This window comes from Variovorax sp. 10N432, from assembly GCF_056394465.1.
In genome coordinates this window covers 1-54990 of sequence record NZ_JBFTHX010000019.1, presented here as the reverse complement: position 1 = coordinate 54990, position 54990 = coordinate 1, and the positions used below count along the sequence as shown (strand labels likewise).

The 54990-nt window shown below is 69.1% G+C and carries 56 protein-coding genes and 1 tRNA gene (1 of these 57 only partly in view); 34 read left to right on the top strand and 23 right to left on the bottom strand.

From position 1 onward, the window contains the following. Together AC1DF3_RS21665 and AC1DF3_RS21660 are read right to left on the bottom strand one after the other, a co-directional pair. Positions 1–2150: the 5' portion of an efflux RND transporter permease subunit gene (locus AC1DF3_RS21665; RefSeq protein WP_286534943.1), read on the bottom strand. 1012 nt of this gene lie to the left of the window's left edge; only the first 2150 of its 3162 coding nucleotides appear in the window; its start codon is at positions 2148–2150; its stop codon lies beyond the left edge, outside the window. A gap of 13 nt (positions 2151–2163) precedes the next feature. After that, a complete protein-coding gene (locus AC1DF3_RS21660; protein WP_286534942.1) occupies positions 2164–3417 on the bottom strand; it encodes an efflux RND transporter periplasmic adaptor subunit in 1254 nt (417 codons plus the stop codon). Between the two features lie 165 nt (positions 3418–3582). On the opposite strand from AC1DF3_RS21660, the gene AC1DF3_RS21655 reads away from it, so the two are divergent. The 14 genes from AC1DF3_RS21655 to AC1DF3_RS21590 all read left to right on the top strand — a co-directional run bounded on the left by AC1DF3_RS21655 (position 3583) and on the right by AC1DF3_RS21590 (position 15434). Continuing rightward, a complete protein-coding gene (locus AC1DF3_RS21655) occupies positions 3583–4224 on the top strand; it encodes a TetR family transcriptional regulator (protein WP_286534941.1) in 642 nt (213 codons plus the stop codon). 37 nt (positions 4225–4261) lie between these two features. Continuing rightward, positions 4262–4336 (top strand) — tRNA-Arg (locus AC1DF3_RS21650). A gap of 107 nt (positions 4337–4443) precedes the next feature. Then, positions 4444–5034 carry a DUF3305 domain-containing protein gene (locus AC1DF3_RS21645; protein WP_286534940.1) on the top strand — a complete coding sequence of 197 codons (591 nt, stop codon included), beginning with the start codon at positions 4444–4446 and terminating at the stop codon, positions 5032–5034. Beyond that, positions 5027–5623: a DUF3306 domain-containing protein gene (locus AC1DF3_RS21640; RefSeq protein WP_478140815.1), complete on the top strand. Its 597-nt coding sequence runs from the start codon at positions 5027–5029 to the stop codon at positions 5621–5623. Before AC1DF3_RS21645 ends, AC1DF3_RS21640 begins: the two co-directional genes overlap by 8 nt. Further along, positions 5547–7661, top strand: a complete 2115-nt coding sequence (locus tag AC1DF3_RS21635) for a 4Fe-4S dicluster domain-containing protein (protein WP_478140814.1) — start codon at positions 5547–5549, stop codon at positions 7659–7661. The genes AC1DF3_RS21640 and AC1DF3_RS21635 overlap by 77 nt, the downstream gene beginning before the upstream one ends. After that, entirely contained in the window at positions 7658–8275 is a 618-nt protein-coding gene (locus tag AC1DF3_RS21630; RefSeq protein ID WP_478140813.1) for a TorD/DmsD family molecular chaperone, read from the top strand. Before AC1DF3_RS21635 ends, AC1DF3_RS21630 begins: the two co-directional genes overlap by 4 nt. A 102-nt stretch (positions 8276–8377) precedes the next feature. Then, a complete protein-coding gene (locus tag AC1DF3_RS21625; RefSeq protein ID WP_286534936.1) occupies positions 8378–8602 on the top strand; it encodes a formate dehydrogenase in 225 nt (74 codons plus the stop codon). Positions 8603–8619: 17 nt separating this feature from the next. Beyond that, a complete protein-coding gene (locus AC1DF3_RS21620) occupies positions 8620–11598 on the top strand; it encodes a formate dehydrogenase subunit alpha (RefSeq protein WP_286534935.1) in 2979 nt (992 codons plus the stop codon). 10 nt (positions 11599–11608) lie between these two features. After that, positions 11609–12229, top strand: coding sequence for a formate dehydrogenase FDH3 subunit beta (fdh3B, locus tag AC1DF3_RS21615; protein WP_286534934.1), 621 nt, complete (start codon positions 11609–11611; stop codon positions 12227–12229). After that, complete coding sequence (locus AC1DF3_RS21610; RefSeq protein WP_286534933.1) at positions 12226–12474, top strand: hypothetical protein; 249 nt, start codon at positions 12226–12228, stop codon at positions 12472–12474. Before fdh3B ends, AC1DF3_RS21610 begins: the two co-directional genes overlap by 4 nt. Positions 12475–12486: 12 nt before the next feature. Then, entirely contained in the window at positions 12487–13710 is a 1224-nt protein-coding gene (locus AC1DF3_RS21605; protein WP_478140812.1) for a formate dehydrogenase subunit gamma, read from the top strand. Continuing rightward, positions 13707–14114 (top strand): hypothetical protein, encoded by a 408-nt coding sequence (locus AC1DF3_RS21600; protein WP_286534930.1) that lies wholly within the window; start codon positions 13707–13709, stop codon positions 14112–14114. The genes AC1DF3_RS21605 and AC1DF3_RS21600 overlap by 4 nt, the downstream gene beginning before the upstream one ends. Before the next feature lie 96 nt (positions 14115–14210). After that, positions 14211–14813 carry a hypothetical protein gene (locus tag AC1DF3_RS21595; protein ID WP_478140811.1) on the top strand — a complete coding sequence of 201 codons (603 nt, stop codon included), beginning with the start codon at positions 14211–14213 and terminating at the stop codon, positions 14811–14813. 54 nt (positions 14814–14867) lie between these two features. Then, entirely contained in the window at positions 14868–15434 is a 567-nt protein-coding gene (locus AC1DF3_RS21590; RefSeq protein ID WP_478140810.1) for a cysteine dioxygenase family protein, read from the top strand. A 19-nt stretch (positions 15435–15453) separates the two neighbouring features. Here the strand turns inward: AC1DF3_RS21590 and AC1DF3_RS21585 are convergent, their stop codons facing one another. Together AC1DF3_RS21585 and AC1DF3_RS21580 are read right to left on the bottom strand one after the other, a co-directional pair. Further along, positions 15454–16326 carry a lipase family protein gene (locus tag AC1DF3_RS21585; protein WP_286534927.1) on the bottom strand — a complete coding sequence of 291 codons (873 nt, stop codon included), beginning with the start codon at positions 16324–16326 and terminating at the stop codon, positions 15454–15456. A gap of 123 nt (positions 16327–16449) precedes the next feature. Beyond that, positions 16450–16785 (bottom strand): c-type cytochrome, encoded by a 336-nt coding sequence (locus AC1DF3_RS21580; RefSeq protein WP_478140809.1) that lies wholly within the window; start codon positions 16783–16785, stop codon positions 16450–16452. A 102-nt stretch (positions 16786–16887) separates the two neighbouring features. Between AC1DF3_RS21580 and AC1DF3_RS21575 the strand changes: the two genes are divergently transcribed. From AC1DF3_RS21575 to AC1DF3_RS21565, 3 genes are read left to right on the top strand one after another with little or no spacing between them, the layout of a single operon-like run. Further along, on the top strand, positions 16888–17256 hold the full coding sequence (locus tag AC1DF3_RS21575) for a hypothetical protein (protein ID WP_286538639.1): 369 nt from the start codon (positions 16888–16890) through the stop codon (positions 17254–17256). After that, positions 17253–17633 (top strand): hypothetical protein, encoded by a 381-nt coding sequence (locus AC1DF3_RS21570; protein ID WP_286538640.1) that lies wholly within the window; start codon positions 17253–17255, stop codon positions 17631–17633. Before AC1DF3_RS21575 ends, AC1DF3_RS21570 begins: the two co-directional genes overlap by 4 nt. 51 nt (positions 17634–17684) lie before the next feature. Further along, positions 17685–18413, top strand: a complete 729-nt coding sequence (locus AC1DF3_RS21565; protein ID WP_478140808.1) for a glutathione S-transferase — start codon at positions 17685–17687, stop codon at positions 18411–18413. 22 nt (positions 18414–18435) lie between these two features. Here AC1DF3_RS21565 and rsmI read toward each other — a convergent pair whose 3' ends face one another. Continuing rightward, complete coding sequence (rsmI, locus tag AC1DF3_RS21560; RefSeq protein WP_286538642.1) at positions 18436–19383, bottom strand: 16S rRNA (cytidine(1402)-2'-O)-methyltransferase; 948 nt, start codon at positions 19381–19383, stop codon at positions 18436–18438. On the opposite strand from rsmI, the gene AC1DF3_RS21555 reads away from it, so the two are divergent. Together AC1DF3_RS21555 and AC1DF3_RS21550 are read left to right on the top strand one after the other, a co-directional pair. After that, a complete protein-coding gene (locus tag AC1DF3_RS21555; protein ID WP_286521941.1) occupies positions 19383–19781 on the top strand; it encodes a YraN family protein in 399 nt (132 codons plus the stop codon). The genes rsmI and AC1DF3_RS21555 overlap by 1 nt on opposite strands. 66 nt (positions 19782–19847) lie before the next feature. Further along, the gene (locus AC1DF3_RS21550; RefSeq protein WP_286521942.1) at positions 19848–20477 is read left to right on the top strand and encodes an SIS domain-containing protein; all 630 of its coding nucleotides are present in this window, start codon (positions 19848–19850) and stop codon (positions 20475–20477) included. An 18-nt stretch (positions 20478–20495) separates the two neighbouring features. On the opposite strand, the gene AC1DF3_RS21545 is transcribed toward AC1DF3_RS21550, so the two are convergent. Further along, on the bottom strand, positions 20496–21974 hold the full coding sequence (locus tag AC1DF3_RS21545) for a patatin-like phospholipase family protein (RefSeq protein ID WP_478140807.1): 1479 nt from the start codon (positions 21972–21974) through the stop codon (positions 20496–20498). Positions 21975–22172: 198 nt separating this feature from the next. Here AC1DF3_RS21545 and AC1DF3_RS21540 point away from each other — a divergent pair, with 198 nt between their 5' ends. After that, positions 22173–22961, top strand: a complete 789-nt coding sequence (locus AC1DF3_RS21540) for a BON domain-containing protein (protein ID WP_478140806.1) — start codon at positions 22173–22175, stop codon at positions 22959–22961. A gap of 9 nt (positions 22962–22970) precedes the next feature. Here AC1DF3_RS21540 and AC1DF3_RS21535 read toward each other — a convergent pair whose 3' ends face one another. The 3 genes from AC1DF3_RS21535 to AC1DF3_RS21525 all read right to left on the bottom strand — a co-directional run bounded on the left by AC1DF3_RS21535 (position 22971) and on the right by AC1DF3_RS21525 (position 26394). Continuing rightward, positions 22971–23891 carry an NAD(P)-dependent oxidoreductase gene (locus AC1DF3_RS21535; RefSeq protein WP_286538644.1) on the bottom strand — a complete coding sequence of 307 codons (921 nt, stop codon included), beginning with the start codon at positions 23889–23891 and terminating at the stop codon, positions 22971–22973. 288 nt (positions 23892–24179) lie between these two features. Further along, positions 24180–25316, bottom strand: a complete 1137-nt coding sequence (locus AC1DF3_RS21530) for a PilT/PilU family type 4a pilus ATPase (protein WP_286538645.1) — start codon at positions 25314–25316, stop codon at positions 24180–24182. 34 nt (positions 25317–25350) lie between these two features. After that, positions 25351–26394 (bottom strand): type IV pilus twitching motility protein PilT, encoded by a 1044-nt coding sequence (locus AC1DF3_RS21525; protein WP_286371030.1) that lies wholly within the window; start codon positions 26392–26394, stop codon positions 25351–25353. A gap of 39 nt (positions 26395–26433) precedes the next feature. Here AC1DF3_RS21525 and AC1DF3_RS21520 point away from each other — a divergent pair, with 39 nt between their 5' ends. Further along, positions 26434–27120, top strand: coding sequence for a YggS family pyridoxal phosphate-dependent enzyme (locus tag AC1DF3_RS21520; protein WP_478140805.1), 687 nt, complete (start codon positions 26434–26436; stop codon positions 27118–27120). Here the strand turns inward: AC1DF3_RS21520 and AC1DF3_RS21515 are convergent. Beyond that, positions 27117–28037, bottom strand: a complete 921-nt coding sequence (locus AC1DF3_RS21515) for a LysR family transcriptional regulator (protein ID WP_286538647.1) — start codon at positions 28035–28037, stop codon at positions 27117–27119. The two genes, AC1DF3_RS21520 and AC1DF3_RS21515, sit on opposite strands and share 4 nt — an antisense overlap. 129 nt (positions 28038–28166) lie before the next feature. Between AC1DF3_RS21515 and AC1DF3_RS21510 the strand changes: the two genes are divergently transcribed. From AC1DF3_RS21510 to AC1DF3_RS21500, 3 genes are read left to right on the top strand one after another with little or no spacing between them, the layout of a single operon-like run. Next, the gene (locus AC1DF3_RS21510) at positions 28167–29534 is read left to right on the top strand and encodes an MFS transporter (protein ID WP_286538648.1); all 1368 of its coding nucleotides are present in this window, start codon (positions 28167–28169) and stop codon (positions 29532–29534) included. Positions 29535–29548: 14 nt separating this feature from the next. After that, positions 29549–30061 (top strand): GAF domain-containing protein, encoded by a 513-nt coding sequence (locus AC1DF3_RS21505; RefSeq protein ID WP_286538649.1) that lies wholly within the window; start codon positions 29549–29551, stop codon positions 30059–30061. A 7-nt stretch (positions 30062–30068) separates the two neighbouring features. After that, on the top strand, positions 30069–31313 hold the full coding sequence (locus tag AC1DF3_RS21500) for a metal-dependent hydrolase family protein (protein WP_286538650.1): 1245 nt from the start codon (positions 30069–30071) through the stop codon (positions 31311–31313). Here the strand turns inward: AC1DF3_RS21500 and AC1DF3_RS21495 are convergent, their stop codons facing one another. Both AC1DF3_RS21495 and AC1DF3_RS21490 read right to left on the bottom strand, forming a co-directional pair. Beyond that, positions 31314–31532 (bottom strand): tautomerase family protein, encoded by a 219-nt coding sequence (locus AC1DF3_RS21495; RefSeq protein ID WP_286538651.1) that lies wholly within the window; start codon positions 31530–31532, stop codon positions 31314–31316. 6 nt (positions 31533–31538) lie between these two features. Further along, entirely contained in the window at positions 31539–32255 is a 717-nt protein-coding gene (locus tag AC1DF3_RS21490; RefSeq protein WP_478140804.1) for an SDR family NAD(P)-dependent oxidoreductase, read from the bottom strand. Positions 32256–32382: 127 nt separating this feature from the next. Between AC1DF3_RS21490 and AC1DF3_RS21485 the strand changes: the two genes are divergently transcribed. Further along, a complete protein-coding gene (locus AC1DF3_RS21485) occupies positions 32383–33306 on the top strand; it encodes a LysR family transcriptional regulator (protein ID WP_478140803.1) in 924 nt (307 codons plus the stop codon). Here the strand turns inward: AC1DF3_RS21485 and AC1DF3_RS21480 are convergent. Then, positions 33303–33785, bottom strand: coding sequence for an Lrp/AsnC ligand binding domain-containing protein (locus AC1DF3_RS21480; RefSeq protein ID WP_478140802.1), 483 nt, complete (start codon positions 33783–33785; stop codon positions 33303–33305). The two genes, AC1DF3_RS21485 and AC1DF3_RS21480, sit on opposite strands and share 4 nt — an antisense overlap. 91 nt (positions 33786–33876) lie before the next feature. On the opposite strand from AC1DF3_RS21480, the gene AC1DF3_RS21475 reads away from it, so the two are divergent. From AC1DF3_RS21475 to AC1DF3_RS21460, 4 genes are all read left to right on the top strand, one after another. Beyond that, entirely contained in the window at positions 33877–36831 is a 2955-nt protein-coding gene (locus AC1DF3_RS21475) for an L-glutamate gamma-semialdehyde dehydrogenase (RefSeq protein ID WP_478140801.1), read from the top strand. Positions 36832–36920: 89 nt separating this feature from the next. Next, positions 36921–38195, top strand: coding sequence for a Glu/Leu/Phe/Val family dehydrogenase (locus AC1DF3_RS21470; protein WP_301806334.1), 1275 nt, complete (start codon positions 36921–36923; stop codon positions 38193–38195). Beyond that, positions 38192–38818, top strand: a complete 627-nt coding sequence (locus tag AC1DF3_RS21465) for a nucleoside/nucleotide kinase family protein (protein ID WP_478140800.1) — start codon at positions 38192–38194, stop codon at positions 38816–38818. The genes AC1DF3_RS21470 and AC1DF3_RS21465 overlap by 4 nt, the downstream gene beginning before the upstream one ends. 261 nt (positions 38819–39079) lie before the next feature. Continuing rightward, entirely contained in the window at positions 39080–39715 is a 636-nt protein-coding gene (locus AC1DF3_RS21460) for a DUF2242 domain-containing protein (protein ID WP_478140799.1), read from the top strand. A 12-nt stretch (positions 39716–39727) separates the two neighbouring features. Here AC1DF3_RS21460 and AC1DF3_RS21455 read toward each other — a convergent pair whose 3' ends face one another. From AC1DF3_RS21455 to AC1DF3_RS21440, 4 genes are all read right to left on the bottom strand, one after another. Continuing rightward, positions 39728–40117, bottom strand: a complete 390-nt coding sequence (locus AC1DF3_RS21455) for a response regulator (protein ID WP_478140798.1) — start codon at positions 40115–40117, stop codon at positions 39728–39730. A gap of 137 nt (positions 40118–40254) precedes the next feature. Continuing rightward, positions 40255–41166: an arginase gene (gene rocF / locus AC1DF3_RS21450; RefSeq protein ID WP_478140797.1), complete on the bottom strand. Its 912-nt coding sequence runs from the start codon at positions 41164–41166 to the stop codon at positions 40255–40257. A 70-nt stretch (positions 41167–41236) separates the two neighbouring features. Continuing rightward, positions 41237–42490 carry a branched-chain amino acid ABC transporter substrate-binding protein gene (locus tag AC1DF3_RS21445; RefSeq protein WP_478140796.1) on the bottom strand — a complete coding sequence of 418 codons (1254 nt, stop codon included), beginning with the start codon at positions 42488–42490 and terminating at the stop codon, positions 41237–41239. Positions 42491–42530: 40 nt separating this feature from the next. Then, a complete protein-coding gene (locus AC1DF3_RS21440; protein WP_478140795.1) occupies positions 42531–43223 on the bottom strand; it encodes a TetR/AcrR family transcriptional regulator in 693 nt (230 codons plus the stop codon). Between the two features lie 74 nt (positions 43224–43297). On the opposite strand from AC1DF3_RS21440, the gene AC1DF3_RS21435 reads away from it, so the two are divergent. The 4 genes from AC1DF3_RS21435 (at position 43298) to AC1DF3_RS21420 (ending at position 49490) form a co-directional block, all read left to right on the top strand. Beyond that, positions 43298–44920, top strand: a complete 1623-nt coding sequence (locus tag AC1DF3_RS21435) for an AMP-binding protein (RefSeq protein ID WP_286534385.1) — start codon at positions 43298–43300, stop codon at positions 44918–44920. 5 nt (positions 44921–44925) lie between these two features. After that, a complete protein-coding gene (locus AC1DF3_RS21430) occupies positions 44926–48225 on the top strand; it encodes a carboxyl transferase domain-containing protein (RefSeq protein WP_478140794.1) in 3300 nt (1099 codons plus the stop codon). Positions 48226–48269: 44 nt separating this feature from the next. Continuing rightward, the gene (locus AC1DF3_RS21425; protein WP_286534381.1) at positions 48270–49001 is read left to right on the top strand and encodes an SGNH/GDSL hydrolase family protein; all 732 of its coding nucleotides are present in this window, start codon (positions 48270–48272) and stop codon (positions 48999–49001) included. 114 nt (positions 49002–49115) lie between these two features. Beyond that, positions 49116–49490 carry a hypothetical protein gene (locus AC1DF3_RS21420; protein ID WP_286534379.1) on the top strand — a complete coding sequence of 125 codons (375 nt, stop codon included), beginning with the start codon at positions 49116–49118 and terminating at the stop codon, positions 49488–49490. Here AC1DF3_RS21420 and AC1DF3_RS21415 read toward each other — a convergent pair. The 3 genes from AC1DF3_RS21415 to purU are packed head-to-tail and all read right to left on the bottom strand — an operon-like array spanning position 49487 to position 51422. After that, on the bottom strand, positions 49487–50212 hold the full coding sequence (locus AC1DF3_RS21415) for an LrgB family protein (RefSeq protein WP_286534377.1): 726 nt from the start codon (positions 50210–50212) through the stop codon (positions 49487–49489). The two genes, AC1DF3_RS21420 and AC1DF3_RS21415, sit on opposite strands and share 4 nt — an antisense overlap. Before the next feature lie 3 nt (positions 50213–50215). Continuing rightward, complete coding sequence (locus AC1DF3_RS21410; RefSeq protein WP_286534376.1) at positions 50216–50560, bottom strand: CidA/LrgA family protein; 345 nt, start codon at positions 50558–50560, stop codon at positions 50216–50218. A 16-nt stretch (positions 50561–50576) separates the two neighbouring features. Further along, positions 50577–51422, bottom strand: a complete 846-nt coding sequence (gene purU, locus AC1DF3_RS21405) for a formyltetrahydrofolate deformylase (protein ID WP_286534374.1) — start codon at positions 51420–51422, stop codon at positions 50577–50579. 93 nt (positions 51423–51515) lie between these two features. Between purU and aptA the strand changes: the two genes are divergently transcribed. Continuing rightward, positions 51516–52850 carry an omega-aminotransferase AptA gene (gene aptA / locus AC1DF3_RS21400; protein ID WP_301806301.1) on the top strand — a complete coding sequence of 445 codons (1335 nt, stop codon included), beginning with the start codon at positions 51516–51518 and terminating at the stop codon, positions 52848–52850. A gap of 9 nt (positions 52851–52859) precedes the next feature. Here the strand turns inward: aptA and AC1DF3_RS21395 are convergent, their stop codons facing one another. From AC1DF3_RS21395 to AC1DF3_RS21385, 3 genes are all read right to left on the bottom strand, one after another. Beyond that, positions 52860–53666, bottom strand: a complete 807-nt coding sequence (locus AC1DF3_RS21395) for a ChaN family lipoprotein (RefSeq protein WP_286534370.1) — start codon at positions 53664–53666, stop codon at positions 52860–52862. A gap of 26 nt (positions 53667–53692) precedes the next feature. Continuing rightward, positions 53693–53971, bottom strand: coding sequence for a BTH_I0359 family protein (locus tag AC1DF3_RS21390; RefSeq protein ID WP_286371057.1), 279 nt, complete (start codon positions 53969–53971; stop codon positions 53693–53695). 115 nt (positions 53972–54086) lie between these two features. Continuing rightward, the coding region (locus AC1DF3_RS21385) for a DUF3108 domain-containing protein (RefSeq protein WP_478140793.1) at positions 54087–54990 on the bottom strand (904 nt) is incomplete at its 5' end.

Here is a 54990-nt window from a genome sequence, read left to right as displayed (position 1 = left end):
AGGCCGTCGGGCCGGGTCTGCGTCAGGATCTTGCTCTGCGACGCCATGCCCAGCAGCTGGTTGCGGGCGTTGACCAGCGCCTCGTGCCCCGCGCCGGAGCGGTCCTGCAGGCGGAAGGTCACGCCGCTGGCATTGCCCAGTTCGGGAATCGGCGGCGGGCTCAGCGGGTAGATGAAGGCATCGCGGACGCCCGACAGCGCACCGAAGGCACGGCCTGCCAGGGCCGAAGCGGATTCGCCCTCGCCCTTGCGTTCCTTCCAGTCCTTGAGCGTCACGAAGGCGAGGCCGGCGTTCTGGCCCTGGCCCGAGAAGCTGAAGCCCATCACGCCCACCATGCTCTGCACTTCGGGCTGCTTGAGGATGAAGCCCTCGACCTGCTTCATGACGTCGAGCGTGCGCTCCTGGGTCGCGCCCGGCGGCAGCTGCACGTTGACGATGATGTTGCCCTGGTCTTCCTGCGGCAGGAAGGAGGTCGGCACCCGCAGGTAGGCGATCACCACGACGCCGATGATGGCCGCGTAGATCACCAGGTAGCGCAAGGCGCGGCGCAGGATGCGCGCCACCAGGCCTTCGTAGCCCTTGGCGGTGCGCGAGAAGCCGCGGTTGAACCAGCCGAAGAAGCCGGTCTTCTCGTGGTGGTGGCCGGCTTCGACCGGCTTCAGCAAGGTCGCGCAGAGCGCCGGCGTGAGCGACAGCGCCATGAAGGCCGAGAAGCCGATCGACGCCACCATCACGGCCGAGAACTGGCGGTAGATGTTGCCGGTCGAGCCGGCGAAGAAGGCCAGCGGCACGAACACCGAGATCAGCACCACGGTGACGCCGATGATGGCGCCCGAGATCTGCTTCATCGCCTTGCGCGTGGCCTCCAGTGGCGGCAGCCCTTCCTCGCTCATGATGCGCTCGACGTTCTCGACCACCACGATGGCGTCGTCCACCACGATGCCGATCACCAGCACCATGCCGAACATCGTCAGCACGTTGATCGAGAAGCCCAGCGCCAGCAGCACGCCGAAGGTGCCCAGCAGCGCGATCGGCACCACGATGGTCGGGATGATGGTGTAGCGCCAGTTCTGCAGGAACAGGAACATCACCAGGAACACCAGCACCACGGCCTCGACCAGCGTCTCGGCCACCTGCGAGATCGAGATCTTGACGAAGCGCGAGCTGTCGTACGGAATCTCCCACTTCACGCCCTGCGGGAAGAAGCGCGACAGCTCCTCCATCTTGGCGCGCACCAGCTTGGCCGATTCGAGCGCGTTGCCGCTGGGCGCCAGCTGGACGCCGATACCGACCGCCGGTTCGCCGTTCAGGCGCGCCGAGGTCGAGTAGGCCTGGCCGCCGAGCTCGATGCGGGCGACGTCGCGCAGCCGCACGGCCGAGCCGTCGGTGTTGGCGCGCAGCACGATGTTGCGGAACTGCTCGACATTGGTGAGCTGGCCGTTGACCACCACCGTGGCCGCGATCGCCTGGCCGGCCACGTTCGGCAGGTCACCGATGGTGCCCGAGGCCACTTGCGCGTTCTGCCCCTTGATGGCGTTGGTGACGTCGCTCGACGACAGGTTGAAGCCCTGCAGCTTCGCCGGGTCGATCCAGACCCGCATGGCCCGCTCGGTGCCGAACAGCTGCGCCTGGCCGATGCCCTTGACGCGCTGCAGTTCGGGCACGACATTGCGCGAGGCGTAGTCGCCCAGCGCGATCGGGTCGAAGGCCGGGTTGTCGGATGAAAGAATCGTGAACAGCAGGAAGTTGGAGCGCGACTTGTCGACCCGCACCCCCTGCTGCGTCACCGCCGCGGGCAGCCGCGGGGTGGCGCGCGAGAGCCGGTTCTGCACGTCCACCTGCGCCAGGTCGGCGTCGGTGCCGGGCGCGAAGCTGATCGTGATGGCGCCGGTGCCGTCGGCCTGCGCCACCGATTCCATGTAGATCATGCCGGGCGAGCCGTTCATCTCGCGCTCGATGACCGACAGCACGCTGTCCTCGAGCGTCTGGGCGGAAGCACCGGGGTAGGCGGCGTTGATGACGATGGCCGGCGGGGCCACCGGCGGGTACTGGGCGATCGGCAATTGCGTGATCGCCACACCGCCCACCACGAGGATGAACAGTGCGATCACCCACGCGAAGATCGGACGGTCGATGAAGAACTTGGCCATGCGGGCGGGCTCCTTACTTCGCGGCCGCAGCCGGGGCGGCCGCAGCGGAAGCAGCCGGCGCCGGGGCGGTGGCGCCCTGCGGCCCGGTCCACGGCACCGCCTTCACGGGCGTGCCGGGCGGCATCATCTGCAGCTTCTGGAAGCCGTCGACCATCACCTGCTCGCCGGCCTTCAGGCCATCGAGCACCACCCACTGGTTGTTCTGGGCGGCGCTGATCTTCACCGTGCGCTTGCTCAGCTTGCCGTCGGCGCCCACCACCGTGAGGGTGTCGCCCTGCTGGGTGCGCGTGACCGCCTGTTGCGGCACCGTGATCGCGTTGGTGGCCTGGGCCTGCTCGATGCGCACGCGCACGTACAGGCCTGGCAGCAGGTCGCCCTTCGGGTTCGGCACTTCGGCGCGCAGCGTGACCTGGCCGGTGGTCTGGTCGACCGTCAGGTCGGAGAACAGCAGCCGGCCCGGGTGCGCGTATTCGGTGCCGTCCTCGAGCGCGATGCGCACGCTGGCGGCCTCGCCGCCGGCGCGCTTGAACTGGCCGTCCTGCAGCGCGCGGCGCAGCCGCAGCACCTCGGTGGCCGACTGCGTGAAGTTCACATACAGCGGGTCGATCTGCTGGATCACTGCCAGCGCCGTGGCGTCGCCCTGGCCCACCAGTGCGCCTTCGGTCACGAGCGAGCGGCCGATGCGGCCCGAGATCGGGGCCGTCACGGTCGCGTAGCCGAGGTTGATCTTGGCGGTCTGCAGCGCGGCGCGGCCGACCGCGATGTCGGCTTCGGCGGTCTTGGCCGCGGCGACCGCGTTCTGGTATTCCTGCTTGCTGACCGCGTTGGCCGCGACCAGCGGCTTGTAGCGCTCGGCCAGGGCCCGGGCCTGCACCGCATTGGCTTCGGCGCGCGCCAGGCTGGCCTCGGCGCTCGCCGCCGCGGCGGCGTAGGGGGCGGGGTCGATGCGGTAGAGCACCTGGCCGGCCTTCACGTCGCTGCCTTCCTGGAACACACGCTGCATCAGGATGCCGGCGGCGCGGGCGCGCACCTCGGCCACCCGGGTGGACTCGAGCCGGCCCGGCAGTTCGGTCACCAGCCCGACGTTGGTCGGGGTCGCGACCACCACGCCCACCTCGGGTGCCGGATGGCCGCCGCCACCCGCGGCCTTCGGGGCTTCTCCCTTGCCGCAGGCGGTCAGCGCGAGCAGCATGACGGCGGCGGCGGCAATGGTGGCAGGGCGGCGCGGCGAGAACAACGAATGGCGCGAGACATGCAAGTCGGGCATGTGATTCCTTTGAAGGAGGGACGGGAGATTGGCGCGACCGCGCGGGTGCCTAGAGCAACGGGGCGATCTTGACTATCGGGGAAAGGGCTCTATCTTACATACATTCATGAATGTATAGTGTCACCTTTCCCAGCCGGTGGATTTTAAGAAGGGAGTCTCTGAAAAATGGTCAGACGAACCAAGGAAGAGGCCCAGGAGACGCGCAACCGCCTGCTCGACGCGGCGGAGGTCCTGTTCCAGGCCCAGGGCGTGTCGCAGACTTCGTTGCAGCAAATTGCGCACCAGGCCGGCGCGACCCGAGGCGCGATCTATTGGCACTTCAAGGACAAGGCGGCGCTTTTCAACGCCATGATGGACCGCGTCACGCTGCCGCTCGAGGCCGAGGTGGCCCGGGCCTCCGCCGGCAGCGGCGCCGAGCCCATGGGCGAGGTCGAGCACCAGATGGTCGAGGCGCTGAAGCTCATGACCAGCGACATGCAGGTGCGCCGGGTGTTCGACATCGCCACCCACAAGGTCGAGTACACCCACGACATGGAGTCGGTGCAGCAGCGCCACCTGTCGGCGCGCAACGGCTGCGTGACCGAGTTCGAGAAGGCCATGGTGGCCGACGCCCGCCGCACCCGCAGGCGGCTGCCGATCCCGGCGCCGGCGGCGGCCCAGGGCCTGCATGCGCTGATCAGCGGGCTGATCCAGAACTGGCTGCTGGACCCGTCCGCTTTCGACCTCGTGGAAACGGGGCGCCAAGCCTTCCGGGTTTACCTCACGGGCCTCGGATTTCCCCCCAATGTGCCGGGCGCCGTCCGATAGGCGATAATAGAGAGCTTCCGATGTTTCGGAAGCCCCTCTCGCTGTATTTCAACGGATAGAATTCGGCCCTCCGAAGGCTGAGATCCAGGTTCGATTCCTGGCGGCGGGACCAAATTTGAGGCCGGAAGCATCCCAGTTGCTTCCGGCCTTTTCACATCTGCGGCCCTGATCGATGCGGTGCTTCTCCAAGGTGCAGGGCGATCCGCTATCGTGCGGTACATGTCTTCCTCCGAGTTCCCTGCGCCTGGCACCGTCGGCCGCCCGACGCTCGACGTCGCGGTCGTGATGCGCCGCGAGCGCCTGCACGGCCCGTCGAGCCACTGGCAGCCCTGGCGCTGGACGCTCGACAGCGTGATCCCCGACGCGCCAGGCTTCGGCGCCGGGCCCCGGCTGCTGCACGACGACGACGGCGCGCAGCGATGGCTCCATCCCGGCTACAAGGTCGAGCTGTTCCGCGACGAAGCCGAGGGCTACCACCTGAACGCGACCACCCCGGCGCCCTGCTGGTTCGTGCTCTGGCGCATGGACGAGGAGGCGACGCTCGGCCCCGAGCCGATCCCGCGCCCGGTCGTCGTGACGCTCAGCTACTACGAGGCCGGCCGCTGGCTGGATGCGCAGGAGACCGTCGAACAGGTGCCGGCCCCGCCCGAGGTGATCGACTGGGTGCGCGACTTCGTGGATGCGCACTACGTGATCGAGCCCAAGCGCCGCCGGCGGCCCGAGAGCTTCCGGCCGCTGGTCGATCGCTTCGGCAACGCGGCCAGCGTGACGACCGAAAAAAAGCGCGGACCGGGAGCCGGCGATGTCTGAGGGATTCCTGGGTCGGTGGTCGCGCCGCAAGCAGGCCGAGCGCGCCGGCCAGGTGCCGGAAGAGCAGCCGCCGACAGCGCCGGCGCCACCGCAGGACGCCCCGCCTGCGACGCTCGAAGCGAGCACGATGCCTGCCGATCCCGCGCCCGAACCGCCGCCGCTCACGCTGGCGGACGCGCAGGCGCTCACCATCGAGTCCGACTTCAGGCCGTTCGTCGCCCGGGAGGTGGCGCCCGAAGTCAAGAACGCTGCCTTCAAGAAGCTGTTCGCCGACCCCCACTTCAACGTGATGGACGGCCTGGACACCTACGTCGACGACTATTCCAAGCCGACTCCCCTGCCCGACAGCGTGCTGCGCCAGATGGCAAGTGCGAAATTTCTGAACCTCTTCGACGAAGAGCCCGAGCAGACATCCCGCGACGATGGATCGCCAGACGTGGCACAGTCGAGCGATCCAGGGGACCTTTCCAGCCAGCCGGTTGCCGATGCGCAACCCGCCAGCCAAGATGCCGATGACCACCACGCTGATCTGCGACTGCAACAAGACGATGCCGCTCGAGCCGAAGACGCTCGGGACGGCCCTGGCTGAGTCACTCCCCCTTCATTCCTCGCTCTGCCGCCGCGAGGCGGCATCGTTCCAGCGAGCCGTCCAATCCGGCGACGACGTGGTGGTCGCCTGCACCCAGGAGAAGCGGCTTTTCGCGGAGCTGGCGGCGCAGGTGCCGGCGGCCACGTCGCCGATCCGCTTCGTCAACATCCGCGAAACCGGCGGCTGGAGCCGCGACGCCAGGAGCGCGATGCCGAAAATCGCTGCCCTCCTCGCCGCCGCCCGGCTGCCCGAGCCCGATCCGGTCTCGACCGTGCGCTATGTCAGCCAGGGCCGCCTGCTGATCGTCGGTCCGCTGGACGAGGCCGAGAAGGCGGCGGCGCTGGTCGCCGATTCCCTCGACGTGACGATCTTCTCGCAAGGCGCGGGCGCGGCCGGCGGTGCGCAGGAGCGGCGCTGGCCCGTGCTCGCCGGGCGCATCGATTCGCTGGCGGGCTGGCTCGGCGCGTTCCGGCTGCAGTGGACTCGCGACAACCCGATCGACCTCGACCTCTGCACCCGCTGCAACGCCTGCGTGGCCGCGTGTCCCGAACAGGCCATCGGCCTGGACTACCAGATCGACATGGCCAAGTGCAGCGCGCACCGTGATTGCGAGCGCGCCTGCACCGCGGCCGGTGCGATCCGCTTCGACCGGCCGCCGGAGGCGTTCGACGGCGACTTCGACCTCGTGCTCGATCTCGGCGCTGCGCCCCAGATCGATTGGCATGCGCCGCCGCAGGGCTATTTCCACCTGCCGGGCGGCGTGGCGCATCCCCAGGGCCCGCAGACCCTGCTGCGGCTGCGCGACATGGACGGCGAATTCGAGAAGCCGAAGTTCTTCGACTACAACCAGAAGCTCTGCGCCCACAGCCGCAACGAGGTGGTCGGCTGCAGCGCCTGCATCGACGTCTGCTCGGCCCACGCCGTGAGCAGCGCCAAGGAACGCCAGCGCATCGTCGTCAATCCCCATCTCTGCGTCGGCTGCGGCGCCTGCACGACCGTGTGCCCGACGGGCGCGCTGGGCTATGCCTATCCGCGCGCCCCCGACCAGGGGCTCAAGCTGCGGACGCTGCTGTCCACCTATGCGGGTGCGGGTGGACGCGACGCGGTGCTCCTGCTGCACAGCGAGGAGGGCGGCCAGGCGCTGGTGGCGCAGCTGGGGCGGCAGGCGCAGCTCGGCAAGGCGCAGGGCGTGCCGGCGAACGTGATCCCGGTCGGGCTCTTCCACGCGGCAAGCACCGGCATCGACCTGTGGCTGAGCGCCGTGGCGTTCGGCGCGTCGCAGGTGTGCGTGCTCGTCACCGGCGAGGAAGCGCCGCAGTACCGCGCCGCACTCCAGACACAGGCGGCGCTTGCCCAGTCGCTGCTGCACGGGCTGGGCTACACGGGCACTCACTTCCGCATCGTCGAAGCGGCGTCGGTCGCCGCGCTCGACGGCGCGCTCGGCGCACTGCGCGACACCCGGCCGCAGGTGCCCGACAAGGTCGCCCGGTTCGCGGTCGGCGGCGACAAGCGCAGCACGCTCGAACTCGCGCTCGATCACCTGACGGAGGCCGCGCCGGCGCTGAAGGCGCAGCCCGACACGCCGATCGCCATCCCGTTGCCGCCAGGCGCGCCCTTCGGCACCGTCGCAGTCGACAAGGACAAGTGCACCTTGTGCCTGGCCTGCGTCGGCGCCTGCCCGGCGGGCGCACTCCAGGATAACCAGAACGCGCCGCAGCTTCGCTTCATCGAGAAGAACTGCGTCCAGTGCGGGCTGTGCGAAACGACCTGTCCCGAGCGCGCGATCTCGCTGGTGCCGCGGTTCCTGGTGGCGCCCGAGCGCAAGCAGCCGGTGGTGCTCAACGAGGCCAGGCCCTGGTCGTGCATCCGCTGCGCGAAGCCCTTCGGCACCCAGAAGGCCATCGAAGCGATGCTCGGCAAGCTGGCCGGCCATGCCATGTTCCAGGGCGAGGCCCTGGAACGGCTCAAGATGTGCAGCGACTGCCGGGTGATCGATCTGTACAGCGCGCAGGGCGAAATGAAGATCACAGACCTATGAGCCAAAGCTTCCCCGCCTCCTCGGCACTCGACGAAGAGATCGCCCGCGCGGAACTCTACGGACTGCTGGCGCGCCTCTGGTACGCCGCACCCGATGCCGAACTGCTCGAGGCCGTCCAGGTCGCACCGACCGAAGCGCCGGCCGCGGGCGCGTTCCTGGAGGAGCCGTGGCGCACCCTGGTGGGCGCGTCACGCGACACCGACGCGGGGGCGCTTCGCAACGAATACGACGCGCTCTTCGGCGGGATCGGCAAGCCGGAGGTCTATCTGTTCGGCTCGCACTACCTGAGCGGATTCCTCAACGACAAGCCGCTGGTGCACCTGCGCCGCGATCTCGAGCGGATCGGCCTCGCGCGCGACGAATCGATGCCCGAGACCGAGGACCACATTGCCTGTCTCTTCGAGGTCATGCGCTACCTGATCGCCGGAGAAGACATCGAGGTCTCGAACCTCCCGGCCCAGCAGGCCTTCTTTTCGACCCATGTGCAGCCATGGCTGCCGGCCATGTGCGACGCCGTGGCGCAGCACCCCAAGGCGCGCTTCTACGCCGCCCTGGCCGGCCTGACCTCGGCCTTCGCGGAGGTCGAACGCCAGGGCTTCGACATGCTGGACTGAGATCGAAGGACATTGACGACGACCTATTAGGGTCAGGACTAGTATCCAAACGTACGCAACTGGTTTTATATGTGGGTTCGCCCAGCCACTCCTGGAGTTGACATGCAGGACAGCCAAAACGCCGCCCCTCAGCGGGCGTCGCGAAGGGGATTCTTTTTCGGCGCCGCCACGGTCGGCGCCGCCGCCGCGGCGGTCGCCGTGCTGCCCGGGGTCGCCCCGGCGCCCGACGCCACGGCGGCGCCCGAGCTCCCGCCACCGCCCGCGAAGGGCGGCGGCTACTCGCTGAGCGAACACGTCAAGCGCTACTACAAGACCACGTCCGCCTGAGCACGAAGGCACCTGCGATGCTACTGACCAAAAAATCGACCGGCGCCCCGCATGGCGGCGCCGCTTCTTCCTCGTCGTCCCTTGTCCACAGCTTGCGGCGCGGCCTCTCGAGCGCGCTGCCGACCATGGACCGGCGCGCCTTCCTGCGCCGATCGGGCCTGGGCGTCGGCGCCGGCCTGGCGGCCGGCCAGCTCACGTTGCTGCGCAAGGCCAATGCCGCCGAAGGCCGTCCGACCGCGGTGGGTGCGGGCAAGGTCGAGGTCCGGCGCACCATCTGCTCGCACTGCTCGGTCGGCTGCGCCTCCGACGCCGTGGTCGAGAACGGCGTCTGGGTCCGCCAGGAACCGGTGTTCGACTCGCCGATCAACCTGGGCGCGCACTGCGCCAAGGGCGCCGCCCTGCGCGAGCACGGCCACGGCGAATACCGCCTGCGCTATCCGATGAAGCTGGTGAACGGCAAGTACGAGCGCATCAGCTGGGACACGGCGCTCGACGAGATCACCGCCAAGCTCAAGGATCTCTCGAAGGCCAGCGGCCCCGATTCGGTCTACTGGATCGGCTCCAGCAAGCACAGCAACGAGCAGGCCTACCTGCTGCGCAAGTTCGTGAGCTTCTTCGGCAGCAACAACTGCGACCACCAGGCGCGCATCTGCCACTCGACCACGGTCGCGGGCGTGGCGAACACATGGGGCTACGGCGCCATGACCAATTCGTACAACGACATGCGCAATGCCAAGGTGGCGCTGTACATCGGTTCGAATGCGGCCGAGGCCCATCCGGTGAGCATGCTGCACATGCTGCATGCCAAGGAAAACGGCTGCAAGATGATCGTGGTCGATCCGCGCTTCACGCGCACCGCGGCCAAGGCCGACGAGTACGTGCGGATCCGCTCGGGCTCCGACATTCCCTTCCTCTTCGGTGTGCTGCACCACATCTTCAAGAACGGCTGGGAAGACAAGAAGTACATCAACGACCGCGTCTTCGGCATGGACGAGGTGCGCGCGGAGGTCATGGCCAAGTGGACGCCCGACAAGGTCGAGGAGGCCTGCGGCGTCAACGAGGCGCAGGTGCTCAAGGTCGCGACCTGGCTCAACGAGAACCGTCCGGGCACCATCGTCTGGTGCATGGGCCAGACGCAGCACACGATCGGCAACGCGATCGTGCGTGCCTCCTGCATCCTGCAGCTGGCGCTGGGCAATGTCGGCACGGCGGGCGGCGGCACCAACATCTTCCGCGGCCACGACAACGTGCAGGGCGCCACCGACGTCGGCCCGAACCCCGATTCGCTGCCCGGCTACTACGGCCTGGTCGAAGGATCATGGAAGCACTTCGCCGCCACCTGGGGCGTGGATTTCGACTGGATCAAGAGCCGCTTCGCCTCGCCCGCGATGATGAGCAAGCCCGGCATCACCGTGTCGCGCTGGATCGACGGCGTGCTCGAGAAGAACGAGCTGATCGACCAGGACTCGAACCTGCGCGGCGTCGTCTATTGGGGCCACGCGCCCAACTCGCAGACCCGCGGCCTCGAGATGAAGCGGGCGATGGACAAGCTCGACCTGCTGGTGGTGGTCGATCCGTATCCGTCGGCCACCGCGGCCATGGCCGCCATGCCCGGCCGGGCCGAAGACCTCAATCCCAACCGCGCGGTCTACCTGCTGCCGGCCTGCACCCAGTTCGAGACCAGCGGCTCGGTGACGGCCTCCAACCGCTCGCTCCAGTGGCGCGAGAAGGTGATCGAGCCGCTGTGGGAAAGCCGCAGCGACCACATGATCATGCAGCAGTTCGCCGACCGGCTCGGCTTCGGCAAGGAGCTCAGCAAGAACTACAAGATGCAGCAGGTCAAGGGCATGGACGAGCCCGTGCCCGACGACATCCTGCGCGAGATCAACAAGTGCTGCTGGGCGGTCGGCTACACCGGCCAGAGCCCCGAACGGCTGCAGGCCCACATGCGCAACATGGCCGCCTTCGACGTCCGAACGCTCAAGGCGAAGGGCTCGGTCAAGGACAAGGTCAACGGCTACGACATCGCGGGCGACTACTACGGCCTGCCCTGGCCCTGCTACGGCACGCCCGCGTTGAAGCACCCCGGCTCGCCGAACCTGTACGACACCTCCAAGCACGTCATGGACGGCGGCGGCAACTTCCGCGCCAACTTCGGCGTCGAGCGCAACGGCAAGAACCTGCTGGCCGAAGACGGCTCCCATTCGCTCGGCGCTGCCATCACGACCGGCTACCCCGAACTCGACCACCTGCTGCTCAAGAAGCTCGGCTGGTGGGACGAGCTCACCGAGGCCGAAAAGGCCAAGGCCGACGGCAAGAACTGGAAGACCGACAGTTCGGGCGGCATGATCCGCGTGTTCATGCAGAACCACGGCTGCCATCCCTTCGGCAACGCGAAGGCGCGCGCCGTGGTGTGGAACTTCCCCGATGCGATCCCGCAGCACCGCGAGCCGCTCTACGGGACCCGGCCGGACCTGGCGGTAAAGTACCCCACGCACGACGACAAGATGGCCTTCTGGCGTCTGCCCACGCTCTACAAGAGTATTCAGCAGCGCAACATCGCCGACAAGATCGCGGAGAAGTTCCCGTTCATCATGACCTCCGGCCGCCTGGTCGAATACGAGGGCGGCGGCGAGGAGACGCGTTCCAATCCCTGGCTGGCCGAGCTGCAGCAGCAGATGTTCATCGAGATCCATCCGCGGGTGGCGGCCGAGAAGGGCATCCGCAACGGCGAGCGCGCCTGGGTCCACACGCCCACCGGGGCGCGGCTCAACGTGCAGGCCCTGGTGACCGAGCGCGTCGGGCCTGACACGGTCTTCATGCCTTTCCACTTCTCCGGCCACTGGCAGGGGGCCGACATGCTGGCCTACTACCCGGCGGGCGCGCATCCGATCGTGCGCGGCGAAGCGATCAACACCAGCACCACCTACGGGTACGACAGCGTCACGATGATGCAAGAAACCAAGACGACGGTCTGCAACGTCGAGAAGGCATAGAGGACTCAGTATGGCAAGAATGAAGTTCGTCTGCGATTCCGAACGCTGCATCGAATGCAACGGCTGCGTCACGGCCTGCAAGAACGAGAACGAGGTGCCGTGGGGCGTGAACCGCCGCCGCGTCGTGACGCTCAACGACGGCGTGCCCGGCGAGCGCTCGATCTCGGTGGCCTGCATGCATTGCTCCGACGCACCCTGCATGGCGGTCTGCCCGGTCCAGTGCTTCTACCGCACTGAAGAAGGCGTGGTGCTGCACGACAAGGATGTCTGCATCGGCTGCGGCTATTGCTCGTACGCCTGCCCGTTCGGCGCGCCGCAGTTTCCGTCGCAGGGCACCTTCGGCGCCCGCGGCAAGATGGACAAGTGCACCTTCTGCGCCGGCGGCCCGGAAGAAAACGGCTCGCAGGCCGAGTTCGAGAAGTACGGCCGCAACCGCCTGGCCGAAGGCAAGCTGCCGGCCTGCGCCGAGATGTGCTCGACCAAGGCCCTGCTGGCGGGCGACGGCGACGTGGTCGCCGACATCTTCCGCACCCGCGTGGTCCATCGCGGCAAGGGTGCCGAAGTGTGGGGCTGGGGCACCGCCTACGGCTCGCAGACAGCCGGCACGCCGACCAACGGGGTCGCGAAATGAGGCGCCTTTCCGCAACGGTGGCGCTGGTCTCGGCGCTGGTGCTGCTGGCGGCCTGCACCGAGAAGCCGCAGACCAACGCCCATGGCGTGCGGCTGGATGCCGCCCCATGGACCGGCACCGGCACCAAGCCCGACACCGGCACGGCGTTCACCGCCAGCGGCTGGCAGATCGGCGACCGGTCGTCCTGGGAGCAGCACCTCAAGACGCGCGCCCAGAACCAGAACGAATACAACCGGATCAACTGAGCCGGAGGTTGCATGAGACAAGCGCTTAACGCCCTGGCGATGGCCGCCGTGCTGGGTTGCAGCATCGCCGCCCATGCCCAGACGCCGGAACCGCCGGCCGCAGCCACCGCGCCGGCAGTCGCCACACCGGCGCCGGTCGCGCCTGCCGCGCCGGTCGCGGGCGGCATCCGCAGCCAGAACATCTTCGACGTCAAGCCGGAAGCCAGCGCCGACCCGAACTACCTCAACCAGACCAATGGCGAACGCCAGCGGGTCCAGCCGGGCAACAACGCGCCGATGTGGCGCCAGGTGAGCGGCGGCGTGACCGGCTTCAGCAGCCTGCCGGCCAGCGAAGCGCCGGAGGCCGGCAACCTGATCCAGGGCTTCGTGAAGTACCCGGGCTCGCTGTACACCAACGCCGGCGAAGCCTGGCGCCAGGTGCGCAACAACTGGATCATTCCCTACGGCGCCGCGCTGCTCTTCGTGACCTTGCTGGCGCTGGCGATCTTCTATTTCACCCGCGGGCCGATAGGGCTGCACGGCCGCGAGACCGGCCGCAAGATCGAGCGCTTCACCCCGTTCGAGCGGGCCACGCACTGGTCGAACGCGGGTGCCTTCGTGGTGCTGGCCATCTCGGGCATCGTGATGGCCTTCGGCAAGTTCTTCCTGCTGCCGGTGCTGGGCGGGGCCTTGTTCGGCTGGCTGGCCTACGTCCTCAAGACCGTGCACAACTTCGTGGGTCCGCTGTTCGTGGTGACGACGATCTTCATGATCTTCACCTTCATTCGCAGCAACTGGCCCAGCAAGGACGACTTGACGTGGCTCAAGCGAGGGGGCGGCCTGTTCGGGGGCAAGGAGCCGCCTTCGCATCGATTCAACGCGGGCGAGAAACTGGTGTTCTGGGGTGGCGTGATGCTGCTTGGCAGCCTGGTCATCGGATCGGGGCTGTTCCTCGACAAGCTGCTGCCGGGCTTCGTCTACACGCGCGGCGAGATGCAGGTCGCGCACATGATCCACGCCGTCGCGACGCTGTGCATGATGGCGCTGATCATGGGCCACATCTACATCGGCACGCTGGGCATGAAGGGCGCCTACTCCGCCATGCGCGAGGGCTCGGTCGACGAGACCTGGGCCAAGGAACATCACCCGCTCTGGTATGCCGACATCGCGGCCGGCAAGATCCCGGCGCAGCGCAGCGTGCAGGCACGCGAGCATGCGCCAGTCGCCAACGTCCGGGTCGAAGGAAGTCCCTCATGAAGAACGCGCTGAAACTTTGCGGCCTGTCGTTGGCCTTGGCTTTTGCATCCTCTGCGCTGGCCAGGTTGCCCGCACCGCCTGCCACGCCCGAAGCCAAGGCCAAGGCGGCCGAGGCGGCGGCCAGGACCGCCTGGAGCGCCAAGGTCGACAGCTACCAGCTCTGCCAGGCGCAGACGCGGGTCGCGGACCATGTCCGCGAAGGACTGGTCGCCGCGGGCAAGCCGGTGCCGGTCGCCACGCCGACGCCGCCATGCACCGACCCGGGCCCCTTCGCCTTTGCGCCGCCGACCGAGGAAGCGAAGCCGATCGAAGCCTCGGGCGCCCATTCGCCCGCAACCACCGCCGCTTCGCCGCCGAGCTCCAACCAGACCTCGGCCGAGACCAATCCCGCCCCCAAGAAATGAGGCACGCCACGACCGCCACTGCACCTAAGTGCAAGTGACAGCCCGCCTCGGCCCGCGTATGGTCGCTTCGGCTTCCTTCCACAACGCAGGTCCAACATGAAAAACCTCCAAAGACAGGCATTGCTCGCGGCGTGCGCCGCGTTGACTCTTTGCGCCGGCACCGCCAGCGCACAGACCGAGGCTCCGCGACGGAGCATCGAGGTCGAGGACGCCAGGGGCGGCTCGGCGGTGCTGTCCGTCACCGGCGAGATCACCGCCGTGGATGTCGCGAACCGGATCGTCTCGATCAAGGGCCCGAGGGGCAACATCAACGACCTGCGGGTCGACCCGGCGGTGCGCAATCTCGAGCAGGTCAAGGTCGGCGACCGGGTTCGCCTGAGCTACCGCATCGGCGTCGCCGTGGCGCTGGTGAAGGGCGGCGACGGCATTCGCGAGCGGGTCGAGACCGATGCGGCCGCGGTGGCCCAGAAGGGCGCGCGGCCGGGCGGCGTCGCCGTCAACCGCACCACCATCGTCGCCAACGTCTTCTCGCTCAATCGCAAGAAGAACATCGTCACGCTGCGGGGCACCAGCGGCCAGCTGGTCGACGTCCACGTGCGCGATCCGAAGGCCCTGAAGGACGTGAACGTCGGCGACCAGGTGGTGGCCAACATCACGGAATCCGTGGCGCTGCGGGTGACGCCGGCACCGGCGAAGTGAGCCGGCGGGGCGGAGCTTGTCGGGCTGCGCTCGCGCCCGCCCGATAATCCGCCCATGACCTCGCCCGCCCTGGACCGCTTCATCGCCGAAGCCGCGGCACGCAGCCGCGTGCATACGCTCGCCGCCGACCGCGTGCTCGCGCTGGCACCGCTGATGCTGGACCTCATCGAGGACGCCGAGAGCTTCCTGGAGCCGCAGCACTACCGCAGCGACCCGGACGGCTACACGCGCAACCTGATCCGCGACGACCCCGACCACGGGCTGTCTCTCTACGCGCTGGTCTGGCGCCCCGGCCAGTGGACACCGGTGCACGACCACGGCAGCTGGGGCGTGGTCGGCATCGTCGAAGGCGTGCTCGAGGAGCGCAGCTACCTGCGGGTCTCGCCCGAGGGCGGCGATCAGGACATCGACCTGGTGCGCGGCGGCCTCCAACTGCTCACGCGCGGCGCGGTGACGAGTTTCGTGCCGAACCCCGACCACATCCATGTCACGGGCGTTCCCGTCGAGCGCGCCCAGGCCGTCAGCCTGCACCTGTATGGGCGCACGATGAAGGACTTCAACATCTACGACGTCGCGGCACGCACGCGCCGCCGCGTGCAGGTCGCGCACAACGAGAGCTGAGGCCGGCGAGCGTGGCGAATCAGAAGAACGCGCGCAGATAGTTGACCGGCGAGTGGTCGGTCAGGGCCCGGGCGGGAAGGGCATCCGGGCGTGGCTGCGCGAGCACGCGCGCGGCGTGCGCGGCCTGTCCCGTGAGCCGGTCCTTGAGCACGAACGGGGTTTCCGGGTTGTCGTGCAGCACGCCGTCCTTGTCGATGTAGAGCAGCCTGCCGACATGGTGGTAGGAGGTGATGCCGGGCGGCAAGGTCGGCACGACGTCGGCGCAGTTGACGATGCGCGTCATGGCGCGCGCCGGCAGCGAATCGATGAAGTCGATGTCGCCGACGCGCGGAGAGCCGATCGTGATGACGTCGGTCGGTTCGATCAGGCCGGCGAATATCGTCGCCACGGCCGCCCCGAGGCTGTGGCCGCAAAGCAGCAGCCGCCTGCGATGCGGGGCGCCGTTCGAAAGCCATTGCAGCACCTGCGTCTCCAGCGATTCGGCCGCCCGGCCGAATCCCGAATGCACGTGGCCGCCGGCCCAGGGCGTCGGCAGCAGGGCCAGGTCGGCCAGCAGGTCCTTCGGATCGTCGGGCTGGGTGCCGCGGAAGGCGATCATCGCCAGCCCGTCTGCGGCCCGCAGCGACGCGTAGCCGTAGGCCCCGGTGGACCGGTCGGCGAAGTGGGCAGGTTCCGCGAAACCCGCCAGGCGCAGCGCGTCCGCCAGCCTGCGCGATTCGGCCGGATCCGACTCGGCATGCAGGTAGGCCAGGCGCGCTGCTTCGACCGCCAGTCCGGGCAATGTGACATCCGGGCGCCCGACGAACATCGTGGGCCGCTTCTCTGGATGGAACAGTGCATCGGGGGATGCGTCGTATTCGATGGATACCTTCGCATCGGCCCCGCTACTCATCGCTTCGCCTCCATGGTGTGGCTGGCATTGTGTGATGGACCGATTGCGGCCGGCAAGCGCGCAGGGTCCCGGGGCTTCGGTTCCTCCCCAATATGTGGGAGGCGCGGGCGCGTCGCCTTTTTGTCAGGGCGTCGGCTGAGACAGCACCCAGTCTGCGAGCAGCCTGGCCTGCGCCTCGTCGACCTGGGACTGGCGCGGCATGATGACGCGGCCCCAGTTGCCGACGCTGCCGTTGCGGATCCTGCCGGCCAGCCGCGCCGGTGCGGCCGGGTCGTCGCGCCAGCGCGCCGCCACCTGGGCGAAGCCGGGGCCGACCTGCTTGTGGACCATGCCATGGCAGGCCATGCAGCCGTTGGCCCGGGCCAGCGCCAGGGCCTGTTCGGCCGGCGCTGCGGCCGCGGCGCCGGCGAGCTGCACCAGCCCGCCGATCGACAGCACCAGGGTTCGAATGTTCGTCAAGCGCATCGGTTCGGATTCTCGGCCAACTCGAAGTGGTGGACGCGCATGGCCGAACTTTCTAGGATGTTCGCGAAGGCGGCAGCCGCCCAAGGAGAAGCAGACATGCATCGACTCAAGGCTTTGGCAGCGATCGGGTTCTTCGTCGCGGGGCAGGCCGCGCTGGCGCAGGCGCCGCGGGAGGCGGACGATGCGTCCGTCCTGTCGTGCGCCGATTTCAATGCCGCGGCGTCGCAGGTGCTGCCCGGCCAGAACGCCAGCGAAGCCCAGCGGCGCCGTGCCATCGAGGCGCAGGACTACCTCGGCAACGGCATGGTCTGGCTGCACGGCTATCTCACCGGGCGCAACGGCCCGGCGGTCGGCAAGCTGACCCGCGACTGGATCAGCACCCAGGTCACCCGGCTCGGCAAGGCATGCGCGGCCGCCGCCGACCCGGCCAAGACCCGCATCGTCGACCTGGTGCAGAAGCCATGAGGACGCTGCATGCGCTGGTCGCCGTCGCGCTGCTGGTGGCGGCAGGCGCGGCCGATGCACAGCGCCACCATTCGCGCCATCGGCCGCCGCCGCACCACTGGAACAGCGGCTGGAACAACAACCACTGGAACAACGACTGGCACAACCGCCGCGACGCCCAGCGTGCCGGCGTCGTGACCGGCGTGCTGGCCGGCGGGGTCGCGGGTTCGGCGGAGCGCCAGCGCGCCGACCAGCGCCACGCCGACTGCCTCTGGATCACCGGCAACACCTGGGAGTGCGACCGCCGCCGCTGGGACGACGAGATGCGCGCACGCGACCGGGCGCGCCGCACCGGCGTGGTCGCGGGCGTGGCGGCCTACGCGATCGTTCGCAATTGAGGGTCGCCAGGCTCGTATCCTTCGGGTTCCACCCCTTCGTGCGGAGGATGCTTGACCTACCAGCTTCACTACTGGCCCACGATCCAGGGCCGCGGCGAATTCGTCCGCCTGGCGCTCGAGGCCGCGGGCGCTGCCTATGTCGACGTCGCGCGCGAGCCGCCGTCCAGGGGCGGCGGCGAATCGAATCTGGGGCGCCGGCTCGACGATCCGGACAATCCCCGGCCCTCGTTCGCGCCGCCCTTCCTGGTCGACGGCGACATCGTGGTCGGCCAGACCGCGGCGATCCTGCTGTACCTCGGTCCGCGCCTCGGGCTCGCGGGCGTGGGCGAGGCCGACGGCCTCTGGACGAACCAGCTGCAGCTGACCGTCGCCGATTGCGTGGCCGAGGCGCACGACACCCATCATCCGCTGTCGACCGGGCTCTACTACGAAGACCAGCGCGAGGCCGCGCTGGCACGCGCCAGGGCCTTTCGCGAGGAGCGCATTCCGAAATTCCTGAACTGGTTCGAGACGGTGCTGAAGCGCAATCCGTCCGGCGACCTGCACCTGGTCGGCGACGTCCTCACCTACGCCGACCTCTCGCTGTTCCAGCTGGTCGCGGGGCTGCGCTATGCCTTCCCCAAGGCCGCCGCGCGGGCCCTGGCCGACACCCCGGCGGTCGTGAAGCTGCATGCCAACATCGGTCGCCGGCAGCGGGTGCACGACTATCTGCGCAGCTCGCGCCGGATTGCCTTCAACGAGGACGGGATCTTCCGCGCCTACCCCGAACTCGACGGCTGATGCCGGCGGGTCGGCGGACGCGCTAGGGGGCGATCGACTCGTCCCCGTCCTTGCGCATGCGCAGCGCGGCCTCGTAGAGCGCATTGCGCGGGGCGCCGCTGATCTCGGCGGCGACGCGCACCGCGGTCTTCACGGGCAGTTCGGCCAGCAGCAGCCGCAGCACGCGTTCGCCCTCGATGCCGTCGTCGACGGCCGCGGGCTTGGGGTGCAGCACCAGCGCGAACTCGCCGCGCGTGCGGTCGCGGCTGGCGGCGAACCAGCCGGGCAAGTCGGCGGCGGCGACGGTGGCGATCTCCTCGAACTGCTTGGTGAGCTCGCGCCCGACGGTGACCTTGCGCTCGCCGAGGGTGGCCAGCGCGCGGGCCAGCGCCTCGATGCGATGCGGCGCCTCGAGCAGTACGACGCTGCGGGGCTCGTCGGCCAGCAGCAGCACCGCGGCATCGCGCTCGCCCGCCTTGCTCGGCAGGAAGCCGCCGAACACGAAGGCGCTGCCCGCGTCGCCGGCGGCGACCAGCCCGGCGGCGCCGACCAGGGTGGTCACGCTGCTGGCGCCCGGCAGGGGCAGCACGCGATGGCCGGCGTCACGTGCCGCGGCCACCAGCCGCGCGCCCGGGTCGCTGACGCCGGGCGTGCCGGCGTCGCTGACGTAGGCGATGCGCTCGCCCGCGGCCAGCCGAGCGATCACCGTCTGCGCGGCCTCGCTCTCGTTGTGCTGGTGCAGGGCCAGCAGCTGCGCGCCCGGGCGGTCGATGCCATAGGCCCGCAGCAGGCTCTGCGTGTGGCGCGTGTCCTCGCAGGCGACTGCGTCGACCATTTGCAGCACGTGCAGGGCGCGCAGCGTGATGTCCGCCAGGTTGCCGATCGGCGTCGCGACCACGTAAAGGGTCGCCTGCGGATAATGCTGCGAACCCGCGGCATCACGCGCGGCGAGCAGGGCGGCGCCGAACGAAGCGGGAGCGATGGAAGTCAATGGCTTATCTCCAGAACAAGGCGGCGGGGCGGACATCGCTGCCGACGACCAAGCAGCGCGGCGACGCGGCCGAAGACGCCGCGCTCGAACACCTGCAGGCGGCCGGCCTCGGGCTGGTCGCGCGCAATTATCGAACCCCCGGCCGCGGCGGCGGCGAGATCGACCTCATCATGCGCGATCCGCGCGACGGCACGCTGGTGTTCGTCGAGGTCCGCGGCCGTTCCAGCGCGACGCACGGCGGCGCCGGCGGCAGCATCACCGGCGTGAAGCAGCGCCGCATCGTCTTCGCGGCGCAGCACTACATCAGCCGGCTGCGCGTGCTGCCGCCGTGCCGCTTCGACGTCGTGCTGGTCGAAGAACGCATCGAGTGGCTCCAGGCCGCGTTCGATGCCGGCTGAACCGGGCGGCTGCTCACGTTTTGTTTCAGTCCCAGGGTGGAAACCCGCAGTTATCATCCGGGCCAAATGCTAGAGCAACGGATTCAGCAGCACTTCATCGACAGTGCGGACCTCAAATACCAGGCCGGGCCACTGCTCGGCAAACCGATCTCCCAAGCCATGCAGGCCTTGCTGGCCTGCGTCACCAGCGGCGGCAAGATCCTCGCCTGCGGGGCCGGCGTTTCCGGCTTCCTGGCGGCGCAGTTCGCGGCCCAGTTCGTCGGCCGCTTCGAGCGCGACCGCCCCGAGCTGGCCGCGATCGCGCTGCCCGGCGATGCCACCGACCCCGCCGCGGACACGGCCGAATCGCTGGGCGCCGATCGCTTCGCGCGCCAGGTGCGCGCCCTGGGCCAGGCCGGCGACGTGCTGCTGGTGCTGAGCGTCAGCGGCCAGTCCGCCGCCGTGCTGGCGGCGGTCGAGGCGGCCCATGCGCGCGACATGACCGTGGTGGCCCTGCTCGGCAACGCGGCGCCTTCGGGCAGCGGGACCGGGGGCGCCGTGGGCCGTGCGCTGCGCGAGACCGATGTCCAGGTCTGCGTGCCGCACGAGCGCGCGGCGCGCATCCACGAGATCCACCTGCTGGTGCTGCACTGCCTGTGCGACGGCGTCGATGCGCAGCTGCTCGGTGACCAGGACAGCGACTCTTCCTCGGCCTGAGCGCGCCCGGTCGTCCCGCTACTGCGATGGCGCCCCGGCCTTGGCGGGTGCCTTGCGGTCGCTGATCCGGTCGAGCAGATCGCGATAGCCCGGCGATTCGCGCAGCAGCCTCCCGCCCAGCGCGCGCAGCCGGTCGACCTCTTCGGCCGACAGCACGAAGCTGGTCGGCAGATTCATGAAGTAGCGCTGCTCTTCGGGGTCTTCGATGGCGTCGAAACTGACGTCGATCGCATCGAAGCTCAGCGTCGGCACTGCCGCCTCGGCCTGCGCGCGCGACATGCCGGACAGCCGCAGCTCGGCCACCTTGAGGTCGCGCTTGTCGGCCCAGCGTTGGGCGATGTCCTTCAGCAGTTCGACCGACTCGTAGGAGAAATGGTCGATCGGCACGCTCGACGACTGCAGCAGTTGCGCCACGATGCCTGGCGCGCGCGCCTTGCGGTCCCAGTCGGTGGCCGGCGCCGAGCGCGAATTGACCACCACGACCACGATGCGCCGGATCTCGTCGAATCCCGCCTGGCGCTGGAAGGACGGGCTGGCCTCGAGCTCCTCGAGGGCCTCGAGCAGGCCGCGCAGCCCCAGGTTGTCGGAGACGCCGCCATCGACCACGTGCAGGTAGGGCCGGTTCTTGCTGTCCTCGAAGTTCTTGATGTCGCGATAGCGCAGCAGCGCGCGGCCGGCGGGGCGCGCGGGCGAGTCGGGCCGGGTGACGTCGCGGACCCAGGGCGGCAGGGTGGCGCCGCACTGGCCGCCGTAGTTGTAGTAGGTGACCGGCGACAGCACGGCGGGCACGGCCGAGGAGGTCGCGGCGGCCCGGGCCAGCCGCACCGTGCCGAGGTCGGAGCAGATCAGGTCGAACTGCTCCTGCGAGAACTGGAAGCGGGCACCGGTCGAGAGGTCGGTGCCGGTGACCGCGGTCACCGGCGTCGGAAGCTTGAGCAGGTCGGCGAAGGTGGCGCCGTTGAACAGGATCTCGTCGTAGTAATCGGCCGCCAGTTCGGAGCGTCCGTACAGGCCGCTGCCGAGGCTGAACCAGTTGAGCGGATTGAGCGCGCGCCAGGTCAGCGTGCCCTGCACGTCGCGCTTCAGGAAGCGCGGCTCGTACTCGGTGAACAGCCGGTCGCCGTAGAGCGCGTAGGCCAGCGCCGTGAAGCTGCCGCCCGAGACGCCCGAGATGGCATCCACTTCCTGGAGCAGATTGCGCTGCACGCCTCCGACGATGACATCGGTGCGCCGCAGTTCCTCGAGCACGCCGTACGAGAACGCCGCGGCCCGCGTGCCGCCGCCCGAGAAGGTCAGCATGAACACCGTGTGCGGGTCGTTGGTGACGCCTTCGTGCTGGCGCTTCAGCATCCGGTTGACCCGGTAGCCGCTGTCGAAGTCGACCTTCGCGATCGGCGGGTTGACCGGGGCCAGCGCGTTGCACCCGGCCAGCAGCAGCGCGGCCACTGCGGCGGACATCCGGCGCAGCGCGGCCGGACGCGCGATGGATTGATTCACGATGCCTTCCTTGCTCGAACGGTTCGATATCGAATGCCGGATGCGGACCATGCAACATATGCGCCATCCACCGCGCCGAATTGTAGGCAAGAGGCGCGACATGCCGATGGCACGCCCGGCCATGACAGCCGGTAACGGGGGGCGCAATACCCTGGGCTAAACTCGCCGCGGACACAACGCACCGGAAGGCCAACACCCATGAAGACCACATCCACTCAACGCATCGCGATGGCTTTGACCGCAGGCGCCGTACTCGTCGCCGGTCTCACAGCCTGCGTGCCGCTGGTGGTGGGCGGGGCAGCGGCGGCCGGTGTCGGCATGGTGGCGACCGACCGGCGCAGCTCGGGCGCGCAGGTCGATGACCAGGCGATCGAGCTGCGTGGCGGCGCCCGCGTGCGCGAGATCGCCAACGACAACATGTACGTGAGCATCACCAGCTTCAACCGCCAGGTGCTGCTCACCGGCACGGTCGGCAGCGAGGCCGACAAGCGCCGCGTCGAAGACGTCGTGCGGCGCGTCGACAACGTTCGCTCGGTGGTCAACGAACTGGTGGTCGGGCCGCCGAGCACCTTCCAGGAACGCTCCAACGACACCTTCATCACCGGCAAGGTCAAGGCCTCGCTGCTCGATGCCAAGGACATCTTCGCCAACTCGTTCAAGGTCGTGACCGAGCGCGGCACGGTCTACCTGATGGGCATCGCGACCCGCCGAGAGACCGATCGCGCGACCGACATCGCGCGCGGCGTCTCCGGCGTCACGAAGGTGGTGCGCGTGGTGGAGATCGTCAGCGAAGCGGAACTGCAAAACCAGCTGCAGCAGCAACAGCAGCAGCCGCAGGGCCAGCCCGGCGGCACGGGCACACCCGCGGGCAGCGCACCGGCCTCGCGTTCGAGCGTGCCGCTGCCGCCGATGGAGCCGCTGCCCCCGCTGCCGTCGTCGTCGACGCCACCGGCCAGCGGCGGCGTCACGACCTCGCCGGTGCGCTGAAACGCAGCCTTATTTCAGGCGCGTGATCAGGCTCGAGGTGTCCCAGCGCCGGCCGCCGGCCTGCTGCACGTCGGCGTAGAACTGGTCGACCAGCGCGGTGACCGGCAGCCGGGCGCCATTGCGCTTGGCTTCGTCGAGCACCAGGCCCAGGTCCTTGCGCATCCAGTCGACAGCGAAGCCGTAATCGAACTTGCCTTCGATCATGGTCTTGCCGCGGTTGTCCATCTGCCAGCTCTGCGCGGCGCCCTTGCCGATCACGGCCAGCACCTCGTTCATGTCGAGGCCGGCCCGCTGCCCGAAGGCGATCGCTTCCGACAGCCCTTGGACCAGGCCCGCGATCGCGATCTGGTTGACCATCTTCGCGAGCTGGCCGGCGCCGCTGGCGCCCAGCAGCGTGACGGCGCGAGCGAAGGCCGCGGCGACGGGCTTGACCTTGTCGAAGGTGGCGGCGTCGCCGCCGCACATGACGGTCAGCGCGCCGTTCTGGGCCCCGGCCTGGCCGCCTGAGACCGGGGCGTCGATGAACTGCAGGCCGCGTTCGAGCGCCGCCTTCGACAGTTCGCGCGCGACGTCGGCCGAGGCGGTCGTGTGGTCGACGAACACCGCGCCCGGGGCCATGCCCGCGAAGGCGCCGTTCTCGCCGAGCACCACCGAGCGCAGGTCGTCGTCGTTGCCGACGCAGCAGAACACGATGTCGGCATTGGACGCGGCGCCGCGCGGCGTGGCCGAGTGGCTCACGGACGCCGGGGCCTGGGGCGCGAATTCGGTCTCCCAGTCGTGGGCCTTGGCCGCGCTGCGGTTGTAGACCGTGACGTGGTGGCCGGCCAGCGCGAGATGCCCGGCCATCGGGTAGCCCATCACGCCGAGGCCGAGGAAGGCGACCTTCTGCGAAGGGACGGGGTCGTAGGTTTTGGGGTTGAGGCTGCTCATGGGGCGTACTTTAGCTCGCCCCCAGGTTGGGCTCACTGCGTGTAGCCCGCCCACCCCCTACCGGGGGCAACACCAGCGGCCCGGCGAAGCCGGTTCCGCGGTGTTTCACCAACGGGCCTGGCTGCGCCGGCCGGTGAATGCAGGCGCGGTGGTTGTTCTTCGGCGGCGCGCAGCGCCCGCCCGTTGGTGGGCAGTCGCGGAACCGGCTTTGCCGGGCCGCCGACTGCGCCCCCGGTCGGGGGTGGGCGCCCGGACACGAAGTGCCGGGCAACCTGGGGGCGAGTCAAGTCAGACGATCGCGAAGTGCTCCGTGCCGGCCGAAAGGTCGGTCGTGCGCGCGCGCTGGCTGTTCAGCTTGATCTGCAGCCGCAGGTCGTTGGCCGAGTCGGCGTTGCGGATCGCGTCTTCGAAGGTGATCGCGTTGGCCTCGAAGAGATCGAACAGGGCCTGGTCGAAGGTCTGCATGCCCAGGTTGCGGCTCTTCTTCATGATCTCCTTGATCTCGCCGACCTCGCCCTTGAAGATCATGTCGGAGATCAGCGGCGTGTTCAGCAGGATCTCGACCGCGGCGATGCGGCCGTGGCCGTCCTCGGTCGGGATCAGCCGCTGCGAGACCAGCGAGCGCAGGTTCAGCGACAGGTCCATCAGCAGCTGGGCGCGGCGCTCCTCGGGGAAGAAGTTGATGATCCGGTCGAGCGCCTGGTTGGCGCTGTTGGCGTGCAGGGTGGCCATGCAGAGGTGGCCGGTCTCGGCGAATGCGACCGCGTGCTCCATCGTCTCGCGGTCGCGGATCTCGCCCATCAGGATCACGTCGGGCGCCTGGCGCAGCGTGTTCTTGAGCGCCGCCTCCCAGCTGTCGGTGTCGATGCCGACTTCGCGTTGCGTCACCACGCAGTTCTTGTGCGGGTGCACGAACTCGACCGGGTCCTCGACCGTCACGATGTGGCCGTAGGAGTTCTCGTTGCGCCAGTCGATCATCGCGGCCAGCGTGGTCGACTTGCCCGAGCCGGTGGCGCCGACCAGGATGGTCAGGCCGCGCTTGGTCATCGCCACGTCCTTGAGCACCTGCGGCATGCCGAGGCCGTCGATGGTCGGCAGCTTGGCGGGGATGGTCCGCAGCACCATGCCGACCTTGCCCTGCTGCACGAAGGCATTGACGCGGAAGCGGCCGATGCCGGTCGGCGAGATCGCGAAGTTGCACTCCTTGGTGCGCTCGAACTCGGCCGTCTGGCGGTCGTTCATGACCGAGCGCGTGAGCGCCAGCGTGTGCTGGGCGCCGAGGGCCTGGGCCGACACCTTGGTGACCTTGCCGTCGACCTTGATCGCCGGCGGGAAGTCGGCCGTGATGAACAGGTCGCTGCCGTTGCGGCTCACCATGAGCTTCAGCAGGTCGTTGATGAACTGGCTGGCTTGATCGCGTTCCATGACGGTACTCCGGTGCGGCTGGGCAAGGGCTGGGTCAGCCGGGGAAATTCTCGGGGATCTTGGCCTTTCCGCGCGCTTCGGCGGCGGAAATGACACTGCGCCTCACCAGGTCGGTGAGGTTCTGGTCGAGCGTCTGCATGCCCTGGCCGCTGCCGGTCTGGATCGACGAATACATCTGCGCCACCTTGCCTTCGCGGATCAGGTTGCGGATGGCGGGCGTGCCCAGCATGATCTCGTGCGCCGCCACGCGGCCCTGGCCGTCCTTGGTCTTGCACAGGGTCTGCGAGATCACCGCCTGAAGCGACTCCGACAGCATGGCGCGGATCATTTCCTTTTCCTCGCCCGGGAAGACGTCGATGATCCGGTCGATGGTCTTGGCCGCCGACGAGGTGTGCAGGGTGCCGAACACCAGGTGGCCGGTTTCGGCCGCGGTCATCGCCAGCCGGATGGTCTCGAGGTCGCGCATTTCGCCGACCAGGATCGCGTCCGGGTCCTCGCGCAGCGCGGAGCGCAGCGCATTGGCGAACGACAGCGTCATCGGCCCGACCTCGCGCTGGTTGATCAGGCACTTCTTGGAGTCGTGGACGAACTCGATCGGGTCCTCGACCGTGAGGATGTGGCCGTACTCGGTTTCGTTCAGGTAGTTGATCATCGCCGCCAGCGTGGTCGACTTGCCGGAACCGGTCGGGCCGGTGACCAGCACCAGGCCGCGCGGCTTGAGCGCCAGATCGCCGAAAATCTTCGGTGCGTTGAGCTGCTCGAGCGTGAGGATCTTCGACGGAATGGTCCGGAAAACGGCAGCAGCGCCGCGCGACTGGTTGAAGGCGTTGACGCGGAAGCGCGCCAGGCCGTCGATCTCGAACGAGAAGTCGACCTCCAGGAACTCTTCGTAGTGCTTGCGGTGCGTGTCGCTCATGATGTCGTACACCATGGCGTGCACGGCCTTGTGATCGAGCGCGTCGACATTGATGCGGCGCACGTCGCCGTGGACCCGGATCATGGGCGGCAGCCCGGCCGAGAGGTGCAGGTCGGACGCCTTGTTCTTGACGCTGAAGGCGAGCAGTTGGGTAATGTCCACGCAGTTCCTCGGTGACGTTTTGATACGACTTTGAAGATTATGACGATGATTGGCGACAAGCTCCAGCAAGTTCGGACCCGGATCGTGACGGCCTGCACGGCCGCCGGGCGCGATCCGGCGAGCGTGCGCTTGCTCGCGGTGTCCAAGACCTTCGACGCCGACGCGGTGCGCGCGGCGCATGGGGCCGGCCAGCGGGCCTTCGGCGAGAACTATGTGCAGGAGGGCGTGGGCAAGATCGAGGCCCTGGCCGATCTTCGCGCAGAGCTCGAATGGCACTGCATCGGCCCTCTGCAGAGCAACAAGACGCGGGTGGTGGCCGAGCATTTCGACTGGGTGCACAGCATCGACCGGCTGAAGATCGCCCAGCGGCTGGCCGAGCAGCGGCCGGCCGGCCTGCCGCCGCTCCAGTGCTGCCTGCAGGTCAACGTGGATGGCGGCGCGAACAAGTCCGGCGTGACGCCGGAAGACGCGCTGGCACTGGCGCAGGCCGTGGCGGCTTTGCCACGTTTGCGGCTGCGCGGGCTGATGGCGATCCCGGAGCCGGCGGCCGATTTCGAGTCGCAGCGGGCGCTTTTCCTGCGTGCGGCGGCGGTTTTCGAGCAGATTCGAGGGGCGGGGATCGAGGTCGACACCTTGTCGCTGGGGATGTCGGCGGACCTGGAGGCCGCGGTGGCGGCGGGCAGCACGATGGTTCGAATCGGGACGGCGATCTTCGGGCAGCGCTAGGTCCGGGGCTTTTCGAACAAGCCCAGAACGACGTTTTTCAGCCACTGGTGCAGCGCCGAGCTTTCGTGGCGCTGGTGCCAGAACAACTCGATCACGCGCGGTGGCGCCTCCAGCGGGACCGGTGCATGGCGCAGCCCGGCCATCCGTTCGGGCTCCAGCGCTTGCGACCACGGCAGCACGGCGATCAGGTCGGAGCGGCGCACCACGTCGTAGGCGGCGGCGTAGTGGTTCACGGTGACGACCAGGTTGCGCTGCATCCCGCGGCTGCGCAGAAAGACGTCGTAGCTCGGCAAGGTCTTGCCCGCCAGGCTGACGTCGACGTGGCGCGCGGCGAGGAATTTCTTCAACGGAATCCGCTCGCTGCGATCGAGCGGATGTCCGGCGCGCATCACGCAGACGAAGCCGGGCGACCACAGCGCCCGCGATTTGAGGAAGGCCGGCCGCTGCACCTCTTCGTTGTAGACGCTGATCGCGAAATCGGCCCGGTTGTCGGCCAGCACCGGGCCGAAGTCCACCAGCGTGTTGGGAATGGTGTGGATCTGCATCGACGGCGCCGACCGGCTCAGCTTCGCGGCCAGCCGCGGCACCACGATGCTGGCCACGTAGTCGGACATCGCGATGCTCAGGCTGGCCGTGCTCTGCACCGCATCGAAGCGTTCGCTGTCCAGCGTCGAGCGGATCGCGTGCAGTGACTGCGCCAGCGGCTCCCACAGATCGAGCGCGCGCCGGGTCGGCTTGACGCCGGCGCCGCTGCGCACGAACAGGGGGTCGTCGAAGGTGTCGCGCAGCCGGCGCAAGGCGTTGCTGACTGTCGGCTGGGTGAGCGACAGCTTTTCGGCCGCGCGGGTGACGGTGCCCTCCGTCATCAGCGCCTCGAAGACCTTCAGCAGATTGAGATCGGCATGGCGGTAGTTCATTGTGCGACTTCATTCACCTGGTCAATAAATACCATCATCACTATAAATTTGTCTCTATGGCGCACCGATCCTACGATCCGGCCCGTCGTCGATGTTCCGTCGGCCTACCGAATCAGGAAGAGAGTTCGCATGACCATGCTGTCGGCTCGAATCGAGCGCTTGCCGTTCTCCAGCTTTCACCGCCGGCTGCTTCTCATCGGCGGTCTGGGCTACAGCTTCGATGCGATGGACGCGGCCGTGATCGCCTTCGTGCTGCCGGTGCTGCGCACTGCCTGGGACCTGAGCAGCGTGCAGATCGGCGTGCTGGCCAGCGCGAACTTCATCGGCTTCTTTTTCGGTGCCCTGGTGGCCGGCTCGCTCGGCGACCTGATCGGTCGGCGCAAGGTGATGATGTCGGCCCTGGCGGTCTACTGCGTGGCCTCGCTGTTCAGCGGGCTGGTCGACGACTGGACGAGTTTTCTCGGGCTGCGCATCGTCGCAGGCTTCGGCACCGGCGCCGAGAGCGTGATCATCGCGCCCTACCTGTCGGAATTCGTGGCGCGCCGCTATCGCGGCGCCTTCACCGGAGCGCTGGCGGGGTTCTTTTCCTTCGGCTTCGTCGCCGCTGCCGTGCTGGGCTACCTGATCGTGCCGGCGCATCCCGACGGCTGGCGCATCGTGATCTTCATCACCGCGACGCCGGTGGTGATGCTGCTGTGGTGGCGCCGTGCGCTGCCGGAGTCGCCGCGCTGGCTGGAGAGCCAGGGGCGGGTGGCCGAGGCCCAGGCGATCATGGACAAGGTCGAGGCCGGCTTCGCGCAGCGCGGGCAGGCGCTGCCCGCGCTCGACCCGGCCGACGTCGCCGCGCCGCCGCCCAGCAGCCGCCGCGGCGGCCTGTGGCAGAACTACGCCACGCTGCTCTCGCGCAAGCTGCTGCGCACCACCAGCATGACCTGGCTGATGTGGCTGTCGATCACCTTCAGCTACTACTCCTTCTTCACCTGGATTCCCAGCCTGCTGGTGCAGAACGGCATGACGATCACCCGGAGCTTCGGCTATTCGCTGGTGATGTACATGGCGCAGGTGCCGGGTTATTTCTCGGCCGCCTGGCTCAACGACCGGATCGGCCGCCAGGCCACCATCGTCAGCTACATGCTGCTGGGCGGCGTCGCGGCCCTGGGGCTCGCGTTCACGCACAGCGACAGCCAGATCATGGTGGCGGGGGTGCTGCTGTCGTTCTTCATGAACGGGACCTACGCGGGCGTGTACGCCTACACGCCCGAGGTGTTCCCGACCCAGGTCCGGGCCACCGGGGCCGGCCTGGCGTCGGCCATCGGGCGCATTGGCGGCATCACGGCGCCGATCCTGGTCGGTTTCATCTACCCGAAGCTCGGCTTCGGCGGCGTCTTCGGGATGACGACGGCCGTGCTCCTGCTGGGCTCGGCCGCGGTCATGGTCATGGGCGTCCCGACGCGCGGCCGCTCGCTCGAAGACATTGCCGCGACCGAACTTTCCTGAGGAGACGCACACGCATGACGACCATCGATTTCGACCCTTTGCTGGCGGGCGTGGCCCGCGCCCACGACGACGCGCGCCAGCCGCAAGCCACCTTCGAGGCCATCGACAAGGCGGCGGCGACCGCGATCGGGCACCGGCTGTTCACGATCCTGGTTCACCACCGCACTGCGCGGGAATCGGAGCGGATCTACAGCAACATGCCCGACGCATACCCGGTGCAAGGGCGCAAGCCGGTCACCGATTCACCATGGATGCAGCAAGTCATGGGGCAGGGGCTGCCGTACATCGGCCGCAACGCGGATGACATCCGCGAGGTGTTCTTCGATCACGCCCTGATTCTCTCGCTGGGCTGCAGCAGCGTGTTGAACATCCCGCTGCGCTGGCGCGGCCAGACCCTGGGGACGCTCAACCTGCTCCACCAGGAGGACTGGTACGGCGACCATCATGTGGCGCGGGCGACCGTGCTCGCGCAACTGGCGCTGCCGGCCGTCATGGCACTGCAACGTCCGACCCACTCGTCTTCCTGAGGCCGCCATGTCCACTGCCGTACTTTTCAAGAACGCCCGCCTGCTCGATCCCCTGCTCGGCGAGTTGCAGGAAGACCGCGACATCCTGGTCGAGCAAGGCCTGGTGAAGGAGATCTCGGACCGGCCGATCAGCACCAGCGCCGCGCGGGTCATCGATGTCAAGGGCAAGACCGTGATGCCCGGGCTGATCGACCTGCACGTCCACGTGGTGGCGGTCGAACTCAACCTCGCGCGCCAGGTGCACATGCCCAATGTGCTGGTGACTCTGCGCAGCGTGCCCATTCTGCGCGGCATGCTGCGTCGTGGCTTCACCACGGTGCGCGACGCCGGCGGCGCCGGCTTCGCTTTCAAGCAGGCGGTGGAGTCGGGGCTGGCGCAGGGGCCCCGGCTGTTCGTGTCGGGGCGCGCGCTGAGCCAGACCGGCGGGCACGGCGACATGCGCGCGCGCTCAGATCACATGGGCGACCCCACGTGCGCCTGCTGTGTGCGCGTGGGTGCGCTGGCGCGGGTGGTCGACGGCGTCGACGCGGTGCGCAAGGCCGCCCGGGAAGAGCTGCAGATGGGCGCCGACCAGATCAAGATCATGGCCTCCGGCGGCGTTGCCTCGCCGACCGATCCGGTGGGCGCCTTCGGCTACTGCGAGGACGAAATCCGCGCCATCGTGGACGAGGCCCGGGCGCGCGGCACCTACGTGCTGGCGCATGCCTACACGGCCGCCGCCATCGCGCGGGCGGTGCGATGCGGCGTCCGCACGATCGAGCATGGCAACCTGGTCGATGCGCCGACCGCCACGCTGATGGCGCAAGCGGGCGCTTTTGCCGTGCCGACGCTCGTCACCTACGACGCGCTGGCCAGCGAGGGCGAAAGCTACGGCCTGCCGCAGGAAAGCGTGGCGAAGGTGGCGGACGTGCGCGAAGCGGGCCTGCGCTCGCTGGAGATCTTCAAGGCGGCCGGCGTGAAGATGGGGTTCGGTTCCGACCTGCTGGGGGAATCGCAGCGCCTGCAGAGCAACGAATTCCGCCTGCGTGCCGAGGTGCTGTCGGCGGCCGAGGCCGTGGCCAGCGCGACCGTCGTCGGTGCGGAGGTGCTCGGCATGAGCGACCGGCTGGGTCGCCTGGTGCCCGGTGCGTTGGCGGACCTCCTGGTCGTCGACGGCAATCCGCTGGCGGATGTGAGCTGCCTGCTGGGGCAGGGCGAGCGGATTCCGCTGGTCATGAAGGAAGGCGTGATCCAGTTCGACGAACTGCAATAGTCACCCGCCCCGGGCCGCCGCCTGTTGCCGTCGCCACTCGACCACCGGCCGGCCGCCCACCCCCCAGTTGTCCAGGTCCACTTCGTCGATCACGACGAAGGTGGTGGCCGGGTCCTTGTCGAGCACGCGCACCATCAGCTCGGTGGCGCCGGCGATCAGCTGCTTCTTCTGTTCCTGGGTCACGCCTTCGCGCGTGATCTCGATCCTGATGTAAGGCATGGCGGATCACCAGTGACCTGCGGCCTGCCCGCCGTCGACGTGAAGGATCTCGCCCGTCACGAACTTCGCGTTCTCGAGGAACAGCACCGCGTCGACGATCTCTTCCATTTCACCCATCCGGCCCAGCGGATGCAGGCCGCTGAGCGCCGCATGGGTCTCCGGCGGATGCATAGGCGTCTTGACGATGCCGGGGGCCACCGCATTCACGCGGATGCCGCGCGACGCGTACTCGATGGCCAGCGACTTGGTGGCGGCGTTCAGGCCGCCCTTGGTCAGCGACGCCAGCACCGACGGCACGCCGTTGATCGGCTGGTCCGCGAGGCTGGTCGTGATCTGGACGATGTGGCCCGACCCCTGGGCTTCCATCCGCTTCAGCGCCAGCTGGCTCATGTGGAAGAAGCTGGCCAGGTTGGTGCCGATGTTCGCCGCCCAGTCCTCGGGGGTGAACTGGGTGAACGGCTTGGCCGTGAAGATTCCGGCGTTGTTGACCAGCGTGTCGATGCGGCCGAAGCGGTCCACGCCTTCGCTGAAGATCCGCGCGGCCGTCGCGGGGTCCGCGGCGTCGCCGGCGATCGCCAGGACGCCCGGGTCGTTGCTCGCGGCGATCGAACGCGAATTGGCGACGACCCGGAAGCCGGCCCGGCGATAGGCCTTGACGAGCGCGGCACCGATGCCGCTGGAGGCGCCGGTGATGACGGCGACCTTGGAATTGCTTTCTGTCATGACGAGTCCTTTGAAGTGGAGTGGAGGACTCGACTGTATTGATGTGCTTTCGTTGGATAAAGCGGGTGATAAGTACATCTATCAATACATGATGTAATGAATAGGTAAACCAACGGAGCGAAGCGCCATGAATCGACAATTCGACGACGTGATGCTGGGCAGCATCGAACTGTTCTGCCTGGCGGCCGAGCAGGGCAGCTTCACGGCCGCGGCCGCGACCGCTTCGGTGACGCCGGCGGCGGTCAGCCGTTCGGTGTCACGGCTGGAGGAGCGCCTGGGCGTGCGGCTCTTCACGCGGACGACGCGGCAGATGCGCCTGACCGAGGCCGGGCGCGGCTATTTCGAGCAGTGCCGACAAGCCCTGAACCAGCTGGTCGAGGCCGAGCGGGAGGCCTCCGGCCACCAGGTCGCGCCGTCCGGCCTGCTGCGCATCAGCGCGCCGACCACCTACGGCCACTACCGCCTGCTGCCGCTGCTGCCGGGCTTCCGCGAGCGCTTTCCGGCCGTGAAGGTCGAGGTCAACGTCAGCAACCGCAACATCGACTTCGCGGAAGAGGGCTACGACCTGGCGATACGAGCCCGGGCGACCGCCGACTCGAGCCTGGTTTCGCGCCTTCTGGAGGACACGCCGCTGGTGGTCGTCGCCTCGCCCGACTATCTGCGGCGCCACGGAACGCCCGTGACGCTCGACGAACTGCAGGCGCATGAATGCATCCAGTTCGAATTGCCCAGCAGCGGACGCGCCATTCCGTGGCTGTTCCGGCGCGACGGCCAGGAACTCGAGCTGCAGACCTCCGGCGGCTATGCGTGTTCGGACGACGTGACCGCGGGCGCCACGCTGGCGCGCCACGGTGCCGGCGTGTTCCAGGCCTATCGCTTCGTCGTCGAGGAAGACCTGCGCGCCGGCCGGCTGGTCGAGTTGCTGCAGGATTTCGGCAGCCGTTCGCGGCCGCACAGCCTGTTGTATCCGCACCGGCGCTTCGTGCCGCTGCGAGTGCGCGCGTTCGTCGATTACCTGCTCGGCCAGCGTTCGGCCCAGGCAGCTTCCTAGCCCGGCAGCGGAATCCGCGCGCTGCTTTTCACTTCTTCCATCACCGCATAGGTCCGCGTCTCGCGCACGCCCGGCAACTGCCACAGCACCGTGCCGGCGAAGTCGCGGTAGGCCGTCATGTCGGCCATGCGGGTCTTGAGCAGGTAGTCGAAGCCGCCGGCGACCATGTGGCATTCCATGATCTCGTCGCGCACCTGCACCGCGGCCTTGAACGCATCGAACACGTTGGGCGTGGTGCGGTCGAGCAGCACCTCGACGAAGACCGTGAAGCCGCGGCCCAGCTTGTGCGGATCGAGCCGGGCCTCGTAGCCGAGGATGAAGCCGTCGCGCGCCAGCCGCTGCACCCGGGCCAGCACGGCGGTCGGCGACAGCGCCACGATCTCGGCCAGCTTGAGGTTCGAGATTCGCCCGTCTTCCTGAAGAACCTTCAGGATTTTCATGTCGATGCGGTCGAGATCGGTGGTCGATTCATTGGTCACTAGAGAATTATCTGGTGAACAGCTGAATTTTGGTGAATAACTCGGTGCCGGAAGGCGGAGCATCGCCGCATCGACCACCGGAGTTTTCGCCATGCGCCTGCCCAGCCCCTACCGCCCCGAAGCCGACATCGTCTCGCACCGCCTCGTCTCGCTGAAGGGCGCGCTCGACTGGGCGGCCATCGTGCCCGTCGCCACGCCCTGGGTGCGCGCCGTGCGCCACAGCCCGCCGCCGTTCTGGGCCATGGAGAGCCTGCTGCGCGAATACCCGATCTCGAGCGCCGAGGGCCTGGCCCTGATGCGCTTGGCCGAGGCGCTGCTGCGGGTGCCCGACGCCGAGACCGCGATCGCGCTGACCGCCGACCAGTTGGGCCGCGCCAACTTCGACAGCAGCGCCGATTCGACCCTGGCGCGCCTGTCGTCCTCGGCGATCGCGCTGTCGAAGAAATTCCTGCCCGAGCAGGAGGCCGAGCCGGGCCTGATGGTCAGGCTCGGCGCCCGCACCGTGGTCGCCGCGACCCTGCGCGCAGTGCAGTTGCTGGGCCGCCAGTTCGTGCTCGGCCAGACCATCGAGGAGGGCATGGCCGAGGCTCGCTCGGCGCATCGCAAGCACTCGGCGCTGCGCTTCAGCTACGACATGCTGGGCGAGGGCGCCCGCACCGATGCCGATGCGCTGCGCTACCTCGACAGCTACGTGAACGCGATCCGCTCGATCGCCGCCGGCGCCGACCGCGACGGCACGCCCGAGCAGAACGACGGCATCTCGATCAAGCTCAGCGCGCTGCATCCGCGCTACGAAGACGCCCAGCACGCGCGGGTGATGCGCGAGCTGGTGCCGCGCGTCTGGCAGCTGTGCCTGCTGGCGGCCGATGCCGATCTCAACCTCACGATCGATGCCGAGGAGGTCGACCGGCTCGAGCTCTCGCTCGACGTGTTCGAGGCGCTGGCGGCCAGGGTGGCGGCCGAGAAGCCGCAGTGGCGCGGCTTCGGCCTGGCGATGCAGGCCTACCAGACGCGGGCGCTGGAACTAGTCGAGCACGTGACCGGGATCGCCCGCAAGCACCGGCTGCGGCTGATGTGCCGGCTGGTCAAGGGCGCCTACTGGGACGCCGAGATCAAGCGGGCCCAGGAACTCGGGCTGCCGCACTACCCGGTCTTCACGCACAAGCACCACACCGACCTCAGCTACCTGGCCTGCGCGCGGGCGCTGCTGGCGGCGCCGGATGCGATCTACCCGCAGTTCGCCACCCACAACGCGGGCACGATCGCGGCGATTCTGACGATGGCGGGCAGCGTTCCATTCGAATTGCAGCGGCTGCACGGCATGGGCGAGGGCATCTACCGCGAGGTGATGAAGAGCACCACCGTGCCGGTGCGCGTCTACGCGCCGGTCGGCCGCCACAAGGACCTGCTGGCCTACCTGGTGCGCCGGCTGCTCGAGAACGGCGCCAACTCGTCCTTCGTGAACCAGCTCGGCGACGAGTCGGTCGGCATGGACGAGCTGCTGGTCTCGCCGCTCTGGCTCGATCGCCATGTCTCGCTGCCGCTGCCGCCCGAGCTCTATGGCCCGGTGCCCGCCCGCCGCAACAGCAGCGGTGTCGATCTCGCGGTCGAGGCGATGCGCGCGCCGCTGCTGGCGGCCCACGCGGCCACGACGGTGGCGGCGGTGCCGGCGTTCGATGCCCAGCGCGCCGAAGCAGCGGTGGGCGCCGCGGCCGCGGCCTGGCGCAGCTGGAACCGGACGCCAGTCGCGCGCCGCGCCGCCGTGCTGCGCCACGCGGCCGACGCGCTGCAGGCCGAAATGCCGCGCTTCTGCGCCCTGCTGGTCAAGGAAGCCTTCAAGACCTGGGGCGACGCGGTGGCCGAAGTGCGCGAGGCGGTCGACTTCCTGCGCTACTACGCCGACGAGGCCGAGCGGCTGATGCAGCCGGTCGCGCTGCCCGGGCCGACCGGCGAGAGCAACGAGCTGCGCCTCACCGGCCGCGGCCCCTGGGTCTGCATCAGCCCGTGGAACTTCCCGCTGGCGATCTTCCTGGGCCAGGTGGCGGCCGCGCTCGCCACCGGCAACACGGTGCTGGCCAAGCCAGCCGAGCAGACGCCGGCCGTCGCCCTGGAAGCGGTGCGGCTGCTGCACGCCGCCGGCGTGCCGGCCGAGGCGCTGCAACTGCTGCACGGGCCGGGCGAAACCGTCGGTGCCGCGCTGGTCGCGGCGCCCGGCGTGGCTGGCGTGGTGTTCACCGGGTCGACGCAGGTGGCCAAGATCATCCACCGCGCACTGGCGGCCAAGGACGGCCCGATCGTGCCGCTGATCGCCGAAACCGGCGGCATCAACGCCATGCTGGTCGACTCCAGCGCGCTGCCCGAGCAGGTGGTCGATGCCGTGGTGCAGAGCGCCTTCCGCTCGGCCGGCCAGCGCTGCTCGGCGCTGCGGCTGCTGCTGCTGCACGAGGGCATCGCCGACCCGGTGATCGAGATGATCCGCGGCGCGGCCCGCGAGCTGGCCGCCGGCGATCCGGCCCTGCTGGCCACCGACGTCGGGCCGGTGATCGACCGCGAGGCCTTCGACAACATCCGGCGGCACCTGCGGCGGCTGGATTCGGAGGCCACCCGGCTGGTGGCGCCGGCCGACGCGCCGCCGGGGATCGACAACCTGATCCCGCCCCACGCCTACGAGGTGCCGGCCATCGACCGGGTCAGCGACGAGATCTTCGGCCCCGTGCTGCAGGTGGTTCGCTGGTCGGGCGAGCCCCAGGCCGTGATCGAGGCCGTCAACCGGCTGGGCTTCGGGCTCACGCTGGGCATCCAGACCCGCATCGACAGCCGGGCCCTGGCGCTGGCGGCGCGCGCCCATGTGGGCAACGTCTATGTCAACCGCAACATCATCGGGGCGGTCGTCGGCGTCCAGCCGTTCGGCGGCGAGGGGCTCAGCGGAACCGGCCCGAAGGCCGGCGGCCCGCACTACCTGCTGCGCTTCTGTGCGGAGCAAACGCTCACCATCAACACCACCGCCGCGGGCGGCAACGCGGCGCTGCTTGCCGCCATCGCATAAACGCCAAAGCAACGCGCATAGGCATGGCGCGAGGAGCGCACCAAGACTATCGTGGCGCCTGTCCGTTCAACACCAAGGATCGCATCGCCATGAGTTCCATACTCTCCTATGTCCAGCCGACCGCCAACAGCCCCTGGGGCACCTACCTGTCGCAGGTCGATCGCGTCATCCCCTACCTCGGGGACCTGGCCCGCTGGGCCGAGACCCTCAAGCGCCCGAAGCGGGCGCTGATCGTCGACGTGCCGATCGAGATGGACGACGGCTCGATCGCCCATTTCGAGGGCTACCGGGTGCAGCACAACCTGTCGCGCGGCCCGGGCAAGGGCGGCGTGCGTTTCCACCCCGACGTCACGCTGGAAGAAGTGATGGCGCTGTCGGCCTGGATGACGGTCAAGACGGCCGCGGTCAACCTGCCGTACGGCGGCGCCAAGGGCGGCATCCGGGTCGACCCGAAGAAGCTCTCGCTCAAGGAACTCGAGAAGGTCACGCGCCGCTACACCAGCGAGATCGGCATCATCATCGGCCCGCACTCCGACATCCCGGCGCCCGACGTCAACACCAACGCCCAGATCATGGCCTGGATGATGGACACCTATTCGATGAACGTCGGCGGCACCGCCACCGGCGTCGTCACCGGCAAGCCGCTGCACCTGGGCGGCTCGCTGGGCCGGGTCAAGGCCACCGGCCGCGGCGTCTTCGTGACCGGCCGCGAGGCGGCGCGCCGGCTCGGGCTCGACCTGCGCGGCGCCCGCGTCGCGGTGCAGGGCTTCGGCAACGTGGGCTCGGTGGCGGCCGAGCTGTTCGCCGAGGCCGGCGCGAAGATCGTGGCGGTGCAGGACCACACGGGCACCATCGTCAACGAGAACGGCCTCGATCTCGCCGGGCTGGTGCCGGCCTCGCGCACCGACGGCGGTGCCGTGAGCTTCAAGGGCGGCGACGTGATCGACAACGAGGCCTTCTGGGAAGTCGCCTGCGACATCCTGATCCCGGCCGCCCTCGAAGGCCAGATCACGGCCGAACGGGCCCAGAAGACCAAGGCCCGGCTGGTGCTCGAAGGCGCCAACGGCCCGACCGTGCCGACCGCCGACGACATCCTGGCCGAACGCGGCGTGCTGGTGGTGCCCGACGTGATCTGCAACGCCGGCGGCGTCACGGTCAGCTACTTCGAGTGGGTGCAGGACTTCTCCTCCTTCTTCTGGGACGAGGACGAGATCAACGTGCGGCTCGACCGCATCATGATGAACGCGCTCAACAACATCTGGGACACCGCCGACAAGCACAAGATCACGCTGCGCACCGCCACCTACGCGGTGGCCTGCGAGCGGATCCTGATGGCGCGCCAGGAGCGTGGCCTGTACCCGTGACCGGGTTGCGAACGGCCGAACGGGCCCGCCTCGAGGCCCTGCTGGCCGGCGGGGGGCGCAAGCTGCTCGGGCTGGTCGGCGCGCCGGGTTCGGGCAAGTCGACCGTGGCGCAGGCGCTGCTGGATGCCTTGCCGGGCCGTGCCCAGGTGGTGCCGATGGACGGCTTCCACCTCGCCAACGCCGAGCTGGGCCGGCTCGGCCGCGCCGGGCGCAAGGGCGCGCCCGACACCTTCGACAGCGCCGGCTACGTCGCGCTGCTGCGGCGGCTGCGCAACCAGCCGGCCGGCGAGGTCGTCTATGCGCCCGAGTTCCGGCGCGAGATCGAAGAGCCGGTGGCCGGCGCGATCGCGGTCCGGCCCGAGACGCCGCTGGTGATCACCGAGGGCAACTACCTGCTGCTGGAAGAGGGCCCCTGGGCCGGGGTGGCGCCGCTGCTCGACGAGGTCTGGTACGTGGAGGTCGACGACCGGCTGCGCATCGAACGCCTGCTGCGTCGCCATCAGCAGTTCGGCCGCAGCCCGGAGGCCGCGCGGGCCTGGGTGGCGCAGACCGACGAGCCCAATGCGGCGCGGATCGCCGCCACGCGGGCACGGGCGCATCACATACTTCGCCTGGCCGACTGATCGCGGGAACGCGGCGCCGCCGCCGATGTCCAAGCCGGGCCGCGCTCCCGCGGCTTGCTGGCTTGCCCCCACGCTCCTCACTTCGTGTGTCGCTGCCCCCCAAGGGGGCCGCAGGCCGCCTTGGGGCGGCCCGGCGCCGGCCTATCGCTTGCCCCCACGCTCCTCACTTCGTGTGTCGCTGCCCCCCAAGGGGGCCGCAGGCCGCCTTGGGGCGGCCCGGCGCCGGCCTATCATTCGCACTTCGACCACTCCATGCCTGCCATGCGCCTTCCGTCCTGCCGCGCCGCCGTCGCGCTGCTGCTGCTGTCCTTGTCCATCGCCGGCTGCAGCTCGCCGACCCGGGTCTACTACGAGCCCGAGGAGTTCGACTCCACCACCACCCACACGCGCAGCTACCCCGCGACCGAGGCCCAGACCTGCGAGGCCGCGCGGCGTGCGCTCTTGAGCCAGGGCTACATGATCACCGCGGGCACCGCCGACCTGGTGACCGGCCGCAAGAGCTTCCAGCCGGCCGCCGAGGTGCACGTCGAAGTCGAGTTCCGCGTGGTCTGCGCGCGCGACAGCCAGCGCGGCGACGGCGGGCGCCGCACGATCGCCTTCGCCAGCGCGCTGCAGGACCGCTATGGGGTGAAAAAGACCAACAATTCGGCCAGCGTCGGCGTCGGCGCGATCGGCTCGCTGTCGCTGCCGTTCAGCTCCAGCGACGATGCGCTGGTCAAGGTGGCGAGCGAAACGCTGACCGACGAGCGCTTCTACGACCGCTTCTTCTCGCTGATCGACCGCTTCTTGCCGGCCGCGGCCGAGGGCAAGCCGGCCGAAGCCTCGCCGGTGGTGACGCCGCAGCCGCTGATCGAGGCGCCGTTGCGGCCGGTGCCGCTGTCGCCGACTCGGGGCTGAGGTTTCCCCCGCTCAGGCGGCGGTCCGGGCCAGCGCGGCTTCCAGCTGTTCGATGCTGAAGGGCTTCTGCAGCCACAGCGCGCCGGGTATCGGTGTCTCCGGCGGCGGCCGGCCGCTGGCGAAGATGATGCCGAGCCGGTCGACCCCGTGGCGGGTTCGCAGGATGTCCGCCAGGTCGAGGCCGGAAAGCGCAGGCAGCCCGACGTCGGTCATCAGGACGTCGAAGGCCTTGTCGTAGAAGCGGTCCTTGGCGCTCTCGGCGCTGCGGACCCCGGTGGCCCAGTGGCCCAAAAGCTGCAGCATCTCGACGGTGGCCGACAAGGCGTCGGCATCGTCTTCCACCACCAGCACGCGCAGGCCCCTGGCGCGCTGCTCCTCTGTCGTTGGTCCGTTGGTTGGCATCGTCGTGTTCTGTCCGGGGGACCACGACTCTAGCGACCGCCGGCGGCGAGCGGGCTTCCGCGAACGCGCCTTTATGCGTAGGAAAGCGGCCCGGTGCGCGATGTCGCAGGCTTGCGCGAGGGCGGTCGCGGGTCGGCTCAACGCACCAGCGTCGACTTGCCGAACAGGCTTTCGATCAGCTCGACCGCGATTTCCGCCGTCCGGTTGCGTACGTCGAGCGCCGGATTGAGCTCGACCACGTCGAGCGAGCCCAGCCGTCCGGTGTCGGCGATCATTTCCATGCACAGCTGCATCTCGCGCCAGGTCGGGCCGCCGCGCACGCCGGTGCCGACGCCCGGCGCATAGTCGGGGTCGAGGCAGTCGAGGTCGAAGCTCACATGCAGGTGGGTGTCGTCGTCGACATCCTGCAGCGCCTCGGTCATCGTGGTGCGCATGCCGTGCTCGTCGATGTGGCGCATGTCAAAGACGCCGAGGCCGAGCGAGCGGATCGCCGACTTCTCCTCGGCGTCGACGCTGCGGATGCCGAGGAAGCGGATCGCGTCGTGCGCCAGCGCCGCCGGCTCGCCGCTCCAGCCGGTGAGCGCGGCCGGCCCATGGCCGAGCAGGCACGAGACCGGCATGCCGTGCATGTTGCCGCTCGGGCTGGTGGTCTCGGTGTTGACGTCGGTATGGGCGTCGAGCCACAGCACCCGCAGCTTCTGCCGGCGCTGGCGCACGTGGCGGGCGATCGCGCTGATCGAGCCGACCGCAATGCAGTGGTCGCCGCCCAGCAGGATGGGGAGCTGCTTCGCCTCAAGGGCCTGGTCGACGGCGTCGTAGACCAGCCGGTTCCATGCGATCACTTCGGGGAGATGGTGCAGTCCTTCGGCCGGCACCTCCCAGGGCGTGCCCGGCCCGGCCAGGTTGCCGCCGTCGATCACCTCGAAGCCGAGGCCCGCCAGCGTGTTGGCGAGCCCCGCCACGCGCAGCGCGTCGGGCCCCATGCCGGCGCCGCGGGTGCTGGCGCCGATGTCGGTCGGGGCGCCTATCAGTCGAAGGGTGCGGGTCATGCGCGGCTCTCCAGTTGCCTGTCCAGGCGCTACGGTAGCGCACCGGGATGACAACCGGCAACCGCGACGGCTAAGGCTGGGGCCGGTTCATGTTGCAGTCGGTGCCTTGCGCCAGTTCGTTGCCGCTGTAGATCGCGTCGGTGCGGAAGCCGTAATTGGTGCCTTCCCAACCGACCTTGACCGCCTTGCCGTCGACCGGCGCGATGGTGTTGACCACCTGCGGCAGCAGCAGCTGGTGGTCTTCGGCGCGCATGCGCACCGGGCCGACCACCGAATCGAAGCGCAGGTCTTCCAGGGCGCGTGCGACCTGGGTGGTGTCGGTGCTGCCGGCCTTGTTGATCGCGGCGGCCAGCAGGCGCGGGGTCATCTCGATGCGCGGCGCCAGGAAGTCCTTGCCGGTCCTGGCCTTGTAGCTCTTGGCGAGCGCATCGACCTTGGGCGAGTCGGCCTGGCCCGGGTGCCACTCGGCGACCCAGGTGAGCTGCCCCAGCCTGGCCTGCGACACGGCCAGCACCGTGCCCGGCACCGAGCCCGCGCTGTGGTTGTAGTAGTGCAGGTCGTAGCCGGCATCGCCCGCGGCCTTGAGCAGCAGCGTCATGTCCTGGCCCCAGTTGCCGGTGATCACCGAATCGGCACCCGACTGCTTGATGTTGGCGAGGTAGGGCGCGAAGTCCTTGACCTTGCCGATCGGGTGCAGCGTCTCGCCGACGAACTGGATGTCGGGCCGCGCCAGGCCGACCAGCTGGCGGCCGTAGCTGGCCCACTGCTTGCCGTGCGCATAGTCCTGGTTGAGCAGGTAGATCTTCTTGACCTCGGGCGTCTTCTTGATGGTGTTGGCGATCGCCTTCATCTTCATCGCGGTGTTGGCGTCGGTCTGAAAGTGCCAGAAGCTGCAGGCCTTGCCGGTGAGTTCGGGGTCGATCGAGGAGTGGTTCAGCACCAGCAGCTCTTTACCCGGATTGCGCTGGTTCCAGCGGTTGACCGCCTGCACCAGCGCGCTCACCACCGACGAGCCCGAGCCGCCGGTGACGATGGCGCGGGCGCCCTGGTCGATGGCCGCCTGCAGCGCGCTCTGGCTCTCTTGCGCCGACAGCTTGCTGTCGAACTGCAGCAGCTGCAGCCTGGTGCCGCCGAGTACGCCGCCCTTGGCGTTGATGTCCTCGATCGCGTACTGCGTGTGCGTGAGCATCAGCTCGCCGACATTGGCGAAGGGTCCGGACAGAGGATCGATGTAGGCGATCTTGTAGGTCTGCTGGGCCTGGGTGGCGCCGGCGGCGAGCAGGGCCGCGGCCGCGACGGGCGCGAGCAGGCTGGGGAACTTCATGGACGGTCTCCGTGGTTGGAATGAAAGTAAGGCTCGGCGATCAGGCGCCGGGCTCGCGCAGCCCGAGCACCCGCCAGGCCAGCCTGGACAGCTCGGCCACCACCTCGTCGGGCGAGAGCCGGCCGTCGGGCCGGTACCAGCTGTAGAGGAAGCCGGGCAGGCTGAGCGCCGCGAAGGCGGTGATCTTTGTTTCGCCGAAGTCCAGGTCGCCGTCGCTGCGGGCCTGCTCGAGCAGCGGAAAGAGCTGGTCGTAGAAGTGATGGGCCAGCTTCTTCTGCGCCGCGATGTACTCCGGCCGGTAGACCTGCGGCTCCTTGTAGGCGAAGAAGGCGCAGGGGTGGTGCGCCACCGTCGCGCGGATCAGCCGCTCGATGCCTTCCTTGACCTTGACGACCGCCCGGCGCGGGTCGCCGGCGGCGAAGTCCATGGAAGTGAAGCAGTCGACCGCGGGCCGCCACGAGAGCGTCTCGAAGATCTCCTGCTTGTCGCGGAAGTAGTAATAGACGAAGGGCTTCGTGACGTCGAGCGCGCGCACGATCTGCGCCATCGTGGTGTTGGCGTAGCCCTGGGAGGCGAACAGCTGCGCCGCCGCCTGCAGGATGCGCTCGCGCTGCACGTCGGTGCCGGCCGTGGCGGTGCGCTGCCGGCCGGTGCCCTGCGGCAGGTCGCTGCGGGGAGGGGGCACGTCCTCGTGGCCAGAGGGTTTGTGCGGTGTCGCCGAAGTTATACCCATGGGTAGGATCTTGGTGCACCATGCCGGCCTTGGCAAGCGCCCGAGTTCATCGATAACCCTGAGAGACTGACGCCATGGAGACAAGCCCCCTTCGCGAGCTTCCCGATCGGCCGCAGCAGCCGCTGCACGAGTACCTTCGCACGCATGCGCGCGAGCGCGGCGGGCACCCCGCCTGCCTCTGGTACGGCCATGCGATGAGCTACGCCGAGCTCGATGCCGCCAGCGATGCCTTCGCCGCGAGGCTGCAGGCCATCGGCGTGAAGAAGGGCGAGCCGGTGGTGCTGTTCCTGAACAACTGCCCGCAGTACCTGGTCGCGCACTTCGGCATCCAGAAGATCGGCGCCATCGTCTGCCCGAGCGGGCCGCTCAACAAGGAACACGAACTCGCCTACCAGGTCGACGACCTGAAGGCGCGCGTGATCGTCGCGGCCTCGTCGCTGCTGCCGGTGGTCGACAAGGTGCGCGCATCGAGCACGCTCGCGCATGTGTTCGCGGTGCACTACGCCGACTTGCTGCCCGCGGGGCCGACGCTCGATGTCCCGGCGGAACTCGCTGCCGCGGCGAAAGAGCCGCGCGCCGTGCCGAACGATTGCGAAGACTTCTTCGCCGTCATGCAGAGCGGCGCGCGGCCGGCGCCGGTCGCGCTTTCGCTGGACGACGTCGCGCTCATGACCTACACCTCGGGCACCACCGGCCTGCCCAAGGGCGCGATGCTGAGCTACGGCAACGCGCTCTTCAAGACCCGCGCGGCGGCCGACTGCAATGGCGTCACGGGCAGCGACGTGCTGCTGTCGATCGCGCCGCTGTACCACATCGCCGGCATGCTGATGGGCGTCAACGTGCCGGTGCTCACCGGCGCCACCTCGGTGCTGCTGCACCGCTTCGATCCGCGTGCCACGCTGCAGGCGATCGATCGCCACGAGGTCAGCTGGTGGTACAGCATCGCGCCGATGAACGTCGCCTGCATGCAGCTGCCGGACATCGCGGGCTTCGACCTGTCCAGCCTGCGCATGAACCCGGTGACCAGCTTCGGCATCGCCTTCACGGCGCCGCTGGCGCAGCAGTGGCGCGGCTTCGCGGGCAACTGCAGTTCCTTCGAGGCCGCCTACGGCCTGAGCGAGACCCACACCTGCGACACCTACACGCCGCACCACGCGCCGCGCTGGGGCACCCAGGGCATCCCGGTGCCGGGCGTCACGATCCGCATCATCGACAGCGACACCGGCGAGGCCAAAGCCACGGGCGAGATCGGCGAGATCGTGCTGGCGAGCGCCGGCTCGTTCAAGGGCTACTGGAACAAGCCCGAAGCCACCGCCGCGACCCTGCGCGATGGCTGGGTGCACACCGGCGACATGGGCAAGCTCGATGCCGACGGCTACCTCAGCTTCATCGGTCGCTTCAAGGAGATGATCAAGGTCTCCGGCTACAGCGTGTTCCCGGAGGAGGTCGAGACGATCCTGATCAAGCATCCCGCGGTGGCGCAGGCCGCGGTCATTGCCCAGCCCGATGCCGAGAAGGGCGAGGTGGTCAAGGCCTTCGTCGTGCGCAAGCCCGGCATCGAGCTCGATGCCGACGCCCTGATCGCCTGGTCGCGCGACAACATGGCGAGCTACAAGGCGCCGCGCGCGGTGCGCTTCATCGACGCGCTGCCCACCACCGGTGCCGGCAAGGTGCTGCGCCGATTGCTGAAGGATTGATCGACATGCTGACGAAAGTCTTGATCGCCAACCGGGGCGAGATCGCGGTCCGGCTGGTGCGCGCACTGCGCGATCTGGGCATCGCGAGCGTCGCGGTGCATGCCAGGGACGACGCCGAAGCGCTGCACGTGCAACTGGCCGATGCCGTGGTGCCGCTCGATGCGACCGGCCCCTCTGCCTATCTCGACGGCGCGGCGCTGATCGCGATCGCGCGCGAGCAAGGCTGCGACGCGGTGCACCCGGGCTATGGCTTCCTGAGCGAGCGCGCCGACTTCGCGCAGGCCTGCGCCGATGCCGGCCTGCGCTTCATCGGCCCGACCCCCGAGCAGCTCGCGTTGTTCGGCGACAAGGCGCGCGCGCGGGCGCTGGCCGGGCAGTGCGGCGTGCCGGTCATGCCGGGCAGTGCCGGCGCGGTGACGCTGGCCGAGGCGCAGGCCTTCTTCGCGGCGCAGCAGGCCGATGGCGCGGGCGTCATGGTCAAGGCCATCGGCGGCGGCGGCGGCCGCGGCATGCGCGCGGTGCTCAACGCGGCCGATCTGCCCGAAGCGCATGCGCGATGCACCTCCGAGGCAAAGGCAGCCTTCGGCGTCGATGGCGTCTACGTAGAGCGCCTGATGCGCAACGCGCGCCACATCGAGGTGCAGGTACTCGGCGACGGCCAGGCAGTCGCCAGCCTCGGCGAACGCGAATGCACGCTGCAGCGGCGCTTCCAGAAGCTGGTCGAGATCGCGCCCAGTCCCTCGCTGCCCGAGCCATTGCGCCTGCAGCTCACGCAGGCCGCGCTGCGCATGGCCAAGGCGGTCGGCTACCAGAGCCTGGGCACCTTCGAATTCCTGGTCGATGAGCGTTCGACGACGCTGCCCTTCGTTTTCATCGAAGCCAATCCGCGCCTGCAGGTCGAGCACACCGTGACCGAGGCGGTCACCGGACTCGACCTGGTCCAGCTGCAGGTCGGCATCGCCAACGGCGAGACGCTGGCCGACCTCGCGATCGAAGCCGACCGCACGGCAGCCCAGCGCGGCTTCGCGGTGCAGTGGCGCATCAATGCCGAGACCCTCGATGCCGAAGGCCAGGCTCGGCCGTCGGCCGGCACACTGGCGCGCTTCGACCTGCCGGCCGGCCCCGGCGTGCGCGTCGACACCCATGGCTACGCGGGCCTGGCGCCGTCGCCGCACTACGACACGCTGCTGGCCAAGCTGATCGTCCATTCGTCCTCGCCGCGCTTCGCCGACGCGCTGCGGCGCTCGCTGCGGGCGCTGGAGGAATGCCGCATCGAGGGCATCGCCACCAATCTGCCGCTGCTGCGCGCGATCGCCGGGCGGCCCGAGTTCGCGACCCAGGCGGTGCACACGCGATTCGTCGAGGCGCATCTGGCCGACCTGTTGGCCGCTGCGGCGCGCATCGATGCAGCGGACGCCAGGCTGGCGCGCGGCGTGCCCCTGCGCGCCGAAGCCGGCTTGCCGGCCGACGAAGACGACGCCCTGGTGGTCAAGGCGCCGATGCCCGCGAAGCTGGTCCAGTTCGAGGTCGATGTCGGCGACCTCGTGCCCGCCGGCGCGCAGCTCGGCGTGCTCGAAGCCATGAAGATGGAGCATCTGCTGCACGCGCCTTTCGCCGGCCGGGTGGTCGCGCTGCTGGCCGCGCCGGGCGACTACCTGGTCGAAGGCCAGTCGCTGGTGCGCATGGACGCCGTCGATGCGCAAGCGGTCGAGACGCAGGCGCAGGCCTCGCACGACCTCGACCAGGTTCGTGCCGACCTGCAGAAGGTCATCGACCGCCACGCGCCGACGCTCGACGCCAACCGCCCCGCCGCGGTGGCCAAGCGCCATGCGCAGGGCGGCCGCACCGCGCGTGCCAACATCGCCGACTTGTGCGACCTGGCGCACGATCCCGGCAACTTCAGCGAGTACGGTGCGCTGGCGATCGCCGCCCAGACCCGTCGCCGCTCGCTCGAGGACCTGATCGCCAACACGCCGGCCGACGGCATGGTGACCGGCATCGGCAGCATCAACGCGCGGCAGTTCGGCCCCGAGAAGTCGCGCGCCGTGGTCATGGCCTACGACTACACCGTGCTGGCCGGCACGCAGGGCATGCGCAACCACCACAAGACCGACCGCATGCTCGGCATCGCCCACCAGCTGCGCCTGCCGGTGGTGCTGTTCGCCGAGGGCGGCGGCGGACGGCCGGGCGACACCGACATGCCCATCGTGGCCGGCCTCAACAACCACACCTTCAGCCAGTTCGCGGCGCTGTCGGGCAAGGTGCCGGTGGTCGGCATCGTGCACGGGCGCTGCTTCGCGGGCAATGCGGCGCTGCTCGGCTGCGCCGACGTGATCATCGCCACCGAGGCCAGCAACATCGGCATGAGCGGCCCGGCCATGATCGAGGGCGGCGGCCTGGGCAGCTTCGCGCCCGAGCAGATCGGGCCGAGCAGCGTGCAGTCGCGCAACGGCGTGATCGACATCCTGGTCAAGGACGAGGCCGAGGCCGTGGCCGCCGCGAAGCAATACCTGTCGTACTTCCAGGGCGCGACCGCCGAGTGGCAGTGCGCCGATCCGCGGGCGCTGCGGCATGCGGTGCCCGAGAACCGGCTGCGCGTGTACGACGTGCGCGCCGCGATGCGCGGGGTCGCCGACACCGGCTCGCTGCTCGAGCTGCGCGCCGGCTTCGGCGCCGGCATCGTGACCGCGCTGGCCCGCATCGAGGGCAAGCCGGTCGGCCTGCTGGCCAACAACCCGCACCACCTGGGCGGTGCGATCGACGTCGAGGCGGCCGACAAGGCGGCCCGCTTCATGCAGCTTTGCAACGCGCACGGTCTGCCGCTGGTGGCGCTGTGCGATACGCCGGGCTTCATGGTCGGCCCCGAGATCGAGGCCCAGGCGCAGGTCCGTCATGTGTGCCGCATGTTCATGGTGGCCTCGCACCTGCGCGTGCCGTATTTCGCGGTGGTGCTGCGCAAGGGCTACGGCCTCGGTGCCCAGGCCATGACCGCCGGCGGCTTCGACGCGCCGGTGTTCACGGTCGCCTGGCCGACCGGCGAGTTCGGCGCCATGGGGCTCGAAGGCGCCGTCCGGCTCGGCTTCCGCAAGGAACTCGAAGCCGCGCCCGAGGGCGCCGAGCGCGATGCGCTGTTCAAGCAGCTGGTGGCGCAGCAGTACGCCAACGGCGAGGCGATCCACATGGCGCAGACCCTCGAGATCGACGCGGTCATCGACCCCGCCGACACGCGAGCCTGGCTGGTGCGCGGGCTGGCTTCGGCGTCGGCGCCGCGCGAGCCGGCGCAGGCCTACGTCGATACCTGGTGAAGGCCTGGCGCGGATCGATCGGGCGTCCGTACACTGCGGACCCCATGAAGCAACTATCGCGGCGCCGCGCCGCGCTCCTCATCGGCGCCTGGGCCGCGGCCCTGCATGCGCCGCTGGCTGTATCGGCGGGCGCGCCACGGGTCGTGGTGGCCTTCGGCGATTCGATCACCGAAGGCGCCGGCGCGATCAACGAGAACGGCAAACCGGTGCGCTATCCGGAACGGCTCGAAGCGAGGCTGCGGGCAATGCCGGGCGCGGTCCAGGTGGTCAACGCCGGCATCTCCGGCAATCGCCTGCTGGCCGACAACGTCGGTCCCAAAGGCATCGCGCGCTTCGAGCACGACGTGCTGGCGCAGCCGGGCGTCACGCATGTCGTGATCCTCATCGGCATCAACGACATCGGCTTCAGCATGCCCGAAGGGGCCAGCGAGCCGATCCGGGGACAGCCGGCGGCGGAAGAGATCACCGCCGGGCTTCAAGGGCTGATCCAGCAGGCGAAGGCGCGCGGGGTCAAGGTGCTGCTCGGCACGCTGCTGCCGTTCAAGGGCTCCTCCTACTGGAGCAAGGAAAAGGAATCGCGGCGCGACGCCGTCAACCGCTGGATCCGCAGCCGCCGCCATGTCGAAGCGGTGGTCGACTTCGATGCCGCGATGCGCGACCCTTCCGATCCCCAGGCGCTGAAGGCCGCCTACGACAGCGGCGACCACCTTCATCCGGGCAATGCCGGCTATGCCGCGATGGCGGACGCGATCGACCTGCGGGCGCTGCGCAAATAGGCTTCGCACGGCACGTTCTGGCGTCACACCTCTACACAAGACTTCGTCCGTGGCTTACAGCAGGTTCACATGACGCAGGGAGGATGAAGGCTCCAACAACTCGAAGGAGTCCTCATGAAGAAACTTGCAGTCAGCCTCGCCGTCGGTGTCGCCTCTCTGTTGTCGCTCGGCGCCGCCGTGGTGCCAGCCACCGCTCAGGCGCAGCCGGGCGTGGTCGTCCGCGTGGCGCCGCCGCCCCCGCGTCCCGAACACGTGCCGCCGCCGCGCAGGGGCTACGTCTGGGCGCCCGGCCACTACGAGTGGAACGGACACCGCTATGTATGGAACAAGGGCGCGTACATGCGCGCGCGCAACGGCTATGGCTATCGCGCGCCGCAATGGGATGAGCGCGATGGACAGTGGGAGTACCGCCGCGGCGGCTGGGACCGTGACCATGACGGCGTGCCCAATGCACAGGATCGCCGCCCGGACAATCCAAACCGCAGCTAGAACAGCTTGAACACCAGCGGCATCAGCAGGGCGGCCAGCACGACCTGCATGCCGAGCGCCAGCCCGGCATAGGCGCCGGCGTCGGCGTTGACGTGCAGGGCACGCGCCGCACCGATGCCGTGGGCCGCGGTCCCCAGGCCGAAGCCGCGGGCCGCGAAGCCCGTGGCGTCGGTGCCGATGCGCAGCGCATCGAACAGATACTTGCCCGACAGCGCACCGATCATGCCGGTGAGCACCGCGAACACCGCCGACAGCGCCGGGATGCCGCCGATCTTTTCCGAGATGCCCATCGCAACAGGCGCGGTCACCGACTTGGGAGCCAGCGACAGTACGACGTCATGCGGAAGGCCCACCGCCCATCCCAGGGCCACGGCCGACCCGCCCGCGGCGGCGCCGCCGAGCAGCGAGGCCAGCAGCAGCCGGCCGAAGCGGGCCCGCAATTCGGCACGCCGCTGCCACAGCGGCCAGGCCAGGGCGACCACGGCCGGGCCCAGCAGGAAATGGATGAACTGGGCGCCCGCGAAGTAGGTCGGGTAGTCGACCCGGGTGGCCAGCAGGCCGCCGGCCAGCACCACCACCGACCACAGCACCGGATTGGCCCAGGGCGCGCCGCCGGCGCGGGTGTAGGCCGCGTTCGACAGCAGGTAGACGACCAGGGTCGCGGTCAGCCCGAACAGGGGCGTGGCCGACAGGTAGATCCAGAGTTCGACGAAGCGCGGCATGAACTAATTCTTGCGCCGGTCGGGCCAGTAGAGCACCAGCGCGGTGACCGCCAGGCCGATCCAGGTCGACAGCGCGATCACCAGCAGCATCCGCCCGCCGTACTGCCCGAGCAGCGCGAGGTGGGTCATGACGCCGACGCCGACCGGCACGAACAGCAGCGAGAGGTGCGCGAGCAGGAAGCTGGCGCATTCGGCCACCGGCTCGCGCACGATCGCAAAGCGCAGCCCGGCCAGCATCAGCATCATGCCGAGCACCGGCCCGGGCAGCGGCAGCGATAGACCGCGCGAGAGCAGCTCGCCGACCGACTGGAACACCAGCAGCCAGGCCATCCCGCGCAAGCCGTTCATGGGCCGGCCCGCGCGCCTACTTGAAGACCACCGTGCGGTGGCCGTTGAGCAGCACCCGGTGCTCGCTGTGCCACTTGACGGCGCGCGCCAGCACCTGGCTCTCGGTGTCGCGGCCGCGGGCGGTCAGCGCCTCGACCGTGTCGGTGTGGTCGGCGCGCTCCACGTCCTGCTCGATGATCGGGCCCTCGTCGAGGTCGGCCGTCACGTAGTGGGCGGTGGCGCCGATCAGCTTCACGCCGCGGTCGTGCGCCTGGTAGTAGGGCTTGGCGCCCTTGAAGCTCGGCAGGAACGAGTGGTGGATGTTGATCGCCCGGCCGGCCAGCTTGCCGCAGAGGTCGTTGCTGAGGATCTGCATGTAGCGCGCCAGCACCACCAGGTCGGCGCCTTCGGCCTCGATGATCTCGAGCTGCTTCGCCTCGCCCTGCGCCTTGGTCGCGGCGGTCACCGGGATGTGGTGGAAGGGCACGTTGTAGCTCGCCGCCAGCTGGTAGAAGTCGCGGTGGTTCGAGATGATGGCGCGGACGTCGATCGACAGCAGGCCGCTTTTCCAGCGGAACAGCAGGTCGTTCAGGCAATGGCCTTCCTTGCTGACCAGGATCACGGTCTTCATCGGCTCGGCGGCGGCATGCAGTTTCCAGCGCATGTCGAAGTCGGCCGCGAGGGCGGCGATCTGCTCGCGCAGGACGTTCTCCCCGTGCTCGCAGGCGAAGCGCACCCGCATGAAGAACAGGCCGGTGCCGTGGTCGTTGTACTGCGCCGCTTCTTCGATGTTGCCGCCGCGCTCGAGCAGGAAGCCGGAGACGGCGTGCACGATGCCCGTGCGGTCGGGGCAGGAGAGGGTGAGGATGTACGCGGGGTTCATAAGGCCGCACATTGTCGCAGGGCCTGCCGCGGGCCGCGGCTGGTGCCAAAATGCCCCGTTCCTCGACCACCCGAACTCAGCAGGAGTGAATTCATGGCCTTCAACGACTTCAACATGGACAACCAGTGGTTGCCCTTCACGCCCAACCGCTCGTTCAAGAAGGACCCGCGGGTCTTCGTCGCGGCGGACGGCATGGAGTTCACCACCCATGACGGCCGCAAGGTGGTCGACGGGATCTCGTCGCTGTGGTGCGTGGGGGCCGGCCACAACCGCAAGCCGATCAACGAGGCGATCAAGAAGCAGCTCGACACCCTCGACTACGCGACCGCCTTCCAGGTCAGCAACGACAAGGCCTTCAAGGCGGCCGAGATGATCGCGGCGATGGCGCCCGGCGACCTCAACAAGGTGCTGTTCTGCAATTCGGGCAGCGAAGCCGCCGACACCTCGATGAAGGTCGCGCTGGCCTACCACCGGGCCCGCGGCGAAGGCCACCGCAACCTGTTCATCGGCCGCGAGAAGGGCTACCACGGTGTCGGCTTCGGCGGCATGTCGGTCGGCGGCATCCCGGGCAACCGCAAGGTGTTCGGCTCGGCCTTCCTGCCGCGGGTGGACCACATGCGCTTCATCCACGACCCGGTCAACCACGCCTACATCCACAACCAGGAGCCGGTCTGGGCCGACGACCCGCTGGCCGACCTCGAGCAGCGCATCCTGCCGCTGCACGACCCGAGCAACGTGGCGGCGATCATCGTCGAGCCCATTGCCGGATCGGCCGGCTGGTACGTGCCGCCCAAGGGCTACCTGCAGAAGCTGCGCGAGATCTGCGACAAGCACGGAATCCTGCTGATCTTCGACGAGGTCATCACCGGCTTCGGGCGCATGGGCACCAACTTCGCGTCCGACTTCTACGGCGTGGTGCCCGACATGCTGAACTTCGCCAAGTGCGTGACCAACGGCGTGATCCCGCTCGGCGGCGTGATCTGCCGCGACAAGCTCTACGACGAGATGATGAAGACCTCGGCGCCCGAGCACGTGGTGGAGTTCTTCCACGGCTACACCTACTCGGGCCATCCGGTGGCCTGCGCGGCGGCGATCGCAACGCTCGACCTGTTCAAGCAGGAGCAGCTGTTTGCACGGGCCGGAGAGATGGGCAAGGTCCTCGGCGATGCCTTCCACAGCACCTTCAAGGGCCTGCCGAACGTGATCGGCATCCGCAGCCTGGGCCTGGCCGCGGCGGTCGAGCTGGCGCCGATCGCCGGCGCGCCGGGCAAGCGGGCCTATGACATCTTCGTCGACTGCTATCACAAGGGCGCGCTGGTGCGGCCCGCGGGCGACGTGCTGGTGATCGCGCCGCCCTACATCGTCGAGAAGTCGCACATTGACACGCTGGTCAACACGCTGGCCGACGCGATCAAGGCGAAGGCCTGATCAGGCGGCTCAGCCGGCCGGGCGTGGCGGCGGCTTGACGCCGGCGCAGTAATCCTGCTCGGGCAGGGCCGGCGTCGGCCAGACGGCGTCGAAGGCGCGGTCCGCCTCGTCGGGCGGACCGGCCCGCATCCGCACCGCCTTCACCGAGACATCGGTGGGCAGGTGCTGCGGCACGCCCAGCTGCTTGTTGCCGTGGCCGGCGCCGCTCACGAGCAGCACGGTCTTGCCCGGCACCCTTGCCTTGACCACGGCCTGCGCCATGGCGCGGTCGCGGGCGATCTGGATCCGGGTCATCGGCACGATCTGGGACTCGGGCAGCAGGTTGCAGTGGCCGCTGCGCACGGCCTGCTGCTGTTCGGTGCGGGCGGCTTCCGGCAACTGCGCATCGAGCGAGACGTCGGCCATCGCGTCCTTCATGTGGGCCCGCTGCAGGTTGGCGCCGATCACCGGCACCCCCGCCCGGACGGCGGCCATGACCACCGGGCCGTAGGCGGCCCATGGCCAGCCCTTGTCGTTCCAGCCGAGCGCGGTCTGCACCTGGGCTTCGGTCGCGTCGCGCGGCAAGTGGGCCGTGCTGTTGCCTTCCTCGGCCATTTCGAGTGCCAGGGCGGCGAGGCGGCCGCCTTGGGCCAGTGCCATGACGGTCTCGCGTTCGATCTGCTGGTGCTCGGCGGCATCGTGCTGCTCGCCCAGCAGCAGGGCGTCGGTCGGCAGTTGGGCGGCGGCGCGGCGGGCGATCGGCGCCTGGCTGTCGCCCGGGCCCGGCGCTGCACAGGCGGTCAGCAGCGCCGCGGCGACGGCAACCAGGCTGCGCATGGCGGGGCGTTGCGCCGGCTTCGTGTTCAGTGGACCAGAACGGGAGTGTGCGCTAACTCGGCGTAGCCTTCGAGGGTGTCCTCGACTTCTTCCTGCGTCGGCGTGTTGAGCTGCCAGGCGGCAATCTGCTGCTGGAACAATTCTGCCCAGGAGCCATCGAGGTAGACCTCCTTGCCCGAGCGCTTGTCCACGATCTCGAAGCCGTGGCGTGCCAGCACCGGCAGGTGGGGCGCCGCGGGCGCCTCGCCTTCGGTCGGCTGCACGTGCACGACGACGAAGGAGTCGGAATCGTAGAGCATTTGCATGTCGGGTCCTGTGAGGATGTCGATGGCATTCATGGTGGTTAGATAGCAATCAACGCGCCAGTTTCAATATGCAGCGTTGCGTTGTAGGCACCCGCCTGTTACTGCGTGTTATTTCTCACGGATTCGACGACTGGCTGCGCAGCTGGAGGTCGATGAAGTCGCCATTGGGCTGGGTCTGCCGGATCCGGACCGGGAGCCAGCCCAGCACCGGCGCCAGCCACAGTTCGATCTTGTCGTCGCCGGGCTTGCGGGGGTTGCGCGTGAGCCTGCGGGCCGAGAACTCGCCGGCCGGCACGCCGACCTCCTCCTCGCCCTCGACATTGAAGGTCCAGATTTCGGCATCGTTGATCCCGACCGTCTGGACCGCGATCACGGCGCCGGGCGGATAGTGCGCCGTGTTACCCGCCATCAGGGCGCCGAGCTGGAGCACGACGCTGAGCCGGTCCTGTGCACCGGCGAGGAGCATCTCGCTCGGGACATTCCCGCTGAACTGCACGCGCCTGTTGTCGCGGTCGAACAGCGAAACGGTCTCCGTCCTGCGGGTGTCCGAGAAGCGCAGGGGCTCGATGCCGGTCGGCCCGATGCGCCCCGTGCTGTGCTGGCTGCGCAGGGTCTTGAACAGGAAGGTCCAGGCCAGGCGGAGGTCGTACTGGCTGCCGTCCTGCAGCCAGACCAGTTCGCCGAACACGCCCTGCAAGGGCTGGGCGCCTTGCTGCGCCGTGGCGGCGAAGCGCAGGCGCACCGAACCGGGGACCTGCGCCTCCACCGAACCGGCGATCTGGCCGGCCGCGTCGCTGCCGGCACCCGTGTTCGAGCCCGCGGCCCCCGTGGCACCCGACCCCTTGGGGGCGGGCGCGCCGGCTTCTTGCGGCTGCGCCTCGCCGGTGTCGGGGCCCGTCGCGGCGTCGGGGTCGGCCACCGCCATCTCGGCGGGCGCCGGCCGGTCGATGGCGGGCGCGGGTGCTGGCTCCACGGCGGGGCGGGGGCGCGGCGCGGGCCGGGGCCGCGCGGGCCTGGGT

Coding starts and splice junctions, on each gene's coding strand:
- AC1DF3_RS21660 (WP_286534942.1), bottom strand. CDS start 3,417: ATGCCCGACTTGCATGTCTCGCGCCATTCGTTGTTCTCGCCGCGCCGC.
- AC1DF3_RS21655 (WP_286534941.1), top strand. CDS start 3,583: ATGGTCAGACGAACCAAGGAAGAGGCCCAGGAGACGCGCAACCGCCTG.
- AC1DF3_RS21645 (WP_286534940.1), top strand. CDS start 4,444: ATGTCTTCCTCCGAGTTCCCTGCGCCTGGCACCGTCGGCCGCCCGACG.
- AC1DF3_RS21640 (WP_478140815.1), top strand. CDS start 5,027: ATGTCTGAGGGATTCCTGGGTCGGTGGTCGCGCCGCAAGCAGGCCGAG.
- AC1DF3_RS21635 (WP_478140814.1), top strand. CDS start 5,547: ATGACCACCACGCTGATCTGCGACTGCAACAAGACGATGCCGCTCGAG.
- AC1DF3_RS21630 (WP_478140813.1), top strand. CDS start 7,658: ATGAGCCAAAGCTTCCCCGCCTCCTCGGCACTCGACGAAGAGATCGCC.
- AC1DF3_RS21625 (WP_286534936.1), top strand. CDS start 8,378: ATGCAGGACAGCCAAAACGCCGCCCCTCAGCGGGCGTCGCGAAGGGGA.
- AC1DF3_RS21620 (WP_286534935.1), top strand. CDS start 8,620: ATGCTACTGACCAAAAAATCGACCGGCGCCCCGCATGGCGGCGCCGCT.
- fdh3B (WP_286534934.1), top strand. CDS start 11,609: ATGGCAAGAATGAAGTTCGTCTGCGATTCCGAACGCTGCATCGAATGC.
- AC1DF3_RS21610 (WP_286534933.1), top strand. CDS start 12,226: ATGAGGCGCCTTTCCGCAACGGTGGCGCTGGTCTCGGCGCTGGTGCTG.
- AC1DF3_RS21605 (WP_478140812.1), top strand. CDS start 12,487: ATGAGACAAGCGCTTAACGCCCTGGCGATGGCCGCCGTGCTGGGTTGC.
- AC1DF3_RS21600 (WP_286534930.1), top strand. CDS start 13,707: ATGAAGAACGCGCTGAAACTTTGCGGCCTGTCGTTGGCCTTGGCTTTT.
- AC1DF3_RS21595 (WP_478140811.1), top strand. CDS start 14,211: ATGAAAAACCTCCAAAGACAGGCATTGCTCGCGGCGTGCGCCGCGTTG.
- AC1DF3_RS21590 (WP_478140810.1), top strand. CDS start 14,868: ATGACCTCGCCCGCCCTGGACCGCTTCATCGCCGAAGCCGCGGCACGC.
- AC1DF3_RS21585 (WP_286534927.1), bottom strand. CDS start 16,326: ATGAGTAGCGGGGCCGATGCGAAGGTATCCATCGAATACGACGCATCC.
- AC1DF3_RS21575 (WP_286538639.1), top strand. CDS start 16,888: ATGCATCGACTCAAGGCTTTGGCAGCGATCGGGTTCTTCGTCGCGGGG.
- AC1DF3_RS21570 (WP_286538640.1), top strand. CDS start 17,253: ATGAGGACGCTGCATGCGCTGGTCGCCGTCGCGCTGCTGGTGGCGGCA.
- AC1DF3_RS21555 (WP_286521941.1), top strand. CDS start 19,383: ATGGCTTATCTCCAGAACAAGGCGGCGGGGCGGACATCGCTGCCGACG.
- AC1DF3_RS21550 (WP_286521942.1), top strand. CDS start 19,848: ATGCTAGAGCAACGGATTCAGCAGCACTTCATCGACAGTGCGGACCTC.
- AC1DF3_RS21540 (WP_478140806.1), top strand. CDS start 22,173: ATGAAGACCACATCCACTCAACGCATCGCGATGGCTTTGACCGCAGGC.
- AC1DF3_RS21535 (WP_286538644.1), bottom strand. CDS start 23,891: ATGAGCAGCCTCAACCCCAAAACCTACGACCCCGTCCCTTCGCAGAAG.
- AC1DF3_RS21530 (WP_286538645.1), bottom strand. CDS start 25,316: ATGGAACGCGATCAAGCCAGCCAGTTCATCAACGACCTGCTGAAGCTC.
- AC1DF3_RS21520 (WP_478140805.1), top strand. CDS start 26,434: ATGACGATGATTGGCGACAAGCTCCAGCAAGTTCGGACCCGGATCGTG.
- AC1DF3_RS21515 (WP_286538647.1), bottom strand. CDS start 28,037: ATGAACTACCGCCATGCCGATCTCAATCTGCTGAAGGTCTTCGAGGCG.
- AC1DF3_RS21510 (WP_286538648.1), top strand. CDS start 28,167: ATGACCATGCTGTCGGCTCGAATCGAGCGCTTGCCGTTCTCCAGCTTT.
- AC1DF3_RS21505 (WP_286538649.1), top strand. CDS start 29,549: ATGACGACCATCGATTTCGACCCTTTGCTGGCGGGCGTGGCCCGCGCC.
- AC1DF3_RS21500 (WP_286538650.1), top strand. CDS start 30,069: ATGTCCACTGCCGTACTTTTCAAGAACGCCCGCCTGCTCGATCCCCTG.
- AC1DF3_RS21495 (WP_286538651.1), bottom strand. CDS start 31,532: ATGCCTTACATCAGGATCGAGATCACGCGCGAAGGCGTGACCCAGGAA.
- AC1DF3_RS21490 (WP_478140804.1), bottom strand. CDS start 32,255: ATGACAGAAAGCAATTCCAAGGTCGCCGTCATCACCGGCGCCTCCAGC.
- AC1DF3_RS21485 (WP_478140803.1), top strand. CDS start 32,383: ATGAATCGACAATTCGACGACGTGATGCTGGGCAGCATCGAACTGTTC.
- AC1DF3_RS21475 (WP_478140801.1), top strand. CDS start 33,877: ATGCGCCTGCCCAGCCCCTACCGCCCCGAAGCCGACATCGTCTCGCAC.
- AC1DF3_RS21470 (WP_301806334.1), top strand. CDS start 36,921: ATGAGTTCCATACTCTCCTATGTCCAGCCGACCGCCAACAGCCCCTGG.
- AC1DF3_RS21460 (WP_478140799.1), top strand. CDS start 39,080: ATGCGCCTTCCGTCCTGCCGCGCCGCCGTCGCGCTGCTGCTGCTGTCC.
- AC1DF3_RS21455 (WP_478140798.1), bottom strand. CDS start 40,117: ATGCCAACCAACGGACCAACGACAGAGGAGCAGCGCGCCAGGGGCCTG.
- rocF (WP_478140797.1), bottom strand. CDS start 41,166: ATGACCCGCACCCTTCGACTGATAGGCGCCCCGACCGACATCGGCGCC.
- AC1DF3_RS21445 (WP_478140796.1), bottom strand. CDS start 42,490: ATGAAGTTCCCCAGCCTGCTCGCGCCCGTCGCGGCCGCGGCCCTGCTC.
- AC1DF3_RS21440 (WP_478140795.1), bottom strand. CDS start 43,223: ATGGGTATAACTTCGGCGACACCGCACAAACCCTCTGGCCACGAGGAC.
- AC1DF3_RS21435 (WP_286534385.1), top strand. CDS start 43,298: ATGGAGACAAGCCCCCTTCGCGAGCTTCCCGATCGGCCGCAGCAGCCG.
- AC1DF3_RS21430 (WP_478140794.1), top strand. CDS start 44,926: ATGCTGACGAAAGTCTTGATCGCCAACCGGGGCGAGATCGCGGTCCGG.
- AC1DF3_RS21425 (WP_286534381.1), top strand. CDS start 48,270: ATGAAGCAACTATCGCGGCGCCGCGCCGCGCTCCTCATCGGCGCCTGG.
- AC1DF3_RS21420 (WP_286534379.1), top strand. CDS start 49,116: ATGAAGAAACTTGCAGTCAGCCTCGCCGTCGGTGTCGCCTCTCTGTTG.
- AC1DF3_RS21415 (WP_286534377.1), bottom strand. CDS start 50,212: ATGCCGCGCTTCGTCGAACTCTGGATCTACCTGTCGGCCACGCCCCTG.
- AC1DF3_RS21410 (WP_286534376.1), bottom strand. CDS start 50,560: ATGAACGGCTTGCGCGGGATGGCCTGGCTGCTGGTGTTCCAGTCGGTC.
- purU (WP_286534374.1), bottom strand. CDS start 51,422: ATGAACCCCGCGTACATCCTCACCCTCTCCTGCCCCGACCGCACGGGC.
- aptA (WP_301806301.1), top strand. CDS start 51,516: ATGGCCTTCAACGACTTCAACATGGACAACCAGTGGTTGCCCTTCACG.
- AC1DF3_RS21395 (WP_286534370.1), bottom strand. CDS start 53,666: ATGCGCAGCCTGGTTGCCGTCGCCGCGGCGCTGCTGACCGCCTGTGCA.
- AC1DF3_RS21390 (WP_286371057.1), bottom strand. CDS start 53,971: ATGCAAATGCTCTACGATTCCGACTCCTTCGTCGTCGTGCACGTGCAG.